Annotated in this window: 51 protein-coding genes, 2 pseudogenes and 1 riboswitch (1 of these 54 running past the window's edge); of the genes and pseudogenes, 25 read left to right on the forward strand and 28 right to left on the reverse strand. The window is 63.9% G+C overall.

Going from position 1 to position 57,005, the window contains the following annotated elements; genetic code table 11:
- Positions 1-231 precede the first annotated feature (231 nt).
- Positions 232-546: a hypothetical protein gene (locus HWX55_RS23730; protein ID WP_175977500.1), complete on the forward strand. Its 315-nt coding sequence runs from the start codon at positions 232-234 to the stop codon at positions 544-546.
- A 404-nt stretch (positions 547-950) separates the two neighbouring features.
- Here the strand turns inward: HWX55_RS23730 and HWX55_RS23735 are convergent, their stop codons facing one another.
- Complete coding sequence (locus tag HWX55_RS23735) at positions 951-1,217, reverse strand: hypothetical protein (protein WP_175977501.1); 267 nt, start codon at positions 1,215-1,217, stop codon at positions 951-953.
- A gap of 159 nt (positions 1,218-1,376) precedes the next feature.
- Entirely contained in the window at positions 1,377-1,664 is a 288-nt protein-coding gene (locus HWX55_RS23740) for a hypothetical protein (protein WP_175977502.1), read from the reverse strand.
- Between the two features lie 339 nt (positions 1,665-2,003).
- On the opposite strand from HWX55_RS23740, the gene vgrG reads away from it, so the two are divergent.
- The 5 genes from vgrG (at position 2,004) to HWX55_RS23765 (ending at position 8,458) form a co-directional block, all read left to right on the forward strand.
- The gene (gene vgrG / locus HWX55_RS23745; RefSeq protein ID WP_175977503.1) at positions 2,004-4,790 is read left to right on the forward strand and encodes a type VI secretion system tip protein VgrG; all 2,787 of its coding nucleotides are present in this window, start codon (positions 2,004-2,006) and stop codon (positions 4,788-4,790) included.
- A gap of 35 nt (positions 4,791-4,825) precedes the next feature.
- A complete protein-coding gene (locus HWX55_RS23750) occupies positions 4,826-6,766 on the forward strand; it encodes an alpha/beta hydrolase (RefSeq protein ID WP_175977504.1) in 1,941 nt (646 codons plus the stop codon).
- A gap of 74 nt (positions 6,767-6,840) precedes the next feature.
- A complete protein-coding gene (locus HWX55_RS23755) occupies positions 6,841-7,800 on the forward strand; it encodes a T6SS immunity protein Tli4 family protein (protein ID WP_175977591.1) in 960 nt (319 codons plus the stop codon).
- Between the two features lie 11 nt (positions 7,801-7,811).
- Entirely contained in the window at positions 7,812-8,099 is a 288-nt protein-coding gene (locus tag HWX55_RS23760) for a PAAR domain-containing protein (protein WP_175977505.1), read from the forward strand.
- A 26-nt stretch (positions 8,100-8,125) separates the two neighbouring features.
- Positions 8,126-8,458 carry an H-NS histone family protein gene (locus HWX55_RS23765; protein ID WP_175977506.1) on the forward strand — a complete coding sequence of 111 codons (333 nt, stop codon included), beginning with the start codon at positions 8,126-8,128 and terminating at the stop codon, positions 8,456-8,458.
- A 185-nt stretch (positions 8,459-8,643) separates the two neighbouring features.
- Here the strand turns inward: HWX55_RS23765 and HWX55_RS23770 are convergent, their stop codons facing one another.
- On the reverse strand, positions 8,644-10,512 hold the full coding sequence (locus HWX55_RS23770; protein WP_175977507.1) for a hypothetical protein: 1,869 nt from the start codon (positions 10,510-10,512) through the stop codon (positions 8,644-8,646).
- A 136-nt stretch (positions 10,513-10,648) separates the two neighbouring features.
- On the opposite strand from HWX55_RS23770, the gene HWX55_RS23775 reads away from it, so the two are divergent.
- Positions 10,649-10,822: a zeta toxin family protein gene (locus HWX55_RS23775; protein WP_244140635.1), complete on the forward strand. Its 174-nt coding sequence runs from the start codon at positions 10,649-10,651 to the stop codon at positions 10,820-10,822.
- On the opposite strand, the gene trbC is transcribed toward HWX55_RS23775, so the two are convergent.
- The 4 genes and pseudogenes from trbC to HWX55_RS23795 form a co-directional block, all read right to left on the reverse strand.
- The gene (gene trbC / locus HWX55_RS23780; protein ID WP_175977508.1) at positions 10,767-11,555 is read right to left on the reverse strand and encodes a type-F conjugative transfer system pilin assembly protein TrbC; all 789 of its coding nucleotides are present in this window, start codon (positions 11,553-11,555) and stop codon (positions 10,767-10,769) included. The genes HWX55_RS23775 and trbC overlap by 56 nt on opposite strands.
- The gene (gene traU / locus HWX55_RS23785) at positions 11,552-12,583 is read right to left on the reverse strand and encodes a conjugal transfer pilus assembly protein TraU (RefSeq protein WP_175977509.1); all 1,032 of its coding nucleotides are present in this window, start codon (positions 12,581-12,583) and stop codon (positions 11,552-11,554) included. The genes trbC and traU overlap by 4 nt, the downstream gene beginning before the upstream one ends.
- Positions 12,584-12,927: 344 nt before the next feature.
- A pseudogene (locus HWX55_RS23790) lies at positions 12,928-13,221 on the reverse strand (DUF3274 domain-containing protein); the annotation flags it as partial.
- Positions 13,221-15,533: pseudogene (locus tag HWX55_RS23795) on the reverse strand (type VI secretion system Vgr family protein); the annotation flags it as partial. The pseudogenes HWX55_RS23790 and HWX55_RS23795, both read right to left, overlap by 1 nt.
- A 764-nt stretch (positions 15,534-16,297) precedes the next feature.
- Here HWX55_RS23795 and HWX55_RS23800 point away from each other — a divergent pair.
- The 8 genes from HWX55_RS23800 to HWX55_RS23835 all read left to right on the forward strand — a co-directional run bounded on the left by HWX55_RS23800 (position 16,298) and on the right by HWX55_RS23835 (position 24,402).
- Positions 16,298-17,113 carry a hypothetical protein gene (locus tag HWX55_RS23800; RefSeq protein WP_175977510.1) on the forward strand — a complete coding sequence of 272 codons (816 nt, stop codon included), beginning with the start codon at positions 16,298-16,300 and terminating at the stop codon, positions 17,111-17,113.
- Positions 17,114-17,331: 218 nt separating this feature from the next.
- A complete protein-coding gene (locus HWX55_RS23805) occupies positions 17,332-18,057 on the forward strand; it encodes a MipA/OmpV family protein (protein WP_244140632.1) in 726 nt (241 codons plus the stop codon).
- Between the two features lie 8 nt (positions 18,058-18,065).
- Entirely contained in the window at positions 18,066-18,740 is a 675-nt protein-coding gene (locus HWX55_RS23810) for a response regulator transcription factor (protein WP_175977512.1), read from the forward strand.
- 50 nt (positions 18,741-18,790) lie between these two features.
- A complete protein-coding gene (locus HWX55_RS23815; protein WP_175977513.1) occupies positions 18,791-20,143 on the forward strand; it encodes an ATP-binding protein in 1,353 nt (450 codons plus the stop codon).
- Between the two features lie 376 nt (positions 20,144-20,519).
- Complete coding sequence (locus HWX55_RS23820; protein WP_175977514.1) at positions 20,520-21,491, forward strand: hypothetical protein; 972 nt, start codon at positions 20,520-20,522, stop codon at positions 21,489-21,491.
- Positions 21,377-22,978 (forward strand): hypothetical protein, encoded by a 1,602-nt coding sequence (locus HWX55_RS36190; RefSeq protein WP_244140633.1) that lies wholly within the window; start codon positions 21,377-21,379, stop codon positions 22,976-22,978. The genes HWX55_RS23820 and HWX55_RS36190 overlap by 115 nt, the downstream gene beginning before the upstream one ends.
- Positions 22,979-23,226: 248 nt before the next feature.
- Positions 23,227-23,330, forward strand: a riboswitch (SAM-I-IV-variant riboswitch).
- A gap of 42 nt (positions 23,331-23,372) precedes the next feature.
- On the forward strand, positions 23,373-23,729 hold the full coding sequence (locus HWX55_RS23830; RefSeq protein WP_175977515.1) for a hypothetical protein: 357 nt from the start codon (positions 23,373-23,375) through the stop codon (positions 23,727-23,729).
- A 187-nt stretch (positions 23,730-23,916) separates the two neighbouring features.
- The gene (locus HWX55_RS23835; protein WP_175977516.1) at positions 23,917-24,402 is read left to right on the forward strand and encodes a GNAT family N-acetyltransferase; all 486 of its coding nucleotides are present in this window, start codon (positions 23,917-23,919) and stop codon (positions 24,400-24,402) included.
- 125 nt (positions 24,403-24,527) lie between these two features.
- On the opposite strand, the gene HWX55_RS23840 is transcribed toward HWX55_RS23835, so the two are convergent.
- The 6 genes from HWX55_RS23840 to glmS form a co-directional block, all read right to left on the reverse strand.
- Positions 24,528-26,975, reverse strand: a complete 2,448-nt coding sequence (locus tag HWX55_RS23840) for a heavy metal translocating P-type ATPase (RefSeq protein ID WP_279612698.1) — start codon at positions 26,973-26,975, stop codon at positions 24,528-24,530.
- 142 nt (positions 26,976-27,117) lie between these two features.
- On the reverse strand, positions 27,118-27,384 hold the full coding sequence (locus HWX55_RS23845; protein ID WP_175977517.1) for a DUF5676 family membrane protein: 267 nt from the start codon (positions 27,382-27,384) through the stop codon (positions 27,118-27,120).
- Positions 27,385-27,456: 72 nt separating this feature from the next.
- Positions 27,457-28,113, reverse strand: coding sequence for an isoprenylcysteine carboxylmethyltransferase family protein (locus tag HWX55_RS23850; RefSeq protein WP_175977518.1), 657 nt, complete (start codon positions 28,111-28,113; stop codon positions 27,457-27,459).
- The gene (locus HWX55_RS23855; RefSeq protein WP_175977519.1) at positions 28,097-28,351 is read right to left on the reverse strand and encodes a DUF2933 domain-containing protein; all 255 of its coding nucleotides are present in this window, start codon (positions 28,349-28,351) and stop codon (positions 28,097-28,099) included. Before HWX55_RS23855 ends, HWX55_RS23850 begins: the two co-directional genes overlap by 17 nt.
- A gap of 24 nt (positions 28,352-28,375) precedes the next feature.
- Positions 28,376-28,915, reverse strand: a complete 540-nt coding sequence (locus HWX55_RS23860; RefSeq protein WP_347879638.1) for a hypothetical protein — start codon at positions 28,913-28,915, stop codon at positions 28,376-28,378.
- A 116-nt stretch (positions 28,916-29,031) separates the two neighbouring features.
- A complete protein-coding gene (gene glmS / locus HWX55_RS23865) occupies positions 29,032-30,861 on the reverse strand; it encodes a glutamine--fructose-6-phosphate transaminase (isomerizing) (RefSeq protein ID WP_175977520.1) in 1,830 nt (609 codons plus the stop codon).
- A gap of 156 nt (positions 30,862-31,017) precedes the next feature.
- On the opposite strand from glmS, the gene HWX55_RS23870 reads away from it, so the two are divergent.
- Positions 31,018-31,509, forward strand: coding sequence for an Lrp/AsnC family transcriptional regulator (locus tag HWX55_RS23870; RefSeq protein ID WP_175977521.1), 492 nt, complete (start codon positions 31,018-31,020; stop codon positions 31,507-31,509).
- A gap of 25 nt (positions 31,510-31,534) precedes the next feature.
- Here the strand turns inward: HWX55_RS23870 and panB are convergent, their stop codons facing one another.
- On the reverse strand, positions 31,535-32,389 hold the full coding sequence (gene panB, locus HWX55_RS23875) for a 3-methyl-2-oxobutanoate hydroxymethyltransferase (RefSeq protein ID WP_175977522.1): 855 nt from the start codon (positions 32,387-32,389) through the stop codon (positions 31,535-31,537).
- 77 nt (positions 32,390-32,466) lie between these two features.
- On the opposite strand from panB, the gene HWX55_RS23880 reads away from it, so the two are divergent.
- Positions 32,467-33,285 carry a helix-turn-helix transcriptional regulator gene (locus tag HWX55_RS23880; protein ID WP_175977523.1) on the forward strand — a complete coding sequence of 273 codons (819 nt, stop codon included), beginning with the start codon at positions 32,467-32,469 and terminating at the stop codon, positions 33,283-33,285.
- A 13-nt stretch (positions 33,286-33,298) separates the two neighbouring features.
- Here the strand turns inward: HWX55_RS23880 and HWX55_RS23885 are convergent, their stop codons facing one another.
- Entirely contained in the window at positions 33,299-33,832 is a 534-nt protein-coding gene (locus tag HWX55_RS23885) for a methylated-DNA--[protein]-cysteine S-methyltransferase (RefSeq protein ID WP_175977524.1), read from the reverse strand.
- On the reverse strand, positions 33,829-35,301 hold the full coding sequence (locus HWX55_RS23890) for an AlkA N-terminal domain-containing protein (RefSeq protein WP_175977525.1): 1,473 nt from the start codon (positions 35,299-35,301) through the stop codon (positions 33,829-33,831). The genes HWX55_RS23885 and HWX55_RS23890 overlap by 4 nt, the downstream gene beginning before the upstream one ends.
- A gap of 323 nt (positions 35,302-35,624) precedes the next feature.
- Here HWX55_RS23890 and HWX55_RS23895 point away from each other — a divergent pair, with 323 nt between their 5' ends.
- Positions 35,625-36,917, forward strand: a complete 1,293-nt coding sequence (locus HWX55_RS23895; RefSeq protein WP_175977526.1) for an MFS transporter — start codon at positions 35,625-35,627, stop codon at positions 36,915-36,917.
- A gap of 86 nt (positions 36,918-37,003) precedes the next feature.
- Here HWX55_RS23895 and HWX55_RS23900 read toward each other — a convergent pair whose 3' ends face one another.
- Entirely contained in the window at positions 37,004-38,107 is a 1,104-nt protein-coding gene (locus tag HWX55_RS23900) for a LacI family DNA-binding transcriptional regulator (RefSeq protein WP_175977527.1), read from the reverse strand.
- Between the two features lie 71 nt (positions 38,108-38,178).
- Here HWX55_RS23900 and HWX55_RS23905 point away from each other — a divergent pair, with 71 nt between their 5' ends.
- A complete protein-coding gene (locus tag HWX55_RS23905; RefSeq protein WP_175977528.1) occupies positions 38,179-39,015 on the forward strand; it encodes an NAD(P)-dependent oxidoreductase in 837 nt (278 codons plus the stop codon).
- Between the two features lie 28 nt (positions 39,016-39,043).
- Here HWX55_RS23905 and HWX55_RS23910 read toward each other — a convergent pair whose 3' ends face one another.
- Together HWX55_RS23910 and HWX55_RS23915 are read right to left on the reverse strand one after the other, a co-directional pair.
- Positions 39,044-39,364: a DUF1330 domain-containing protein gene (locus HWX55_RS23910; RefSeq protein WP_175977529.1), complete on the reverse strand. Its 321-nt coding sequence runs from the start codon at positions 39,362-39,364 to the stop codon at positions 39,044-39,046.
- Between the two features lie 155 nt (positions 39,365-39,519).
- Positions 39,520-39,978 carry a MerR family transcriptional regulator gene (locus HWX55_RS23915; protein WP_175977530.1) on the reverse strand — a complete coding sequence of 153 codons (459 nt, stop codon included), beginning with the start codon at positions 39,976-39,978 and terminating at the stop codon, positions 39,520-39,522.
- Positions 39,979-40,056: 78 nt separating this feature from the next.
- Here HWX55_RS23915 and HWX55_RS23920 point away from each other — a divergent pair, with 78 nt between their 5' ends.
- Positions 40,057-41,289, forward strand: coding sequence for an NADH:flavin oxidoreductase/NADH oxidase family protein (locus HWX55_RS23920; protein WP_175977531.1), 1,233 nt, complete (start codon positions 40,057-40,059; stop codon positions 41,287-41,289).
- An 82-nt stretch (positions 41,290-41,371) separates the two neighbouring features.
- Here the strand turns inward: HWX55_RS23920 and HWX55_RS23925 are convergent, their stop codons facing one another.
- The 4 genes from HWX55_RS23925 to HWX55_RS23940 all read right to left on the reverse strand — a co-directional run bounded on the left by HWX55_RS23925 (position 41,372) and on the right by HWX55_RS23940 (position 46,179).
- On the reverse strand, positions 41,372-43,495 hold the full coding sequence (locus HWX55_RS23925) for a TonB-dependent receptor (RefSeq protein WP_175977532.1): 2,124 nt from the start codon (positions 43,493-43,495) through the stop codon (positions 41,372-41,374).
- A 40-nt stretch (positions 43,496-43,535) separates the two neighbouring features.
- Positions 43,536-45,005, reverse strand: a complete 1,470-nt coding sequence (locus HWX55_RS23930; RefSeq protein WP_175977533.1) for a PepSY domain-containing protein — start codon at positions 45,003-45,005, stop codon at positions 43,536-43,538.
- A 242-nt stretch (positions 45,006-45,247) separates the two neighbouring features.
- Positions 45,248-45,733 carry a hypothetical protein gene (locus tag HWX55_RS23935; protein WP_175977534.1) on the reverse strand — a complete coding sequence of 162 codons (486 nt, stop codon included), beginning with the start codon at positions 45,731-45,733 and terminating at the stop codon, positions 45,248-45,250.
- 122 nt (positions 45,734-45,855) lie between these two features.
- Positions 45,856-46,179, reverse strand: a complete 324-nt coding sequence (locus HWX55_RS23940; RefSeq protein WP_050018102.1) for a hypothetical protein — start codon at positions 46,177-46,179, stop codon at positions 45,856-45,858.
- A 589-nt stretch (positions 46,180-46,768) separates the two neighbouring features.
- On the opposite strand from HWX55_RS23940, the gene HWX55_RS23945 reads away from it, so the two are divergent.
- Positions 46,769-47,401 carry a LysE family translocator gene (locus HWX55_RS23945; RefSeq protein WP_175977535.1) on the forward strand — a complete coding sequence of 211 codons (633 nt, stop codon included), beginning with the start codon at positions 46,769-46,771 and terminating at the stop codon, positions 47,399-47,401.
- Positions 47,402-47,475: 74 nt separating this feature from the next.
- Here the strand turns inward: HWX55_RS23945 and HWX55_RS23950 are convergent, their stop codons facing one another.
- Complete coding sequence (locus HWX55_RS23950) at positions 47,476-49,104, reverse strand: NADP-dependent glyceraldehyde-3-phosphate dehydrogenase (RefSeq protein WP_175977536.1); 1,629 nt, start codon at positions 49,102-49,104, stop codon at positions 47,476-47,478.
- 816 nt (positions 49,105-49,920) lie between these two features.
- Here HWX55_RS23950 and HWX55_RS23955 point away from each other — a divergent pair.
- Both HWX55_RS23955 and HWX55_RS23960 read left to right on the forward strand, forming a co-directional pair.
- Positions 49,921-52,050: a TonB-dependent siderophore receptor gene (locus tag HWX55_RS23955; RefSeq protein WP_050017282.1), complete on the forward strand. Its 2,130-nt coding sequence runs from the start codon at positions 49,921-49,923 to the stop codon at positions 52,048-52,050.
- 87 nt (positions 52,051-52,137) lie between these two features.
- Complete coding sequence (locus HWX55_RS23960; protein ID WP_175977537.1) at positions 52,138-52,599, forward strand: hypothetical protein; 462 nt, start codon at positions 52,138-52,140, stop codon at positions 52,597-52,599.
- 19 nt (positions 52,600-52,618) lie between these two features.
- Here HWX55_RS23960 and HWX55_RS23965 read toward each other — a convergent pair whose 3' ends face one another.
- Positions 52,619-53,575 (reverse strand): LysR family transcriptional regulator, encoded by a 957-nt coding sequence (locus tag HWX55_RS23965; protein WP_175977538.1) that lies wholly within the window; start codon positions 53,573-53,575, stop codon positions 52,619-52,621.
- 223 nt (positions 53,576-53,798) lie between these two features.
- Here HWX55_RS23965 and HWX55_RS23970 point away from each other — a divergent pair, with 223 nt between their 5' ends.
- Positions 53,799-54,827 (forward strand): DUF1338 domain-containing protein, encoded by a 1,029-nt coding sequence (locus tag HWX55_RS23970; protein ID WP_050017280.1) that lies wholly within the window; start codon positions 53,799-53,801, stop codon positions 54,825-54,827.
- A gap of 239 nt (positions 54,828-55,066) precedes the next feature.
- Here the strand turns inward: HWX55_RS23970 and HWX55_RS23975 are convergent, their stop codons facing one another.
- The 3 genes from HWX55_RS23975 to HWX55_RS23985 all read right to left on the reverse strand — a co-directional run bounded on the left by HWX55_RS23975 (position 55,067) and on the right by HWX55_RS23985 (position 55,911).
- A complete protein-coding gene (locus HWX55_RS23975) occupies positions 55,067-55,264 on the reverse strand; it encodes a CsbD family protein (RefSeq protein ID WP_175977539.1) in 198 nt (65 codons plus the stop codon).
- 56 nt (positions 55,265-55,320) lie between these two features.
- Positions 55,321-55,671: a BON domain-containing protein gene (locus HWX55_RS23980; protein WP_050017278.1), complete on the reverse strand. Its 351-nt coding sequence runs from the start codon at positions 55,669-55,671 to the stop codon at positions 55,321-55,323.
- Positions 55,672-55,746: 75 nt separating this feature from the next.
- Positions 55,747-55,911, reverse strand: coding sequence for a hypothetical protein (locus HWX55_RS23985; RefSeq protein ID WP_175977540.1), 165 nt, complete (start codon positions 55,909-55,911; stop codon positions 55,747-55,749).
- 396 nt (positions 55,912-56,307) lie between these two features.
- Here HWX55_RS23985 and HWX55_RS23990 point away from each other — a divergent pair, with 396 nt between their 5' ends.
- A protein-coding gene (locus HWX55_RS23990; RefSeq protein ID WP_175977541.1) for a helix-turn-helix transcriptional regulator crosses the window boundary here: on the forward strand, positions 56,308-57,005 show its beginning. Its footprint extends 841 nt past the window's final position; only the first 698 of its 1,539 coding nucleotides appear in the window; the start codon lies at positions 56,308-56,310; the stop codon falls past the right edge of the window.

Genomic DNA, 57,005 nt, shown 5'->3' on the forward strand with positions numbered 1-57,005 from the left:
GCATCGCTCTCGTCTGCCCAAGATCATGAACACGATATCTCTAACGCACCGCTCGCAACGCCCGTTTACACCGTATCCAATTTCAACAGCCTGTTAGGACGTGTCGAAGGAATTCAAGCTTCGCCCTGCAGCAAATAGACCTCTGTTTCATTACTCTGATTAATCTGCAAATGCACGCGAAATCCGGGAGATGGATCAAGCAAATCAACTTCCTAACTTTGGAGCAACATCATGATTGACGCTAGTCCAAGCAACACATTTCGACATCTACCACTCTCGACCGAGCAAGACGCGGAAATTCGGCACTACATAAAGAGGAAGGAGCAAAGAGGCGAGCAATGGGATACCCTAGAACTGGCAATGATGCTCGAAGACATGCTTGCCCCTCCACCAGGCGACGATGAGGAGCCAGAACCTACCATTGAAGAAGCGAAACTAGCCTGCGAGTTTGCATTGGCATCGATCGACGAAGCCATGGAATCTGTTTCTGCAAGTGAAGAGCGGCTCGCCGCGATGGAAGCCGAGGAAATGAAGCACCCTAGGTGATATGGGTTTGCCGACGCCCACGGATCACGCCCACGACTTGTCGATCACACGTGGCCAGCAGCAGCGTGGATACACTTGGAAGAACAACGTGTCGAACCCTCGGTTTGTCTCCGAAGCGAGCAAGCGATGCTACCGTCGACGGAACGGAAATTCGAGGCTCCGCCTGAGCTAGCCTCCTGTCGACCGCTCCTTACAGCTCACTGCATTGCCTGAGCCATTCGTCGCGACACAAATCCATCACCCCGTCAGCTATCGTTAGAAATTCATTTTACATAACAGATACTAACGTCGCCAGAGGTACCATTTCTAGTGTTGCGTTTTCTGGCGTCTGTTCGACGACACATCAAGGCTCGCGGGCCACATTCTGCGCAATAGAAAGCGGCATGCGCCCAACGCAACACAACTCACGCGTCGTACCACGCTTGGTAAATCTCGCGAGGAAGCCCTGTAACGGCAATCAAGAATTCGACCTTCTTTTCATCGTTGACGTAACCGGCACCTGTCGCCTTTCGCGTCCACAGGTGTGGGTATGCGATGCGGTCTGCATCTACCTGAGCTGCTTCGATTTGACCGTCCGGTTTTGACAAGCCAAGAAATCTGTAATGCCGATACTCAGCTTCAACGAGTATATCAAGTTGGTTATCGGGAATGTCTTCGTATCTCACTTCCATATGTAGCCTCTTCGTATGCAACACCGCGCCGCATGTACCGAGAATCAATCCCAGAGATACCGTTTCCTATGTTCCGCTTTCTGGCGTCACGTCGACGATTGATCAAAGCCCGCGGCCGGGATTCTCGCAACAGAAATCGATCGTCAAGCAACGCAACGATTAACGACTAATCGAGTAGCGCCTCCGACGGCCGGCACGCGGCATTCCACCGTACTCGATGGCTCGATCAAGCGCGGCCCGCGTTGCCATCGATCCTGCCTGAAAAGCACTTTGGAGTGAAGTCGGCACCCCACTTCCTTCGGTGGCCGCTCGATCCAACAGTTCATTCAGCTTCCGCATACGAACCACATCGCCCGGAAGATCGCTGCTCACGCGCCGGCTCGCGTACGCAAACGAGCCGGCAAACGAAACGGCCACCGTCACCAGCATCCAGTCCATCAGTTCCATATTGCCCTTACTCCTGCACAACACCGCGCCGGATGTACCCCGAACCGAACTGGTATTCTCTATCGAGGCATTTGATGCGCATTTTGAACGTTCGCTCATACTGAAGCGCAGGTGTCATTTTTCTTTCAGAATTAATTATGAAAGATCGTTAAATGTGCACGACAGCTACAATACCGGCTGGTACGATCGAGTCAAGCATCGGCGTCCGGTTTGTTCCTGCGGCTCGCTTTAGGGACAAGCCATAAAGTTCACGATGCCCAGAGGGGGAACGGCGATGGCCATAGCTGTTCCCTTTCGCCTCCGCGCTGCGCGGAAAACTCAAACAATATTGAGAGAAAAATGGTACTCAAACCACCTGCGCTCGGGGAACTCAAATTTCGCGAGCTGTACGACGCGATTCATCGGGGTTTGCTTCAGCGCAACCGCCTGCTGAAGCTGGACACGCCGCTGGGCCAGAACGCACTGATTCCGCTGCGTGCGCGTGGCACGGCCCGGATCGGCCGTGACTATAACTGGACACTCGATGTCGCGTCACTGCGTGACGACACCGCCCTGCTGTCATTGATGCACCAGCCAGTCACGCTATGGATTCAGCAGGCCACTGCCCCGTTTGCCGATTCCGTCTATCGTCCAATCCACGGCTTCGTGCACCGGGTCGGCTACCTGGGCGGGGACGGTGGACTCTCAACCTACCAGCTCGAATTTTCGTCGGCGCTGGTGTTCCTAGGCGGCACGCGTAACGACGAGGGGTGGCTCGAACAGACGGCGCAGGACATCGTATCCGACCTCCTCAATCGCTACCCGCAGTTGCAGGGCCGATTCCGCTTCAACCTGAATCGCGAGCCGTCGGTGCGCTCGTGGTGCCGGCAAAGTGAAACCGATCTTCATTTCTTTCACCGCCTGCTCGAAGACGAAGGCTGGTATTGCTACTGGGCGCACGAGCCGGTCCGGGACGGCGAGACACCCAAGACCACGCTGGTTATTGTCGACCAAGTCGCGGCGGTCCCCGATGCGAAGCCGGCCGATTTCGTGCACGGCGCTGGCGACAACGAGGCCGTGAACGGGTTCACACACTGGGCGGCGATGCAGACACTGCAGAGCATGCGGTACGAGTCCAGCTCGTTCGATTACAAGCGCCCCTCTTCCCGCTTTGAAGCGGCGAGTGCGCTCGCGTCGGTCAGTTACGTCACGGACGACGGCCGACACCAGGCGGAGCAAAACCGGATTCCGAATGCGCCGATGACGGTCTATGAGCCGACAGCGTATGGCTATCCCGATTCTGACAGCGGCGGTGCCCGCGCCCGCCGGCGCGTACAGGGCTGGGACGCACGTGCCCGGCGCTACTTTGGGGTCGGCGGTCTACGCTGGCTTGATGCGGGATCGCGCTTCGTGCTCAACGACCACCCGCGCCATCCGGAACGCGACGACGCCGACCGAACGTTCCTGGTGGTCGAGGCGCGCTGGTGTATCGAGAACAACGTGCCAATCGGCCAGCCGCTGACCGAATTCCCGCTCAGCCTGCGTGCGACGCTGGCCGAGCAGCTGGCGGCACACGGCGCGCGCTTCTCGACGCCGGGCCACGCCGAGGACGGTATGGCCGGCTTCTTCGTGCTCGAGATCGAGGCGCAGGACGCGCGGGTCGAGTTTCGCAGCCCGTTCGACCATCCGAAACCGGCGATGTCGATCGAGCATGCGCTCGTCGTTACGCAGCAGGGCATCGAGGCCTGGTCGAACGAGAGGAACCAGGTCCGCGTGCATTTTGCGTGGGACCGAAAAAATCCGGACGGCGCGTTCAATGCGTCGCCCCTGCTGTCGTCGATGCAGTCCGATACGGGCAACGGGTACGGCGCGGTGCACGTGCCGCGTGCGGGCGAATGGGTGCTCGTCGGTTACTGGAGCAATGACTGTGACAAGCCGTTTATTTTGGGGCGTGTCAACGGCGGCACGACACCATCACCATGGCACACGAACGTGCTGCTGTCAGGGTTCCAGTCGCAGGGCTTCGGCAACACCGGCGCGTACAACGCGTTCGTGCACGACGACGCGACGAACCAGGGCGGAACGCGGCTCATCAGCTACACGGGCAAGAGCTACGCGGCGCTCACGCAGGGCTACCTGATCCAGCAGGACGGCAATACGCGCGGTCGGTACCTCGGCCAAGGGTTCGTACTGCACGCCGACGAATACGGTGCAGTGCGCGCGAGCAAGGGCCTGTCGATCAGCACGCACTCGAAAGGATACGATGACGAACAGCTCAGCGTCGACGAAGCCCGCACGCGGCTGCAGCAGGCCGGAATGCTGGTGGAATCGCTGTCGAGCGCCAGCACGACCGCGCAGGCCGAATCGCTACAGGCGGGCCAGGATGCGCTGAAGGACCTGACGACAGCGGTACAAAAGCCGGCGTCAGGGCAGACGTCGGGTGGCGTCACGGCCGGTGGCGGCACCGGCAACGCGAACAGCTTCGCGAAGCCCGTGATCGTGATCGCGACGCCGGCGGACTTTGCGGCCCTCGCGGATCGTTCCGCGCACGTTGTCGCGGAAGCGGAAATCAACGTGGTCAGCGGCGAGAACACCCACCTGGCGAGCGGCAAGTCGCTTATCGCGGCCGCTGCGGAGAAGATCAGCCTGTTCGTACAGAAGGCCGGAATGAAGCTGTTCGCTGCGAAGGGGCCGATCGAGGTGTCCGCGCACACCGACGAAATCAAACTGAACTCGGCCAAGGATACGTCGCTGTTCAGCAAAAAGCGAATCGTGATCGAGGCGTCCGAGGAACTGATCTTCAAGTGCGGCGGCTCGTACATCCGAGTCACGAAGGATGGCATCGAGGACGGCACGCGCGGCGGCCGCACCATCAAATCAGCATCGTTCAGCCGACAGGGACCGAGCTCAGTCGCCGAGCACATGAATAGCTTGCCGACGGCCAAGTTCAACGATCCGTATGTCCTGCGCGATCGCATCAGCGGCGAGGTGCTGAAAAACCACCCGTACGAGCTGATCCGCGGCGATGGAACAAAGTTGTCCGGGATGACAAACGAGCTGGGGCAAATCACCGAGCAGAAGAGCGAGGATATCGAGAAGCTGGCGGTGCGCGCGTTGCGGCCGACGCCGACCGGTCCTGCAGCATGAATCCGATAATCGATGCTCGAATTTGACGAACGACAATGAGCGATAACACAAATCAAACCAGCGGCAGCTCGGACTTTAGCGACGACACCGAACAAGTGGTGCGACAGGTTGGTCGCACGGACAAGGACGGCGCGTCGGTCGGGCACTTCACGCTGACGCCGGCAAGCGACTCGCGGCAAAAAGAACTGCTGTGCGACGTACGACCGATCATTCCGGTGATCTTCCTGCCGGGCGTGATGGGCTCGCCCTTAGTCAACAAGGACACCGGCGAAGATATTTTTTTTCCGCCGAACACGGACGGCATGCTCGGGAAAGCAGGCGCATTACCGGCTCTGCTCGGCATGTGGTTCAGGGGCGCGTCCACACGGGAAACGCTGTACGATCCGACCGTAGCCCAGGTGACCCCGTTTGGTCCCATCCGCGCCGGCAAGCTCCAAAAGGATGACAAGGAAGATCAGTATGTCGACGAGGCAGAGGCACGTCGACGCGGTTGGGGCTCGGTGTATCGATCGAGCTATCAACCGATGCTGGCGTGGCTCGAGGAGCAACTGAACGAGCCAAAGTATATGGGTAAGCACAAGGGGGCTTGGATCGAAACCGACCCCGACGGCACGGAGTGGACGCTCAAGCCCGTGCTCGGCACCGAGCCGGCGGAATACGGCGCGACCGACGCCGGCGCACAGAAACGCGGGCAGGCGATCACGGAAGAATCGGCAGAGTTCGAGCATTTCGCGAAATACCGGTACCGCGTGTACGCGATTGGCTACAACTGGCTGCAATCGAATGAGAAGTCGGCGCAGCAGGTCATCGACGGCATGGACTTTGAGGACAAGAAGACCGGGAAAAAGGCTCGGCTGATGGGTATCAGAGAGATCATCGAGGAGAATCACAGCGGCAAGGCGATCATTCTCACCCACTCGATGGGCGGGCTGGTCGCGCGTATGGCCATTGCGATGCACGGCGCAGCGGACCTAATGCACGGCGTTTTCCATAACGTACTGCCGGCGACCGGCGCGCCGATTGCAGCGAAGCGGTTCCGCACCGGAGGCGGCAGCGAGGGCGGGATAAACGGTTTCATCAATGGCGCCCTGCTCGGAAGTGATGCGGACGAGTTTGTGGCAGTGGCCGCGAATGCGCCGGGGCCGCTGGAATTGCTCCCGATGCCCGATTACCACAATGGCGATCCGTGGTGGATCTTTGCCCGGCTCGATGGCACCCCGGTGATGAAGCTCCCGCAGAAGGGCGACGTATACAACGAGGTGTACATAAACCAAAAATGGTACGGCTTAGTACCGGAGCAATCAACTTCGTTGCTCGACCCGGCTGGCATCGTCCAAAAGCGACTCGATAACCAGCCAGTAAAAATGTCCCTTTCTGAGAACTTTGCGAAAACGATGCTTTTTGTAGTGCGCAATCAGGAAAAAATAAAAGATACATACCACGATAAAACATACGTAGCATATGGGGATGGAGCACTGACACCCAAGGCATCAACCGCATCGAGTGACCGCAACGCCAAACCCAAGATGGAGAAAAGCGAGAAGCTCGACGATCTGTTGGCATGGGGTACGGTGATCTGGAAAGGGAATATACCGCCCGACGTGACGGAGGAAGAACTGCGCGCCGCGCGATTCTTGGGCGAGAAACACGACGACTCCCACACCGGCACGCTGCGCGTGCACTTGGACTCGCGTAATGTCACCATCGAATTCGAGGTGCAGAAGGTAGCGAAACTGCCTCCAGGCAGCGACGCGCCCGATCCCCAAAAAAATGGCATCGTGCCGGGAGACGGAACTGTGCCGGTCTGGTCGGCCGAAGCCCCCGCGCACTGCGCGGAGGGTGGCGCGGCCCACGGAATACAAATGGTCTTTGACCAAGGAGGCTATGTGCATCAGGACAGCTATAAACATCCATGGGCGCGCTGGGCGCTGCTCTACAGCATCGTGCAAATCGCGAAGGACGCACCGGCATGCTGACGCGTATTGGCCGACTCCTCGTTTTAGTGGCGGGCGTGTGCGCCTGTTCGATAACGTTTTCAGGTGAACCAACGATGACGAATCCCTTGCTGTCCAAGCCGCGCCCGTGGTGCATCGGGCGCTTCCTATTTGACCGGCCAGTGGCAAGCAAAATTACCAATCAACGATACGCATTTTGGGGGAACAAACTAGAGACGCAGCACAATGCATCTCCTGGCGAGTATCAAGCCAAAGTCGACGCAGCGGAAAAGAAATATCGCACTGAAAGACGATTTGATCCTGCAAATCCAAGAAGTCAATCGGGGCCTGCCTGGCTTGAGAAAGCATTTTCTCCGACAAAGACTTCAAAGGTTTTCGCTTATCAAGAGGGAATCGCAAAGGCTGCGAAATTGCCCTTTGATACGGATGGTTATATTTACGAAAACAACACCTTGTTCCATACAACCGGGTCATTTGGCTCAGATGGCTTGGACAAGTTCGAGCCTGTGTATTCTGACCTCTATCGTCGCATCAAGACACGCGATAACTGGTCGGTACCAACCGAAACGGGATTCTGCTTCGACGGCGGAATTGCCACGGGGTCGTCAACCTACACCGAGGAGGTCAGCCAGTCGTTTGCGCTGATGCCAGGCCGACCGGCGCTGCTGGTGATCCAGATGCGTGATGCCGTCGACGTCGATCAGAAATCGCTACTGACCAAGACTCTTCCTGAGCTGCGCGCGAAGATGGATCGCATCTCGAGCGGCAGCTACCGGATTCTGCGACAAGGCAAGCGCACGTTGGCCGGGATGGATGCCGAGGAAGTGCTGTTCGCGCTGAAGGAAGGCGAGATCACGTCCTATCGCTTCTACCTGCTCGCACCGGGCGATCCGAGCACGCTGGCGAAACCGCATACCGCTATTCAGCTGCTGCTTGGTGCGAGCAGCCCCGATTTGAAGCCTGAAGAAGCGACGTCGCCAGTGGACGAGGCCGGCGCACTGCAAACATGGGAGACGTTGCTGAACAGCCTACGTCTCCGACCGGGTGCAGTCTAAGCGGGCCCGCCATGCGACGCTACGACATCGTGAAGGGTGACACGACGACCGTCGGCGGTATCGTCCAAGGCGGCGATGGCACAGATCTGATCGGCGGCCGCGAACAGGCCTACGAGCACGATCCGGTGTGGTGCCCTGTCTGCAAAACGTTGGGTAAAATCGAATGCACCGGCCCGCGGATCTCCACAACGGGTCCGGACGGACGAGAAGCAGCGTTGAGCGACGATCTGTGCGTGTGTCAGTGCCCGACACCGCCTCGCCTCGTCGCCTCGCAATCGGTCTCGTATATCGACGTTTAATCCAACGCGGTTCTCCACTGAAATTCATGGACGTCCCTACACTGCCCGCGCTCCGCGCCGAGCTCGACGCGCTGAATATCAAACTGGCCCACGTCCGGGCGCAGGAAAAAAAGGCCGCGCTGGCCGCCTTCAAAGAACAGGTCGCGCTGTACGACATTACGCAGCAGGAAGTGCTGTCGGCGCTGGGCTATCTGCAGCCGAAGCGCCGTCGCGCGGCCGCCCAATTCTACGACCCGTCGTCGGGTCGCAGCTGGTCGGGGCGCGGCCCGCGGCCGAAGTGGCTCGTCGGCAAGAACCTTGACGACTACCGGATCGACCGGGTACCGCAGCCTTGGTGGCCGGGCGAAGAAGCGGCGTGAGGTCAGCAGCATCCCAGGTTGTGGGTTGACTGGTGCCGCGCGCAGTATTTCCTCTGCAAGAGGGGCACCGTCACGAGTCAGCACGAAGAAGAACCAGACACGATCCGCGCGACGCGCCGGACGCGCGGGTCTAACGAGAGAATTGCCGCTGCCATTGCCGAACTGACAAGGTCCGACGATATCGTTCAAACGGTCAGGGCTTCAGCAAGGTCCTCGGCCTGACGTGCCGGCTCGCTCGCTCGCCATATCACATAGAGAGTGCTGACGCGTCCGCTTCCCTCCTCATACGCGCTGAACGCGTGCGGAATCTCCCGTGGTTGGTCCCGCCATGACGTCCTCGTCTCGCCCTCCTTCTGAGACCGATAGTACGGCACCGACCGCCCCTCGTATCGCTTACGAATGGCGCTACCGATGTCAGCACGGTTCGACATGAAGTCCTGTCCGCTGTGCGGCGGAAAGGCGACACTCGCCAGACCGTGTTCACGAGCGAGATCGATCGCAAGATCGAAGTACGCATCCACTACCGAATTGGGTTCATGACTCGCGACCATCGAGACAGTCGGGTTGATAGCACGAACAATCAGCGACGGACGCAACGAGTCGATAGCGTCCACGATCTCCGAATACAGCAGCGCCATCCCGGCGAGCTGGCCGGTCATTGGATCGAAGACCACCAGATGCGCATGACGTGCCTCAGCCCACATCGTCGTGTTGCCGCCGCTGCAGAGTCCCATCGCCTGTTTCGCGAAGAAGGCGGCTGGCCGCTTGGAGACAAAGGCATGGAGCGTCGACTGATGCGCTGCATCGCGCTGCGTCTTAAATTTCCGCTTCTCCCGCTCGCTCCAACCACGGTAAACCTGCAAAACCTTCTGGCGTGTTCGCGCGAGCGCATTGACTAACATCGCATGGGCGTCCGCGTCCTCGCTCGTGCTCTTGTCCAGACGCAACGAGAGATCGCGTGCCTCCGTCGCGCTCAACCTCGAGACGAATTGTTCCTGTCCGGCATCGAGCGCGTCCGGTAGGACGATTCGGAAGAAGTCATGCAATTCGCCGATTTCGCGATGAGCGACCGCGCTTTCGTCATCGAGATCGGACATCGCCTCTAGCCGCCGCGTCACCCATTCTTTAACCTGCTCATCGGCGGCGGCGGCGGCAAGCAGGACGCCGAGATGACGATGCAGCATGTGCTGGTCAGCAAGCGGATTGGCTAACAGGCTGCCGCGAAGGTGCTTGGCCGCGTCAAACACACTGATGTCCGCTTCGGAGAATCGGCGCGCAAACCAGGCGGCAACGGCGAGCGCTGCCAATCCAGCGTGGTCGAGCGGCCGGCTGACGCGAAAGGTGTTGCGCTGCCAACGCATCAGGTAAGGCTCGTCGCGATACCACCGCTGCCATGGGGTGTCGTCGACGCGTACGCGGGTCCAATACTCCTGAACCGAGGTGGCCGCCACGCCATACGTCAAGGCGATCGCTTCCGCTTCCAGGTCCGAGAGCACCGGACCGGTTGGCCCTCTTCCACGCGCGGTCTCTGCGATCAGCGGCCGGAAGACCGACAGCAGCGCCGACATTGACGACTCCGCCTGCGACGTGGTTTCCAGCAAGCTGCGCAGCAGCACGCCGTGCGTTGCGTTCAGCATGACAGGCAGAAACGGCTTGAGTGCCTCCCGTTCACGGAACTCAGCCTGGCGACGCGCTTTGTGATACGCCTCCCAATTTTCGTCGGTACGGTCGACGGGCGACACGATGAGTGGGCGAACGCGAGCAGAAACGACGTCCGCGAGACATTTTCGATTTCCCTCTAGGACCGCGAAATTCCTGCGTCGAAAGGCATCTTCGATCAGGACACGCTCCGCGTCGTCGAGGATCCGCGGACCAGCATAATCTTTTACGCCCCAAGCGTCGGCATAAAACCAGTCGTACAGTGCCCGAATATCGGTCAAACCTTGCTCCTCGACCACATAGCGCAGCAACGCGGGACCTATGTCCATCGCGAATAGCCGTTGATTCAATGCGTCAAGAGTCTTTGCCGGCATCCGCTCGGCGAGGTATTCCAACGATTCAACGTTCCCGCGGCGATGCGCGCGCCGCGATCGCTCGTGCGCTGGACATCTACGGCCTGCGTGTCCGTCGCTTGAACATCGGTCACGCCTGATTCCGGAGCCCATCATGGACACTATTCCGGATGTCGTGATGCAGCGCGCGTATGCGCGAGTGGAGCGCGAGGCGATTGACGGCAGCCGCGAGCAAGCCGAGCCGAAGGCGATCCTCGTCGGTGGCCAACCCGGTGCCGGCAAGACGGCCATTCCGTTCATTCGACATCCCCCAGTGCACGGAGATATCGCTCGGCGATCCCCGCGTAGGTAGGGCTGTGATCGACGAACTGGCGCAGGGCATACGCGGGGGTCACGTCGCCCGACAGGGAGACGTACGACGCCGGCAGGGCACAACCGCTGCTGTCGACCTGACTGTTGGCATCTCCACCGCGTGTGACGACATAGGCGGGCACACGGGCGATGCGATACTGGGTGAACGCCTTCGGGTTGACGACGATGCCGCCGGACGCAATCCCGAGCCGCTGCATTTCGGCGGCCGTCGCCTTCAGCGAGTCGTTCTTGAAACCCCGGAACACCACAGTTCCGCCGGCCTGGTTCATGTCCTTCACCAGGCGTACCAGCGAGGCAGCGGGCATGGAGAAGCTCGCGAACGCGACGAAGGAATCGGTCACACGACGCTGCGTACGGCTTTCGTACCGTTTGGCAACGGCGAGCGGATCTGCAACGGCGGCCGCCGACGCCAGCGTGGGCAGGTTCGGGAACGCATTGCCATCGTGAGCCGCCTTTGCTGTCGCCTGGTCCATCTGCCGATCGCGATTGCCCTGGATACGGCGCATCTCGGCGTCAATGGCGTCCGACGACGGCATCGCGCCGCGAAAGCGCGCGGTGCCGCTGGCTGCCGCTTCGAAGGTCGCTCGGCGCGTCGTATTGATCTGTTGCTGCTCACGCGCGAGCGCGTCATTCGACACGGTTTGTGCAGACACGTGAATGGCCGCGAGGGCGATCGTGCCGGCGGCTACTATGGAGAAAGTGAGCCGACTCATTGAGGCAGGTCTCCGAGGTTCGCACCCATGCAGCAGTTGCGCTTGCGGAAAATCTCGTACGCGAAGTCCTCCCCCGTGTACGGGATCATCTTTCCGGCGCCCCAGAGCGCCGACGTGCGGCCATACGGCTGACAGCACTGACCGTTGATCTGGTCGGTTTGCGCAACGGGGTAGAGCATCGTGTACTTGTATTGGGTCTTGTCCATCACCGGCTGCAGGTAGTAGCCGCACATGGCCCCGTCACCTGTCGTGCCCCACATCAAACCCTCGCGATGCAGCTTTGCGGTCATGCGCTCGACCAGCAGTGACGACGCCTGGATCGCGGACACATGGGCCTGAACGTGGCCGTTGAATGGATAGATCGAGCCGTTGCAGCCCGCGCACCAGAAGAGCAGGTTGCTGCCGAAACCTAGGCTCGAGAGCACGCAGTCACCTGCGCAAGCGGCCTGGGCGATCGGACTGCCGAACAGGTAGGTCTCCGGCTCGAGGAGCATGGTGAGATCGTCGTCGCTCCACGTCGGATCGACTTCGGTCATGTACGCGACATCGAAGCTGCCCGTCTCCATACAGGGGTCGTCTAGCAGGATCTCGGTGTAGTACATGACCGGATCGGTGTACCAGTGCACCTGATAGAAGCTCTGCTTGGTGTCGTCCTTCTGCTCGCGCACCTCCCCCTCCGGGCCGTGGATGCCCGGGTTCAGCGAGATCCCGCCGAGCGACACGAAGCAGTAGGGCGAGCGCGTGACGTCGACGCGCCGGATCGGCTCCCAGAAGCTGAACTTGACGCCAAAGGTGCCGTTACAGAAGCAGAGGAATCCGCCCGGGTTCGGGGTGTCGTCCTGGCCCATATTGAGGAACGTGACGCTACCGATGGCCATCGGGAAAGCGCATTCCCAGCAGATATCCGTGATCGGATTGGCGAATCGGCCGACACACTGACCCGCATCGGCCGGCGCCGAGAACGAGAAGCAGCTGGCAACCAGCGCGATCGCGAGGATCCAGCGGCGAAGGAGAGGGCGCATGCTCATGAAAGCAGCTCCCGCATCGCCGGATACACGTGGAAGACGAAGTCGATCAGGTATGCGCCGACGTGATGGCCAAGGCGATAGACGATCGGCAGGAGGATCACTGCAACACCGCCGGTCGCCGCACCGGCAACGCCCCAAGCGGCGACCCAGACCACACGTGACGTTACCGTGGCCAGGATGTCGAGCAGCTTCGCTCCAATCGAACGACGTGCGGACTCAACAACGCCGGAGACGGGAAGAGGCTCGTCCAACTGGACCGTATGGGTCGATTCGACGCCGATACCGAGGGCGGCCTTCACCCCCTTCTCGATACGACCGATCAGCTCAACGGCTTCTCCGCGCACAAAGTACTCTGTGTATTTCTTGTTCGGGTTGTCGTCGGGAATACCGTCTTCCATCCGCCAATCGGCTTCAATCCGTAGCGCTTTCATTTGCTCGGGCGTCAGATAGCAAACCCCGATCGCCACATCGTACGCAAGCGCCTTTTTTGCATGCTCCGAATTGGTCATCGTCGTGGAGTGATTCGTCGGGCTGTTGGTCGAGCCACGATCGAGCCAATCGACAATCTGCTTGTCGCGCCATTCCTTGTAGCCCTCCGGCATTTCGCTCTTGCCGTCCTCGCCGATCACGTGGCCATCCCCTGATGCGCGATCGCCGAGACACCGTCGCCGTGCGCAAACATCGCGACGCCATGCCCGGCATGCAGATTGATTCGCTCGCCGCTCGTGATCTGCATGTGTTGCTGCGCGATCTGATCGATGTTCTCGCCCGCATACATGACGTGCGTTTTCGGCGTGACGTTGAGCGACCCCGCTTGGGCACCGAACGCCATGAACGCGGAGGCGTCGTCGGTGGCGCCGGATTCCGACCCGCCGGGTTTCCAGTGACGGAATGCATTGGCGATGTTGTCCTGGCCGGCCGTGTCGGCGGATTGCCCGCCATGCTGGCCGGCGTGATCGCCGAGCGACTTGAACAGCGCCGTGCATTGATCGAGCAAGCGAATCAGTTCGTCGCGATCGAGCTGACCACCGGTTGCATGCGAACGCGCATAGGTCGTCAGCAGCATGCCTTGGGCGGCGCGCAATGCCGCGGCGGCGTCGGTGCGCAGCTCCGCGCCTTCGCCTCGATCGTCCCCGTGTCCGTCTACGCGCGGCTGCGTCAGGTAGCCGAGATTCAACTGGGTATGCGCATGTTCGCTTGCCAACTGCGCGGAGATTTGCGACGGCGTATCGTCCAGGCGAAGCTGGTTGTGCCGGCGGCCCTTGATCTCCCGCGTCTTGATCCCGGACACGTAGCGATTGCCCGGCAGCGCGCCGGTATTGCTGAAAGTCGCGGGCGGGTTCGCGCCGTTGCTCAACACGCCGATGATCACCAGACGGTCCGGATCGCCCGACAGGCTCCCCAGCAGGACCTCCATCCCGACACGCGGCAGGAACAGCGCACCGAAGCATTCGCCCGCGAGACTCGCCGCGACGCGAATCGGCGCGCTGTCGCCGGCCAGGCCGTTCGTGCCGGCGCCTTGCGCGTGCGCATGGTCCGCCGGATCCAGCCCGTGAATCTGCACACGCACGCGGCCGGCCTTGTCGCAAAACACCTCTTCACCTTGCGTGCCGACGATCGTCCCCGTCAGCAGGTGAACCGGCGGCACATCGATCGCCGGATCGTAGGCGGGCTTGAGCGGCACACCGCGCTGCACGCACGTGAAACTGTTCTCGTAGCGCGTATCCGTTGGTCCCGATGCATCGGGTGGCGGGGCGATTGGCGTGAGGTTGCGGCTTGCCGCGAATAGTCCGCTTGTGCGGCCCGACAGGTCTTTCGGCAGGTTGTTCCAGATGACGTGTCGAATCGACGTGACGACGAACCGACGACGATCGATCGACTTCATATCCAATTCGGGGTCGCCCGTCAGCGTGAACCCGTGTCCCACCAGCATGTCGCGCACGGTGCCGATGCCTTCGAAGCGCGCGGCCGCGAACTGATGGGCCAGCATCCGGTCGTGCGCGATGCGTGCATGATCGTTCCACGAGTCGCCGACGTGCGGAATGTCGATCGCGACGTCGGTCAGCAGGCGCGCAAGATCGTTCCCCGACTCGCCCTGGTCGAGGCCGGTGACGGCCTCGAAGTCGTCCATGCGAGCGGTCTTGTAATCCCACGACGGGCGGCGGACCTTGCCGGGCGACAGGCTCTGGTCGTACGCAAAGAGGGTGACGGCGTCACGTTGCTCGACGCCGGCGTCGCGCGGGTGAAGGCGGACGGTGCCCGCCGGTGCGTCCGGCAGACGATGCGGATCGTCGCAGAACACGAGCGTGTGAATCGGCCGCTCATCGGTCACGCTGCGCCCGTCGACCGGCGCGGCCTTCGCAAAGACCGTGATGCCTTCCCGGCGCAGCAGACGCCGGATGAAGCGTGCGTCGGATTCGTTGACTTGCCGCGTCAGCTCACGTGCCGGATACCGGTCGGCCCGCAATGCCGAGAGGTCGAAATCGAACGCTCGCGCGAGTGCGGGACTACGCTGTTTCCACTCGTTCATCAGCGTCGCGAGAATGTCCGGCACGCTGCGCGAGCGGAACAGGCGGGCGTTCGTGCGACGGTCCATCAGTGAAAGGGCGTCGCACACATGCAGCTGATAGACGGTCAGTTCGCCGTCGGATTGACCGGCTCGCACTTCGCGCACGATCGCGTTGATCGCCTGGATGTTGCCCCGATCGGTCGTCAGCCGGACCGATACGGGCAAACCGAGAAACAGCGCAGGCGGCAGATGATCGTAGGTCGACACGCAGGTCAGTTGCCCTTCGATGCCCGACATCAGTCCCTCGCGGATATCGGCGTGATGGAGCACCAGCAGATGGCCGACTGCGCGTTGCGCCTGCCCGAAATGCAGGGAGACTGGACGCTTGTTCAGGTCGACCCGACCCGACGCAAAGTTTCTCAAAGTTGCTGCTATCGACATAACGACAATCTCGTTATTTTTTGTTCCGGATTCGGATAGGTTCGAATCCGCCTCTCGGGGTGGTAATGCGACGGCACTTGGAATTTCGGTGCGAAGAATAGCAAGCTATTTCTATCTTGAAGTAATATTTTTATTTTGAGATGGAAAATAATTTCTTTTGAAACAATGGTTAATGTTTGGCTGGCTTGAGTGGTATTTTTTGTTCGGATGCGAATATGTCGAGTCGATTATTGTGGGTTGGTATTGGTCGTGCCTCGTTTTCCCATATCGTCGAAATGGGGGCTCTTTTGTCAGGACATGATTGAATTGGAAGTTGAAGATTCGGAATTGTCCTGAATCAAAATGAGCAACGACATGTCACGCCATTGAAATCGGTGCGAGCGGGGCTTGTGCACCGGCGCGCGGTGTGCACGCCCGCCGATCGGATGCCGGAAAAGGCATCTTTCAACATACGAATTTGCCCGCCGGATGATGCGGTTGCTCAGGTGAATGGCGGGCTGGATTCGGACGAATTCCGCGAGCCGGGCGATGCCGCGCGATACGTTTCCGGATGCTCGATGGGCGCCGCTGCTCGCTTTCCGTCGGTTGTTGTCGCCAAGGCAACGCGGTAGTGTTGTGTTGACCATTGACGTGCCGCCGGGCCGACAAGGAACCTATGACGAAGCGTGCCGGCATCGACGAATTTCGAGCGGCGGGTGCGTTGCCGATCATTCCACCCTATAGTGCTCGTCGTTGATCGATCTGGACGCAATCGGGAGTTCGTCGTGTTTCACCGGAAATTCAAATTGGGTTGTTCGCGCTTCGCGTGCATCGTCGCCGTGACGACGATGCTGGCGCCCGTCGCGGCGCATGCAGAGGGGGAGGCCGGCGACGGCTCGAACCACGTCGCGTCGGCTGTCGATCACGACATGTCGCCGGCACGACCGATTGTCGGCGACGATCCGGTTGCCATCCGGGAGGCGCTGCAGAAAGTGCACGCCAGCACGCTCGCACCTTCGTTGCGCGACCGGGTTCGCGGCGCGGTCGCCGGTGCCGCGGGCCGGCACGGCCCGACGAATCCCGACCTGGCGGCCGTCGGCCTGGATCGTGACGTAACGTTCGTGGTGCCGGTGCGGTACGGGCTGAGATACCGGTCACGGCGGCAGCTGCTGACGCTGGATGTCGACCTGTTCGATGCGGAGCGCGACGGCCGGGCAGGCATCCTTCTCAGCAAGGTGACGAAGGGGCCGCGCGGGCGCGGGCTCGTGATTGCTCCAGAAGCGAAGGCAAAAGGGTATGTCCAGCACGTCGACATCATCGAGCTCGACGCCGGACAAGGCAAAAAGACCACGGTTCGGAGCCGCTTGCGGCTTTCGCCCGCCGAGTACGCGCAAACGCATGGCGACTTCGCACTGGTTTTTTCCGGACGCCTGGTTCGGCCTTACCTGAGTGAACAAACCGAACATGCCGATCCGAGTATCGAGGAGCCGACGGACATTTCGACGCGGATCTCCACGTTGCACATGGATCTCCGTGACATCTGGCTGGTGAGTCCGTCGAGCGGCGTCGTGGTGTCGAAGAAGCTGCGGTTGTCGAAGTAGGGGGGGCGGCGGGCGCGTCATGCAGGCGCGCGGAGAGGTCTTGGACGATATTTTTCCTGGTAAGTGAGCGGTAAGTCGACTGGTCCTACAGTAGCCCCCGTTTCGACCCTCGACTCCAGGAAACGATTGTGAAAATTGCCGCTTGCCGCGCCCGCCCGTTATGGCTGATTGCCGCTTCATTCGCACTTTCATCTGCTTCCGCGTGGGCGGACGACGGCATGAGCCCGCCCGATTCCGACAATACGGGGCTGACCATCCTCAACAACGCGACCAACGTCACGCATTGGGGATTGGGCGCTGGCGTCGGCATCGAGCCATCGGCCTACAAGGGCGACGGCACGCGCGTATTGCCTTTTCCGCTGGTCTACTTCGACAACAAATGGGTGCAGGCCGTCGGCACCACGATCGATCTGAAAATCGGCAACTGGAGCGGCGTCAATGTCGCGCTGCGCGGTCAGTTCTCGCTGTTCGACGGATACAGTGGCTCGGACGCCCCGATCCTGAACGGCATGGAAAAGCGCAAGGGCGCGTTATGGTACGGGCCCGCACTGTCATGGAGCACCGGCTTCGGCACGTTGTCGGGTAGCTTCCTGCTCGGCGGAAACAAGGGCGAGCGCGCGAAAATCGGCTTCGAGAAGGCGTTCGCGTCAGGCGCATTTTCGATCACGCCGCATGTCGGCGCGGAATGGCTGAGCAACAAATACGTCGACTACTATTACGGCGTGCAACCATCGGAAGCGCGTGCGTGGCGCGCCGCCTACAGCGCGGGTTCGGCCGTGAACGTGTCGGCCGGCACCCGTTTCGACTACCGGCCGACGAAGCAGCAGACGATTTTTCTGGACGTGGGCGTGTCGCGTCTCGGCGACGGCATCACCGACAGTCCGCTCGTCGGCAGGCGGTTCATTCCCGAGGCCCGGATCGGCTACATGTATCGGTTCAAGTGAGTGCGAGCATGCCAAGAGTGGCGATAGTCGAGGATCACGAGCGCCTGGCTGGCCTGTTGTCTCAGGCGTTGGCCGCGGCGGGCATCGAATCCGATCGGTTCGGCAATGCGCGGGAAGCCGCTTACGGTATCGACCGGGCCGATTACGCGCTGCTGATCGTCGACCGCGGATTGCCCGACGGCGACGGCTTGACGTTCCTGCGCACGCTGCGCGCGGCGGGCCGCATGATGCCTTGCCTGATGCTGACGGCACGCGACGCGTTGCATGACCGCATCGACGGACTCGAAAGCGGCGCCGACGACTATGTGACCAAGCCGTTCGAAATGAGCGAACTCGTCGCTCGCGTACGCACGCTGATGCGGCGTCCGGCGCTGCTCACGACCCTTGTCGCATCGTTCGCGGATGTGACCGTGGACCCGCCGCAGCGCGCGATGCGCTGTGGCGACCGGACGGTGCTGCTGGCGCCGGCCGAGCTGCAGGTCATGCTCTGCCTGATCGAAGCCGCGGGCCGGACCGTCCGGCATGCGGCACTCGAGCATGCCGCATGGGGGTTCGCGGAGGCCGTCACGCCGAACGCGCTCGAGGTGACCGTGCACCGCTTGCGCAAGAAACTGACGGCGATCGGCGCAACGATGCGGCTCACCAATATCCGCGGCGCCGGCTTCGCGCTGCGGGACGCGTGACGATGCTTCGCCGCGTTTCGCCAGTTGCCGCTCACGGGTAAGCAATCGTCATGTTCCGTCATTGGGTTCTACGCCTGTCGACACGTCTGTGGGTGACCAACGTCGCCGCGTTCGCTATCAGCCTGGCGCTGCTGTCTGCGCTTTCCATCTATTTTCTCGATCGATATCCCGACTTCCTGGGAGGGCGCCAGCAGATGGGGAGCATCCGCCATATCGTGGCCGGGATAAGTTTCGATGCGGCCGGGCGTCCGGCATCCGTGCGATTGGGCGAGCATCGGGGGGTGATATTCCGGCTCTTGCCGGCCGACGTGAAGTATCGCGTGCTCGATGCGACGGGGAAGGTGTTGCTGGCCTCGGTGCCTTCGAGCGAAGATCGACCGTGGCTGACGGAGGACCTCGCGACGGCGGCAGGCAAGGTGCTGCCCACCACGATCGACGGCAAGGCGTACGCGGTCGCGACGCAGCGCGCGTTGAACGGGAGCGTCGTCTATTACGTGCAGGTGGCGCAAAGCAGGCAAGTCGTCGATGCGCTTGTCAGGACGCGGATCGATCCAATACCGAAGACCGTCGCCTATGTGCTGGTTATCGCGACCGTCATTTTCGGACTGACGCTGCCGTTGACGATCGGTCACGTGCTGAAGCCGTTGCGGGAGGTATCGCGTGCCGCGCGGGAAATCGAACCACGCAACCTGAAGACGCGGCTGTCGTCGGCCGGGATTCCCAGCGAGATCAAGCCCCTGATCGATGCATTCAACGACGCGCTGACCCGGCTCGAGAATGGCTTCGCGGTGCAGCAGCAGTTTCTGGCCGATGCTGCGCATGAGTTGCAGACACCGCTCACGCTGGTCAGAGGGCAGATCGAGCTGCAGCCGGACATCAGCCAGAAGGCGCTTTTGCTTCGCGAGATCGACTTGATGGCCCGGCAGGTGAAGCAACTGCTGCATCTGGCTGAAGTCAGCGAAGCGCGGAACTTCAGTTTCGGCGACGTGAACGGCGTCGACGTCGCGCGGGACGTCGTGAGCTTGCTGGCCGGCAAGGCGGATGCGAGGCAGGTGACGCTTCATATCGAAGCGCGCGATTCCGCGTCGCCGATACGCGCGGACGGTGGGGCGCTTTTCATCCTGCTCAAGAACATTCTCGAGAATGCGATCAACGCGTCGCCGTCGGGTGGTGTCGTCGTGCTGACCGTTCTCGAGACGGCGATTCATGTTGAAGATGAAGGGCCCGGTATTCGGCAGGAACATCTGCCGCTGCTTTTCGATCGATACTGGCGGGCGCCGGATTCAAGATATGACGGTGCGGGCCTCGGGCTGGCGATCTGCAGGGAGATTGCGGAGGCTCATCAATGGAAGTTGACGGTCGATGTGCTGATGACGGGGACGCGGTTTAGTGTTTGGTTTTAGTCGGGGCGGTTGTCTTGGCTGGCAGCGCAAGCGCGACAGGGGCGCATGCGTGCGGGTATTTCGATCAGGCGCATCTCATTCGCGATTTTCATCGACTGCTGGGAAAGGCACCGGCCGCCTATCGTCGGGATGGCCGGCAGCGTCAAGGTCGGCCGCAGGCGCACGTGAACTGATTCCGGCCCTCGTGTAAGATGCGCACAACTTCGCCCGGTCTTGAGAGGGACCGGATTCTCGCGCCGCAGCGGCAATTTGCCGAACAACAACAAGGAAGCCACGAGAGATGCCGGGGATTTCCACTGAAGCCTTTTCTGTCTGGCACGCGATTCTGTCCGTTGCCCGGCATGCACCGTCGCCGCACAACGTTCAACCATGGCGCGTGCAACTGATTTCGGACGAATGCGCCGAACTGTTCGTCGATGGCACGCGTACGTTACCGAAGGAAGACACGACAGGGTCATTCCTGTTGTCCGCGATGGGCATGTTCATCGAAGCGATCGATCTGCTCGCGGCACCACACGGTTTGCGTGTCGAATGGCAGTTGCATCGCCCGGTACGGGAACTGGCGGCCGTCATGTCCCAGCCGACCCTGCCGGAATTGATTCCGTTCGCTGCGTTGCGGCTCGTCGCCAACCCCGGGGCGCCGAGCGAGGACCCGTCGGCGCTGATGATGGCGCGCCGCACGTCGCGCATTTCGATGGACCCGACACCGGTACCGGACGCGGCCGTCACGCAACTGGCAGCGCTGGCCGACGAATGGGGGCATCGCTATACCCATGTATCGGGGGCCGAACGGGTCGAGCCGATCATCGCCGCGAACATCGATGCCGTGTTCCACGACATGAACGTCGCGGATTACCACGATGAAATCACCGGGTGGTTTCGCTTCACCGAACGCTCGACGGCGCTGCATCGCGACGGTCTCGACTGGCGCTGCATGAACCTGTCGCGCGCGGAGTTCTGGCTTTCCGCGCATCTGTCGAAAATCCTGACGTTCAAGCCGACGCGTTTTTACTTCAGGCACCGGTATCGCGCGCAACTGGGCCACGTACCCGCGATCGGCGTGCTGAGCGGCGATTTCTTCAACCCGGAGAATGCGATCGAGTCGGGCCGTTTCCTGCTGCGCTTCTGGCTTGCCCTGACGAGCCTCGGGCTGTACCTGCATCCTTACGGCAACCTGGTCACGAACCCCGGCGCCGCCGCATGGTTCAGTGCGCATACCGGTGTCGACCGGGCATGGCTCGTCTTCAAGGTCGGCTACTCGCGTACACCGCCGCAAAGCCAGCGCAGGGCGCTCGCCGACATCCTTGTCGACGCGACGGTTTCGTCCCATTCTCCGAGATCCGCATGAATACGCTCCACCGTCTGTTTCTCGAAACCATTCTCTGGACGCTGTGGTTTCTTCGCCGGGTGATCAGTGTCGATGGACGCCTTTACGTGTTCCTCAACGCACCGGTGTTTCAACCTTATCTGGCCTATGTCGGCCGCTTGCGCGCTCGCGTGGCCTTCCTCAAGGCGAGCACGACGTGCCCGGCGTACGTCGAGTTTCTGAAGGCCGAGGGTTACAAGTCTGGCGGAAGATGGCGGCTATCGGACCTGCCCGCGATGACCAAGGAGAACTACATCAAGCGCTACTCGATCGAACAGCGCTGCTATGGCGGGGCCATTCCGAAGTCGGGCGTCGTCATCGACGAATCGTCTGGATCCACCGGCCAGCCGAACAACTGGGTGCGCAGCGCGGCCGAACGCAGCGACGTCAAGCGCATCCTGCAACTGAACTATCAGTTGGTGTTTCGCGATTCCGGCAAGATGCTGCTGAACTGTTTTGCGCTCGGGCCGTGGGCAACGGGCATGAACGTGTCGATGTCGCTCGTCGACGTCGGGATCATGAAGTCGATCGGACCGGACAAGGCCAAGCTGATCAACACGCTGAAGCTGTTCGGGCCGAAATATCAGTACCTGATATTCGGCTATCCGCCGTTTATCCGCTCGGTAGTCGACGAATGCGATCTCGACTTGTCGCCTTATCACATCGATTTCATCGTCGGCGGCGAGGGCTTGTCGGAAGCGTTGCGCGATCATTTGCTGCGCAAGGCGAGCACGGTCATTTCGTCGTATGGCGCGTCGGATCTCGAGATCAACATAGGCGTCGAGACTCCGACGACGATCGGCTTGCGGCGCATGTTGCTGAGCCGCCCCGAATTGTGTCGTGAACTGTTCGGTCGCGATACGCCGCCGATGCTCTTCCAGTACAACGTGCTCGACTACGTGATCGAAACGAATACCGACGGTGAACTGCTGGTGACCATCGGCCGTCAGTCCGGTGCGGCGCCGAAGATCCGCTACAACATTCGCGATTCGGGCGGGACGTATCGATTCCGCGAACTGAACAGGCGCCTGTCGGCACATGGCATACGCCTGACGGACTTCGCATCGCGGACCAGCCACTTCCCGTTCCTGTTTGTCTACGGCCGCAACGATTCGAGCGTACCGTTCTACGGTGCGAAGGTTTTCCCGTCCGATATCGAGCAGGTTCTGTCCGCTTCCCCGACGCTGCACGATGCAATCAGCACGTTCCAGCTCGCCACCACCGAGGATGCGAACCTGACGAGCTTCCTGCACATTCATATCGAGCGTGCGTCGACCAGTGCGCCGATGCCGCTTGACGACGCAGTACTGCATGCCGAGATGTTCGAGGGTATGAAGCGCGTGAACCAGGATTTTCGTGAGGTATCGAGGCTGTTCGATCCGACGCAAGTGATCGTGCATGTGCACGATCACGATACGGGGCCGTTTCAGGGGCGCGATATTCGGATCAAGAACAAGTACATCGCGTGAGGGCGGGAGGGGATGCGTTTGGGCAGCGTCGCTTCACGCCGGGTCATCCGGCGTATTCCCTTATCGCTCATCCCGGTCCGACGGCCTCTACTGATTGTCCTCGGACTTGGGCGTCGCCGGACTCCCCCTCTCGTATGAGGGCCGAATCGGTGGAGCCTTCCCACTGAAATGTGGCTTTCACCGGACAGCTTGTCAGCGGCCGGATTTTCGATATAATGAATCAACGTTCGGAATGTCGAACGTGAAAATTCAAGCATCCAGAGTCGGGTTTTCCGACGCCAACCTGCCCTCCCGGGCAAGGTGGACGCCCTTGAGGCGATGCGGCCGATCGACGGCAACGAAACGGGAGCAGCATGGCTGGCACCGGTTCGATCACCATTCATCCGGAGCAACCATGAGCCAAGTTTCCTCCGCTTCCCGCCCGACCGTCTGTGAAGACTGGTCGCATTATCTTCCCGGTTTCACGTTGACGCACACGGTTCATCTCGTTTCGAGACGGAATCCGGGTATTGTCTCGACCGCGGCTGCTGTGCTCGAAGGTGAAACGGCGACCGTCGATCGGTGGGCCATCACCCGCTGTGGCGACGTTCTCGAACAAAAAATCGTACTCGGTGAGATGACGGAAGGGCAGGCGGTTCGGCTGCGCGAACGGCTGGCTGCGCTGGATGGTGTGCTCCGGACCAGGGTCGAGCATCATTTCGTTCGGGGTGGTTCGGCGGCGGCCGGACATGTGTCGGGGAGCGGCCATTAGACGATGCATGTGTATCGCCGCTATATCGGGTGATATGTATGAGGCTGGACTAGACCAAACAGACAGAGTCAGTTCATCTGGCTCAGTTCAGCCAGAAGCGGTCAGTCAGGGAGATAGGGTGAATTGGCGAAAGTTTTGATCCAAAGTATTCTTGCAGGGCGCTTCTCCACCATCCTTACGCCCGTCCATGTCACCTTCCGTTGATGAAATTCTCGCACTTGATGTGCTGACGTTGCGTGAGCACACAGAGCGAGCCGGCGACGCCTTCGACGCAGACGAGCACCGGGCGAAATTGTGCAGATCCTTGGAGGTCAATGAGCTGTGCTACGTGCGACGGGACGGCAAACTCGTGGCTTATGCAATGCTTCGGCCGGAAGCAGGAGCATGCTGGTTCGTTGGTGCGTTTGGTACTCATCCGTTGCATCGGACATACACCGTAGTAAATGAACTGTTCGCGAAGATTGCGATGCTGGCGAGCGAACGACGGATCGGTGAACTACGAAGTCATGTCTATAAGACTAACCGGTTGTCTATCGCTTTCCATCGCAAGCTTGGGTTCGTGGTGACGCGTGAGAACGAAAAGGGCTTCGAATTCTCCAGCACACTGGATCACCTCGCCACCAAATCGGCGGTGCGGCGTGCTATTGCCCGGGCGGCATTCCGTTCGGACTAGCACTCAGGGTTACCGTGAGCTGAGTGGGCGGGCTCCCCGAGACCGAGTCTCCCGTGACGTGCTGACGCGTACGTCATTCGCGAATCTAAGCGACTTGCCCAAGTGGCTGCAGCGTTCGGCGCTGCTCAAATTTTGGCGTTCCGCAATCTCAGTGCGTTCGAGATGACCGATGCGGAACTCAGGCTCATTGCAAGCGCGGCAATCATCGGCGATAGCAGCAGTCCCGTGAACGGGTAAAGTACGCCAGCCGCCAACGGAACCCCGAGCGCGTTGTAGACGAACGCGAAGCCAAGATTCTGCTTCATGTTCGCGACGGTTGCCTCGGACAGCTCCCGGGCACGCGCGATACCGCGCAAGTCGCCCTTGACGAGCGTCACCTGGGCGCTGCTCATTGCCACATCCGTGCCCGTTCCCATGGCCACGCCGACATCGGCCTTCGCCAGCGCCGGTGCGTCGTTTATGCCGTCGCCGGCCATCGCGACGACATGCCGGGCTTGCTGAAGCTTCGTCACGAGATCGAGCTTGTCGGCAGGCTTCACCTCGCCGTGGAATTCGTCGACGCCGAGTTTCTCGGCCACCGCCTTGGCGGTGACCACACCATCACCGGTCGCCATCACGACTCGAATACCGTTCTCCTTCAATGTCGAAAGCGCTTCTGGCGTGGTCACCTTTATCGGGTCGGCGACGGCCAGCAGTCCGGCCAAACTGCCATCGACCGCCAAATACACGACGCTCGCACCTTGCGCTCGGAGGCCGTCCGCTTCCTTGGCCAGCGATTCGACGGACACGGCGTCGGTCTGCATCAGCGCTGTGTTGCCAAGCGCAAGCTTCCTGCCGGCGACAAGTCCTCTCACGCCGATACCCGTCGCGGATTCAAAATCTTCCGAGCGGTCCAACGTCAGCTTCTTTTCACGGGCTGCCGCAACGATGGCTGCAGCAAGCGGATGCTCGCTGCCCTGGTCCAGGCTCGCCGCCAGACGAAGCACTTCGTCCGGCGTGTACCCGTTTATGCCTACGGCTTGCTGGAACGCGGGACGCCCCTCCGTCAGCGTTCCTGTCTTGTCGACGATGAGCACGTCGACCTTGCGCAAATTTTCAATCGCGGCCGCATCGCGAAAGAGAATCCCGGTGGTAGCGCCTTTTCCGCTCGCGACCATGATGGACATTGGCGTCGCAAGGCCCAGCGCACACGGACACGCAATGATGAGCACCGCCACCGCATTGATGAGACCGAACACCCAACTGGACTCGGGGCCGAAGATGCCCCACACGACGAACGTCAGAAGCGCGACGCCGACGACCCCGACGACAAACACGCCGGCGACCTTGTCGGCCATACGTTGCATGCGGGCGCGGGACCGCTGCGCCTGCGCGACCATCTGCACGATTTGCGACAGGACAGTTTGCGCACCGACCTTTTCCGAGCGAATGACGAGGCTGCCTGTCGCGTTCATCGTTGCGCCAATGACGTGGTCGCCAACGCGTTTGGTGACGGGAATGGGCTCGCCGGTAATCATGGATTCGTCGAGCGAACTCGTGCCATCCGTCACCACGCCGTCCGCGGGGACTTTCTCGCCCGGCCGCACGCGAAGCACGTCTCCCGCATGTACATCGGACAACGGAATGTCATCTTCGGAACCATCCGGGTTGATGCGTCGCGCCGTCTTGGGTGCGAGCCCGAGGAGTGCCTTGATGGCGGCGGACGTTTGCGAGCGGGCCTTCAGTTCGAGCAACTGTCCGAGTAGCGTCAGCGAGATAATCACTGCCGCCGCCTCGAAGTACACGCCGATCCGGCCGTGCGCACTGTACGTTTCGGGAAACACGCCGGGGAAGAGCGTGGCAATGACGCTGTAGACATAGGCGGCGCCCGTCCCAAGCCCGATGAGCGTCCACATGTTGGGACTGCGGTTGAGGAATGAGCGCGCGCATCGTGTGAAAAACGGCAGGCCGGCCCATAAGACGACCGGCGTTGACAGAATGAATTCAACCCAGCTGTCGCTGCGAACATCCATCAATTCGAAACGATGGCCGAACATCGCCAGGACGAACACTACGACGGTGAGTGGCAACGTCCACCAGAATCGGCATTGGAAATCCACCAGTTCGGGATTTTCGCCTTCGTCGATGCTGGGCAGAATCGGTTCCAGTGTCATGCCGCACTTGGGACATTGCCCAGGATGGTCCTGACGAATTTCCGGGTGCATCGGGCACGTGTAAAGGGTTCCCTCGGGTGCTGCTTGCGGAGGCTCAATGGGTGAGGGCCCGACGTACCTGGACGGCGCTGCCTTGAACTTCGTCAGGCAAGCTTCGCTGCAGAACGCGTACCACCTGGCATCGTGTTCGCAGCGAAAGCGCGACGCATCGGTCACCGCCATGCCGCAGACGGGGTCGCGAAGCGAACCCGTGGAGCACTCGTGTTCGTCCTGGCCCTCATGGTGATGAGCATGCGCGTCAGGTCGATGCCCGGTGGAGGGGGCGTGCTGGTCCGCGTCGCGAGCGTGATGTCCGTCCGGCGACACGTGCTCGGAAATCCGTGGGTGATAAAGCTTGTCTTCGCCGGGTTGGCCACTCATTGGACGCTCCTTTGCTCACCCGTTTCGTTTACTGAGACTGGCCGGTACGTCGGTCGCGTACGTTTCGACGTGTTGAACGATAGCGCGGCAGCAACATTCATTCCATGTTTCCGCTCCAGCGAGAAGGGCAGACGGCAGTGCGTCAGTTTGGTCCGCTGATGCGGTTGTGTAACCACGCGAAGAAGGCGCCGGCTGCGAAGAACCAGACCGCGAACACAAAGGCCGGGTAGACGACAAACCACCAGGACGATGGCTCGCCCGTCTGGAGGCGCCGGAAATCGAGTCCGTGAAAAAGCGCGTTCATGAAGTTCATGAACGGTTCGGGAAGCGCCATCCATACGAGCGTGCACAGGACATAGAAAAGCACGACCGTGGCTGAGAGCGTCACGCCGGTCTTGAAGGGCTTCATGGCAGCCTCCTCGTCCCGGAGGAGTGCGATCGAGTTCGGCAGCAGCGCCCGCGACGGGCGAGCCGCCTGAAATCAATGTACTCCGGCCGGGCGTTTTCCAAACAGGTTCGGCACGAAGCGCGGCGTGTGCGCCGCGTATTCACGCCACGCAGCGCCGAACCGTGCCTCCGAATCACGCTCCTCTTGTATCGCCAGCCGAACGTACATGACAACCAGAATGGGGAACATCGCCAAGGTCACGAGCGTGGGCCATTGGAGCAGGAAGCCCAGCATGATGACGACGAATCCGACGTACTGAGGATGCCGGATCTTCGCGTAGGGTCCGGTGGTGGCCAACTCCTTGCCGCGCTGAGCTTCATACAGCACGTGCCACGCCGTGGACAACAAGTAGAAGCCGCCGAGTATCAAGAAGAAACTGAAAAGGTGCGGAAGTCCGCCATGCGGGTCGCCGTGTCTGCCGGTCAAGGTCCACCAGAGGTGCCCCGCGTCGTGCGACAGCAAATTGGCTTGCGGAAAGCGCGTCTGCAGCCAACCCGACAGCAAATAGATGGTGAGCGGAAACCCGTACATTTCCGCGAACAGCGCGACGATGAAGGCGGAGAATCCGCCGAACGTGCGCCAGTCCCGCTGGGTTGCCGGCTTGAAGAAGCTGAACGCGAAGATGATGAAGACAAGAGAATTGATAGCGACGAGGCTCCACAGCCCGTAACCGTCACCGATGTTGGTCATGACCGTCTCCCGAATCAGGACGCCCGTCGGTCGATTTCGTCCCATGGTGCCCGTGTCCATGATGCATGAACAGATGCATCAGCGGGCACGAGAGCAACAGCAGATAGGGCAACACCCCAAGGAAGTGGGCGCGGTGTTCGGAAAGCAGGAGGAATAGCGCTATTGCAGCAAACGCGACGAGTGCAATGGCCGACCGTGATTTCCAGAACGGCCGACCACCATGCGAGTTGTCATCCACGGCTGTCTCCCATTTCGTACCGTCTCACTTCTCGGCGGGATGCTCCCGAGCGGCCTGCCGGTCCATCATTGCCTGCATCATCATCTGCATCATGTCCATGCGCATTTCCATATTCCCCTGCCGCGACGACGTCGCCGTGCCGGACGCGTGAGTCCCCATCATCTCCATCATGCTCATGCCGTTTTGCATGGTTTTCATTTGCTCGTCCATCAACGCAGCGCGTTCTTCGGGCGTCTTCGCGTTCATCATCTTTTCGTGCATGACGCGCATGGCTTGCATCTGGTCGTCCGCCTCGCGGTTCGACTTGGTCGGTGCTTTTGCGGTTGCTTTATTCGGATGATGGGCGTCGTGAGCCGCATTGTCGGTGGCCGCCGGCGTACCAGCGATTGCGACGGCGCTCGCCATGCTGAACGTCGCAATTGCGATGGCGAATTTTCGCGGGAATGCCATCTCGTTCTCCTTGAGCATGGTTCTTGAGAGCCGGTCGAACCCTGAAACCACTCTATGCTCACGCCCCGTCAATGGCTTGACGTGGCTCAACGAATCACGCACCGGATTCTTCATATCTGGCACGCCGCGGCGGGGACGTGCGTACGACATGACGATGGCCGAAACTGAATCGACGCTTCGTGACCGAAACTAATGCGCGTCAGCACAATATGCGTGCGAAAACGCCCCCCTCACTCCACCGTCACCGACTTAGCCAGATTCCTAGGCTTATCAATATCCGTCCCCCGCGCCAACGCAGCGTGATACGCGAGCAATTGCATCGGCACCGTATGCAGAATCGGCGACAACGGCCCGTAGTACTCATTCAGCCGAATCACCTCGATCCCGTCACTCGGCACCAACCCACAGTCCACATCCGCGAACACGAACAGCCGCCCATTCCGCGCACTGACCTCATGCATGTTCGACCTGAGCTTTTCAAGCAGCATGTCATTCGGCGCAACCGCGATCACCGGCATTTCATTGCTGACGAGCGCCAGCGGCCCATGCTTCAGCTCCCCCGCCGGATAAGCCTCCGCATGAATATAAGAAATCTCCTTCATCTTCAGCGCGCCTTCCAACGCGATCGGATAATGCATCCCACGCCCGAGAAACAGCATGTTGTCGCGTCGCGCGAGCAACTCCGACCACGCCATGATCTGCGGCTCCAGCGCGAGCACCTTCGACATCGCATCGGGCAGATGCCGCAGCGCCCGCAGATGTTCCTTCTCCTCGTCGTCACTCAACCGCCCGCGCACCTGCGCCAGTGACAGCGTCAGCAAGAACAGCGCAACGAGCTGCGTCGCAAACGCCTTCGTCGAAGCCACCCCAATCTCGACCCCCGCACGCGTCACGAACTGCAGCGCACATTCGCGCATCAGCGCACTCGTCGCGACGTTGCAGATCGCGAGCGTGTGCATCATCCCGCTGCGTTTCGCGACGTGCACGGCCCCAAGCACATCAGCGGTTTCACCGCTCTGCGACACCGCAACCACCAGCGTGCGCGGATTCGGCACACTGTCGCGATAACGAAACTCGCTGGCGATCTCCACGCTCGCCGGCAATTTCGCGATGCTTTCAATCCAGTACTTCGCGGTCAGCGCCGCATGATAGCTGCCGCCGCACGCGAGCAGCAGCACCGAATCGACGTCATTGAACACACGCCACGCGCCGTCGCCGAACAGCTCGGGCATGATCGACGAAACGTCGAGCAGCGTATCGGCCACCGCCTGCGGCTGCTCGAAGATCTCCTTCTGCATGTAGTACCGATACGATCCGAGATCGGCCGCACCGCTATGCGCGGCGACGCGTTGCACCGCGCGCTCGACGCGCTGGCCGTTCGCATCGACGATCCAGTAGCGATGCAGCTGGATATCGGCGACGTCGCCGTTCTCCAGATAGGCGATGCGATCGGTGATGCCCGACAGCGCAATCGCATCGGACGCCAGAAAATTCTCGCCTTCGCCGACCCCGACCACGAGCGGCATCCCGTCGCGCGCGCCGACGATCCGGTGTGGTTCGTCGCGGCACATCACCGCGATCGCATAGCTGCCGCGCAGTCGCGCCACCGCACGCCGGACCGCATCGAACAGGTCGCCGTCGTAGAGGTGATCGATCAGATGCGCGATTGCCTCGCTGTCGGTCTGGCTGGCGAACACATAGCCGTGCGCCTGCAGTTCCGCGCGCAGTTGATCGCAGTTCTCGATGATCCCGTTGTGCGACAGCGCGATGCGCGCATTCGCGTCGCTGGGCGAGAAGTGCGGATGCGCGTTGAGCGTGACGGGCGCGCCATGGGTGGCCCAGCGCGTATGCGCGATGCCCGTGTAACCGGACAACGCCAGCTCGGCGATCTCGCGCTGCAGGTTCGCGACGCGATCGACGCTGCGGGCGCGCGCCAGCGCGCGGTCGCGGTAGACCACGACGCCGCACGAGTCGTAGCCGCGGTATTCGAGCCGTTTCAGGCCGTCGACCAGGTTCGGCAGGATGTCCCGCTGGGCAACCGCCCCGACGATTCCACACATATCGCGCTCCGTAAATGTCCTGTCTGGATCAGTGAGAGCGATGGTAGAGTCAGTGAAATGGAATTAAATTTCAAAAAATGAACGAATATGAAACGGACGGGCGATCGTCTATCATATTGAAATTAAATTTCACTCTCTGCCCGGAAGGAGTGCCCGATGGCCGGCATCACCCTCGACGATCTCGACCTGCGCATCCTCGCGATCCTGCAGGACGACGCGTCGGTATCGAACCTGCAACTCGCCGAGCGCGCGCTATCGTCGCCGCCCACCTGCATGCGGCGCGTGCGCCGGCTGACGGAGGCTGGCGTGATCCGTCGGCAGGTCGCGGTGCTCGATCCGGTCGCGATCGGCACGGGCGTCACCGCGCTGATCGAAATCAGCCTCGACCGGCAGACGGCCGAAGACTACGAGGCGTTCGAAGCGTACGTGTGCGCGGAGCCGGCCGTCACGCAGTGCTATCGCGTGTCGCCGGGGCCCGATTTCGTCGTGATCGCCGATCTCGCCGACGTCGCCGAATACGACGAATTCGCGCGGCGGCTGTTCACCGGCGCATCGAACGTCCGCAACGTGCGGACGTTTTTCTCGACGCATCGCGCGAAATTCGAAGCGAACGCGCGGGTTGCGCATGCGATGCGCAAGCGCACATAACGCGAGGTAACCGCGCCGTTCGTCATCACGCGGCAGTGGCCGCGTCCGCCAGTTGCAGCGGCTTGCCGTATCCGAAGCAATGCGCGGGCTCGGGAAACACGCGCTGCCGCACGTCGTGCGCGTACTGACGGATCGCGTCGCGCATCACCGCATTCGCATCCGCGTAACGCTTCACGAAGCGCGGCGTGTACGCATCGAACGCGCCGATCATGTCCTCGGTCACGAGCACCTGCCCATCGCAGGCCGGCGATGCGCCGATGCCGATCGTCGGGATCGTCAGCGTCTCGGTCAGGTGGCGCGCGAGCGCTTCGGCGGTGCCTTCGATGACGACACTGAATGCGCCGGCCCGCTCGGCCGCGCACGCGGCGTCGAACACCTGCGCGGCCGAACGCGGGTCCATGCCCTGCGCGCGGAAGCCGCCCGTCGCGTTGGCCTGCTGCGGCATGAGGCCGACATGCGCCATCACCGGAATGCCGCGATCGGTCAGGAAGCGGATCGTGTCGGTCATCTCGCAGCCGCCTTCGAGCTTCACGGCCTGTGCGCCGGTTTCGGCGAGCGGCCGCGCGGCGGAGCGATAGGCTTGCGCGGGCGATTCCTGGAACGTCGAGAACGGCAGGTCGACGACGACGCACGCCTGCGCGGCGCCGCGCACGACGGCCGCACCGTGTGCAATCATCATGTCGAGCGTGACGCGCAGCGTATCGGGCATCCCGTACAGCACCATGCCGACGGAGTCGCCGACGATGATCACGTCGGCCACGTCGTCGACGAGTTTCGCCATCGGCGCGGAATATGCGGTCAGCGACACGAGGCTGCCGATGCCTTTGGTCGAGCGGATCGCGGTGACGGTCTTGCGGGTGATGCGGGTATGAGCGCTCATGGGCGGAAGCCGTGTGAAAAAGGAGCCGCCACGGTAGCATCGCGCTCGTTCGTGCAATGACCTTCGGAGGACGTCTTATGTTGCTGGCGGGACAACCCGGCGACCCTTACGCAGTGCCGCCGATGGCGCGCCTGCCGAGGCCGCTGTACGTGCGTGCGTTCGGCATTCCCCGCAACGTGAGCGTCGACGCGCACAGTCATCCGTGGGCTCAGCTGATGTATGCGACGAGCGGCGTGCTCGAGGTGACGACACCGTCGAGCCGGCAACTGCTGCCGCCGCACTATGCGATGTGGATTCCGCCGCACGTGCCGCATGCGGTGTCGACGCGCGATTGCGTCGCGTTCCACAGCCTGTATCTCGACGAGGCCATCGCGCGCAGCGACGTGAACGACGATTGCACGATCCTGTGCATGACGCCGCTGCTGCGCGAACTGGTGCTCGCGACCGGCGAGTTGCCGGTGAACTACGACGAGACAGGGCCCGACGGTGCGCTCGTGTGCCTGATCGCGGACCGGATCGCCCGCATGCAGCCGGCGCCGCTCACGGTGCCGTTGCCGCGCGATCCGCGCCTGCTGAAAATCGCCCGCGCGTTGCATGCGGCGCCGGGCGATACGCGCAGTCTCGACGAATGGGGCCATCAGGTCGGCGCGACGCGGCGCACGCTGTCGCGGCTGTTCCGGCAGGACACGGGGCTGTCGTTCACCGAATGGCGCCAGGCCGTGCGGCTGCTCGCGTCGCTGCCGCTGCTCGATGCGGGCGCGCCGATCGGCACGGTGGCCGCGCAACTGGGTTACGACTCGACGTCGTCCTTCATCGCGCTGTTCCAGGCGAAATTCCACGTGACGCCCGGCGTGTATGCGAAGCGTGAAGCGCGCCGGCCGGTGTTGAGCGCGTGATGAACGTCGGCAATCAGAACGCGAGCGCCCGCTGCATCGGTTGATACGCGCCGCGTGAAAACCCCGCGCCTTCGAGCGACAACAGCGCACGCTTGCGGTCGATGCCGCCCGCATAACCGGTCAGGCTGCCTGACGCGCCGACCACGCGATGGCACGGCACGATGATCGATACCGGATTGCGGCCGACCGCGCCGCCCACCGCGCGCGCGCCGCTCATCGGCAATCCGACGCGCTCGGTGATGTCGCCGTACGACACGAGCTCGCCGAACGGAATCGCAAGCAGTTCCTTCCACACGCGTTGCTGAAACGCGGTGCCGCGCAGGTGGATCGGCACCGAGAACGTGTCGCGCGCTCCGGCGAAGTACTCGGCGATTTCTTCCGCGACCCGCCGTGCGACCGGCGACCTGGCGAGCGCGTCCGCTTCGCGCACGATCGCCACCGACGGAAAGTATTTCTGGCCGACGAAGTACAGGCCGGTCAGCGCATCGTCCTCGATGCGCACGGCGATGTCGCCCAGCGGGCTCGGAATCAGGTGAGCGGGAGTCATCGCGACAGATCTCCATGAAGGCGCCACCCATGCAGGGCGGCATACGCGCGCCACGGCGCCCAGCGCGCCGCCGCGTGCGGTGCGGAGGACGGCCCGCGCGCGAGTCCGGTGCGAGCGGGCAGCCACGCGTCGTCGGCCGGGAACGCGTTCGGCCAGGCCATCGCGCGCATCGCGACGTACTGCACAGCGCGTTCGTCGAAGCCGGGCAGCGTGCGCAGCGCGGCGAGCGTCGCGTCGAGCGGCGCCATCGGTTCGAGCGCGAGCGTGCCGTCGTCGACGGCGCGGGCGACGGACACGATCGCGCGCGCCGTGTCGCGTTCGATGCCGATCGTTTCGAGGGCCGAAGGCGGCAGCGCGGCCAGCGTCGCGGCGCAAGGCAGTGCATGCGTGAGGCCCGGCGGCGCGCCGTCGACCGCCGTGCCGAAGCGTTCCGCGAGGCGTGCCAGCGACGGCGTATCCGCCTGCGCCGACGCAAGCTGCTCGCCGACGATCGCACGGATCGCGATCTCGGGACCGTCGAACGCACCGGGCACGCGCAGGCCCGGCGAGCCGGTTGCGAGATCGCCGAGATGCGCATCGATCACGTCGGGGCGGCTGTCGAGATCGAACAGCCGGCGCACGCGTGCGAGCACGGCCGGCACGACCGGCGTCAGTGCGGGCGACACGGTGACGGCCAGCGCGAAGCGTTGCGGCAGGTGCGCGACGGACAGCCAGCCGGTCACGCGGCGGCCGTCGTTCCGGTCGGGCAGGTCGACGATGCGTGCATAACGCTGCGCGTCGATCCGCTCGACGCCGTCGATCTGCCGCTGCGCGAGAAAACGCATCAGGTCGGCCCACGCGAACGGCGGCCGGTACGGCAGCGGAAAGGTCATGTCGCCGTCGGCCGCTGCACCGGCCCCCTTGCGCAGCCGCAGCGGATTGAGGCCGTAGCGCTGGCGGAACAGGTCGTTGAAGCGCCGCACGCTGCCGAAGCCGGCCGTCGACGCGACGACGGCCACGGGCAGCGCGGTATCGGTCAGCAGCCGCTTGGCCATCAATAGCCGCTGCGTCTGCGCGAACTCGACGGGCGACACGCCGAACTGCGCGCCGAAGATCCGCCGCAGATGGCGTTCAGTCACGCCGACGCGCCGCGCGAGCGCATCGACGGAATGCGCGTTCAGGAAACCGTCGTCGATCAGCGTTGCGGCCGCGTTGGCGAGATTGCCGGACAGGTCGAGCAGCCCGTGGCCGGGCGCGAGCTCGGGGCGGCAGCGCATGCAGGGCCGGAAGCCGGCTTTCTCGGCGGCCGCGGCGCTCGGGTAGTAGCTGCAGTTTTGCGCCTTCGGCGGCTTCACCGGGCAGACGGGGCGGCAGTACACACCGGTCGTCGCGACGCCGACGAAGAACCCGCCGTCGAAGCGGCGGTTCCGCGAAAGCAGGGCGTCGTAGCAGGTGTCGGGATCGAGGCGCATGCGACGACTGTAAACCATCCTCGCGGTCGATTCTGGCTGGAATCGGACATGTGTCTCGGCGCCCGCGTGCCCGCCGTGCCGCGGCGGGAAAATCAGGGGAAAAACGGTTAATGCCACTCTGCGAAACAGTCGTCTCTTTTGCCGCGACCAATTTGAGATGACTCATCGAAATCCCCGACTGACACGGCACCGGCACACGGCCTATCCTTTGAAAAACGTTTTCCAGATGGATTGGTGAAAAGGGCCCGTGCGTCAGCGCGCGGGCCGTTCGCCCCGGCGCCGGTCGCCGGTCAACGAACTTCGTGCGGCGCGACGGGCGCGACCGCGCATCGGAGACATTCATGCCTTCTGCCGTCGTCGGCGCAGTGCGCGTGGCCGCCAGCCGCTACCGCTGGACCGTCTGTGCACTGCTGTTTTTCGCGACCGTCATCAACTACATGGATCGGCAGATCCTCGGCCTGCTCGCGCCGATGCTGCAGCACGACATCGGCTGGAGCCAGGTGCAGTACGGCCGCATCGTGATGGCGTTTTCGGCGTTCTATGCGCTGGGCCTGCTGGGCTTCGGGCGCATCGTCGACTGGCTCGGCACGCGCGTGTCGTACGCGGTCGCGATGCTGGTATGGAGCATCGCCGCGATGCTGCACGCGGCGGTCGGCTCGGTGGCGGGCTTCGCGGCCGTGCGCGCGCTGCTCGGGATCGGCGAGGGCGGCAACTTCCCGGCCGCGATCAAGACGACGGCCGAATGGTTCCCGCGCCGCGAACGCGCGCTTGCCACCGGCATCTTCAACTCCGGCGCGAACATTGGCGCGGTGTTCGCGCCGGCGATCATCCCGGCGATCGCGGTGGCCTACGGCTGGCGCGCGGCATTCGTGATCATCGGCGCGATCGGCATCGTGTGGCTCGCGGTGTGGCTGGTGATGTATCGCACGGCCGACACGCGCGCGCTCGCCGCGGAATACGACGAACCGCGCGACGAAGCCGAAGCGCTCGACGCGGCGAACGCGAACGCCGGCGCGCCGCGCTGGGGCGAACTGATCCGCAAGCGCGAGACGTGGGCCTTCCTGGTCGGCAAGTTCCTGACCGATCCGGTGTGGTGGTTCTACCTGTTCTGGCTGCCGAAGTGGCTGAACGAGTCGCGCGGGATGGACATGCAGCACATCGGTTTGCCGCTCGTCTGCATCTATGCGCTGACGACGGTCGGCAGCATCGGCGGCGGCTGGTTGTCGTCGATGCTGCTGCGGGCGGGCTGGAGCGTGAACCGGGCGCGCAAGACGGCGATGCTGATCTGCGCGTGCTGCGTGCTGCCGATCGCGTTCGTGTCGCAGGTGCAGAGCCTGTGGATCGCAGTGCTGATCGTCGGCCTCGCCGCGGCCGCGCACCAGGGCTGGTCGGCGAACCTGTTCACGACCGCGTCCGACCTGTTCCCGCGCCGTGCGGTCGCGTCGGTGGTCGGCATCGGCGGGATGGCCGGCTCGATTGGCGGCGTGCTGTTCTCGGAAGTGATCGGCCAGGTGCTGCAGCGCACCGGCCACTACTGGGTGCTGTTCGCGATCGGCGCGTCGGCCTACCTGATCGCGCTGGCCGTGATGCACGTGCTCACGCCGAAGATGAAGCCCGCGAAACTCGATGCGTGATCGCGTATCGGCAAGCCGATACAGTGGACAACGCCGCCCTCGGGGCGGCGTTTTTCGTTCGGGGGACGTGACGCGTCGCGATCGCGTCAGCCGGCCGAGGCCGTCGACGCGCGCATGATCAGCCGCGGCTCGAACGTCGAATAGCTCGCGTCGGTGCGCCCGGCGAGCGCGTCGATCAGCTTCTGCATCGCGAGCTCGCCCATGTTCTCGCTCTGGATGTCGACGGTCGTCAGCGCGGGCGCCGCGTATTCGCCGTACGGCACGTTGTCGATGCCGGCCACCGACACGTCCTGCGGCAGCCGGAAGCCGAGCGACGCGGCTTCCTTCATGAAGCCGAGCGCGATCAGGTCGTTGTAGCAGATCACGGCCTGCGGGCGCTGCGGCCCGAGCATCACGCGGGAGCACGCGCGCTCGCCGGCCTCGGCGGTCGGCGCGTGCGCGTCGTGCACGTCGAGCGTGAGCCCCGCTTCGGCGAGGCAGTCGCGCGCGCCCTGGATCCGTTCGTCGTTCACGCGCGCGGTGCCGAAGCCGAGATACGCGATGCGCGTATGGCCGAGATTGAGCAGGTGGCGCGCGAGCATGTAGGTCGACAGCCGGTTGTCGATGCCGACGCTCGGAATCGGCAGGCCGGGGCTGCGGCGCAGCAGCACGAGCGGCTTGTTGAGGTCGAGCATCCAGCCGGCTTCGTCGTCGGGCATCCGCGTGCTGACGATCAGCCCGTCGACGCGCTGCGCGAGCGCCTCGATCAGCGAGCGTTCGCGGGCCTGGCTCTCTTCGGTATCGACGAGCAGCAGCGTGTAGTCGTGCTGCAGCGCGACGCGGTTCGCGCCTTTCACGACGTTCGTGAAGTGCGGGTTGCTGATATCGAGGATCACGAGGCCGATGGTGCGCGTGCGGCCGGTGATCATCGAGCGCGCGAGCGGGTTCGACCGGTAGCCGAGCCGCTCGATCGCCTCCTTCAGCCGTGCCTCGACGGTCGGCGAGAAGCGCTGCGTGCCGTTCACGTACTTCGATACCGTCGCGACCGACACACCGGCTTCCGCGGCCACGTCGCGGATCGTCGAGGAAACTTTTTTCATGCGAAGGGTAACGTTTTCGTTCGATAACGCCCGATTGTGGCAGAAAAAGCCGGCGCGCAGATCGCAGTCGATATCGGGAAAGTGCGGATGGCTGCGAGCGGGTTCGACCATTGACGCTCGGTGTCGCGTCCGCGTATAGTTGGAAAACGTTTTCCGTCTTAGGCCAGATCCAAGGAGATTCGATGAACGCCTCATCCCCCGCCGCGCGCAAACCCTTCGGCCGCCTGCTGCTGACGGGCGCGGCCGGCAACCTCGGCCGCCAGTTGCGCGGCGCGCTCGCCGACTGGGCCGACGTCGTGCGCGTCAGCGACATCGCGACGCTCGGCGACGCGGCCGCGCATGAAGAGCTCCGCGTGGTCGACCTGGCCGACCGGCCGGCCGTGATGGCGCTCGTCGACGGCGTGGACGCGATCGTCCACCTCGGCGGCATTTCGGTCGATGCGCCGTTCGACGATCTGGTCGGCGCGAACATCACCGGCACGTACAACCTGTACGAAGCCGCGCGCAAGCACGGCGTGAAGCGCGTCGTGTTCGCGAGCTCGAACCATGCGATCGGTTTTCATCCGGTCACCGAAGTGCTCGACGCCGACGCGCCGCTGCGTCCCGACAGCCTGTACGGCGTGACGAAGTGCTTCGGCGAATCGCTGTCGCGCTACTACTTCGACCGCTTCGGGATCGAGACGGTGTGCCTGCGGATCGGGTCGTCGTTCGAGGTGCCGAAGAATCCGCGGATGCTCGTCACGTTCCTCAGCTATCGCGACTTCATCGAGCTCGTGCGCTGCTCGCTGCTGACGAACCGCGTCGGGCACGCGATCGTCTACGGCGCATCGGACAACCCGGTGAAGTGGTGGGACAACACGAAGGTCGGCTTCCTCGGCTTCCGCCCGCGCGACAGCTCCGAGCAGTTCGCCGGGCTGTTCCCGGTCACGGCGCCGACCGCCGAGTACGACGATCCCGCGCAGCGGTTCCAGGGCGGCGGGTTCGTCGTCGGCGAGCCGATGGAGCGGAAGGCGTCGTAAGCGTCGGCGGCGTTGCCTGCATCAAGATTCAACGCAGAATGTCGGTCGCCTTGTGCCGCTCGTCGACGCCGTCGATGAGGATCAACGGGCCGCTCGCGTGCCGTGCGCGCAGCGGCTGGATCTGCTGGTACGCATCGGATTCATACCATTTACGCGCGGTGTCGAGATCGGGAAACGCGATCGCGATCAGGTCGCCGCGCCACACGCCTTCGCGCACTTCGGGTCGTGCGCCGTGAATCACGAAATGGCCGTCGTACGGCGCGAGCGTGCCGTCGATCCGTTCGAGGTACTCGACGATGTCGTCGCACATGTCGACGTCATGCAGGTGGGCGATGGCGTAGGCGGTCATGGCAGGCTCCTTGGCGGGATGCGGTTCGAGAGTCGATGGAGCCATGATCGCGGCGCGGGCGGCGCGCGTCGATTACCTGCGACGTAAGCAAATCGCGACTACCGCATCGCATCTCGTGCTTCATGCGGCGGCGCGCAATCCCGCAGCGCAAACCATCACGCCCGCTTACGCGCCGGCCGCACCACGGGCGCAGGCTCCAGCGGCTCGGCGGCCTGCTCGCACAGCCGGTCGAGCATTCGCTGCGCGGCGCCCGCGCAATCCTCGCCCGCGGGCTTGTTCTCGATCTCGTGGATCAGCGTTTCCAGATGCTGCCGGTTCTGCGCGAGACGCCGTTCGAGCAGCGCGATTTCGTCGACCTTGTGCCGCAGCGCGACCAGCAGTTGATCGTGCGGCCATGCGCCGAGATTCGGCGGCAGCACCGCGCGGATTTCGTCGAGCGAGAAGCCCGCGCACTGCGCGCGGTCGATGATCGCGAGCCGCGTCAACGCTTCCGGCCCGTATTCCCGATAGCCGTTCGCCTGCCGGCGGGCCGGCTCGAGCAGGCCGCTCGCCTCGTAGAAGCGGATGCGCGACGCCGCGAGGCCGCTCGCCTTCGCCAGTTCGCCGATTTTCATGGTGGGCTCCAAAAGCGCTTGACCTTAAAGTTGACTTTAAAGTTATCGTGGGCCATCGTCAATCGAGGATCTGCCACCATGAATCTGTTTGCGCCCCTCACACTGCCCAACGGGGCGGTGATTCCGAACCGTCTGGCCAAGGCCGCGATGGAAGAAAACATGGCCGATGCGGACCACGCGCCGTCCGACGCGTTGCTGCGCCTGTACCAGGCGTGGGCCGACGGTCAGGTCGGGCTGATCCTGACCGGCAACGTGATGGTGGACGGTCGCGCGATGACGGGGCCGAACGGCGTCGTGCTCGAAAGCGACGCGCATCTCGACCGATTCCGTCGTTGGGCACAGATCGCGCGCTCGGGCGGCGCGCACGTATGGATGCAGATCAATCACCCGGGGCGGCAGATGCAGGCGGCGCTCGGCCAGACGACGCTCGCGCCGTCGGCCGTGCCGCTCGCGCTCGGCGCGCTGTCGAAGCAGTTTCCGGTACCGAAGGAAATGACGGCAGCCGATATCGCCGACGTGCAGCAGCGCTTCGTGCGCGCCGCGCAGCTCGCGGAGCAAAGCGGTTTCACCGGCGTGCAGGTGCACGCGGCGCACGGCTATCTGCTGAGCCAGTTCCTGTCGCCGCTGACGAACCGCCGACAGGATCAATGGGGCGGCAGCATCGAGAATCGCGCACGTCTGCTGCTCGATATCGCGAAGGCGGTGCGCGCGGCGGTGTCGCCGGCATTCGTCGTCGCGGTGAAGCTGAACTCCGCCGATTTCCAGCGCGGCGGTTTCAGCGCGGACGACGCGAAGCGCGTGGTCGAACTGCTGAATCCGCTCGGCGTCGATCTCGTCGAACTGTCGGGCGGCAGCTATGAAGTGCCGGCGATGCAGGGCGAGGCGCGCGACGGGCGCACGCTGGCGCGCGAAGCGTATTTCCTCGAATTCGCGCGCGACATCACGGCCGTCGCGCGGATGCCGCTGATGGTTACGGGCGGCATCCGGCGCCGCGCGGTGGCCGAGCAGGTGGTGGACAGCGGCGTGGCGATGGTCGGCATCGCGACCGCGCTGTCGATCGACCCGAACCTGCCGCGCGACTGGCGCGCCGGCAAGGACAGCGCGCCGGTGCTGCAGCCGATCCGCTGGAAGAACAAGGCGCTGGGCGCGCTGGCGAACATGGCCGTCGTCAAGTTCCAGCTCACGCGATTGAGCGAAGGGCGCCGCACGCACCCGCAGGTGTCGCCGCTGCGTGCGCTGGTGCGGCAGCAACTGGCCGCGCAATGCCAGACGCGGCGCTACCGGAAGTGGATGGCGGGCCCGCGTGCGTGACGGGCGCGGGCGGGCCGGCAGCGGCGCGACCGGACACTGACCGGCCCGCCGCCGCGCACCCGTTGCGCGCCGGCGCGCCGCATCAGAACCGGTAGTTCGCCAGCACCTCGAACCGCCGGTCGTTGCCGAGCAGATACTGCGTTTCGTTGTAGTACGCGGACTGCACGTAGCGGCGATTGAACACGTTGTACGCGCGGGCGGTGATCGTCGTGTCCTTGCGCGGCTTCCATGCGAGGCCGAGATCGACGGTCGTGTACGACGGCATCACGAGCTGGTTCGCGGTATCGGCGAACCGCTTGCCGACGTATTTCACGCCTGCGATACCCGTCCAGTCTCGCGCAAAGCGCCAGCTCACCCACAGGTTTGCGAGCCGCTGCGGCACCGACACCGGCACGTTGCCCGCGCGCGACACGGCCGTGCCGCCGGACGATTGCTGGAAATCGTCGTATTTCGCGCGCAGGATCGACACGTTCGCATCGACGCGCCAGTCCTTCGCGATCTCCGCGCCGACCGTCGCCTCGAGCCCGCGCGACGACTGCTGGCCGACCTGGATCGACTGATTCGGGTTCATCGGGTCGGCCGTCAGCAGGTTGCGCTTCACGATCTGGTACGCGGCGAGCGTCCATTCCGCCTTGCCGTCGAGGAACGACTGCTTCACGCCGATCTCGATCTGCCGGCCGGTCGCGAGCGTGAAGTTCGCCTTCGACGCATTCAGCGACAGCAGCGAGCTGACCGGATCGGCCGCGACCGAATACTGGCCGTACACGGCGAGGCCGGGCTGCACGTCGTACACGGTGCCGATGCGCCAGCCGGTGTTCGCGAACACCTTCGTGAACGCGCCGCCGTTCACGAGATCGTCGCGGTTCACGCTCGCATGGTCGTAGCGCAGCCCGCCGATCACCGACCAGCGCGGCGTGATCTCGAGCCGGTTCTCCGCGAACAGCGCGTACTGGTTCGACTGGCTGCGGTACTTCGGAAACGTGCCGGCCGTATTGATGAAGCTGCCCGGATCGAAGTCGAACGGATCGACCGTCGACGTGCCCGCATACGGCGAGTTGTTGTCGTGCTGGAACGTCGTGTGGTTGAACTCGACGCCCGCCGAAAACGTGTTGCGCATGCCGAACAGCGCGCCGCCGACGGTGGCCGTCGTCACGTTGCCGTATTGCTCCTGGTCGTGAAAGATCTCGGTGTAGCTGCTGCGCCGCACTTGCGCGCTCGACGGCAGGTATGTGTAGTACTCCGCATCCTTCCAGTGACGGTTGCTCTTCATCCGGTAGAGCGTGCTCGTCACGTTCAGGCTGTCGCTCGGCTGCCAGTTCGCCGAGACGGTGGCCCAGCTGTCGCGGAGCGCGATGTCGGCGTCGCCGACGTTGTAGTTCTTTTTGTCGAGCGCGCGATTGCGCGCACCGTTGACGAGCGGCACGCCGAAGTACTGCATCGGATGCATGAAGCCCTGCGCGTACGACGCCGTCACGAACAGGTCGGGCGTCACGTCGTAGCGCAGCGCGCCGGAGACCGACAGGTTGCGCGAATTGCCTCGATCGACCCAGTTCGACGATCGGTTGCCGCTGATGTCGAAGCGGTACGACAGCCTGTCGTTGATCGCGCCGCCGCTGCCGAACGCGGCCCGCGCGGTGCCTTCGGTGCCGCCGCCGACCTGCAGCTCGTTGCGGATCGGCGTGCGCGTGGGCTTCTTCGGGACGATGTTGACCACGCCGCCGATCGCGCCTTCGCCATAGATCACCGACGCGGGGCCGCGCAGCACGTCGATATGGTCGACCGACCACGTGTCGAACGGGAACGTGACGCCGATCGCGCCGTACGGGCGCACGCCGTCGTAGAGCTGCGTGACCGACGACGCGCCGACGAAGCCGCGCGCGGCGAGCTCCGAGTTGCCGTTGCCCGGATGCGGCGACGCGCTGATGCCGGCGGCGCGGCTCACGGCGTCGATGATCGAACGGTCGCCGCGCGTGTCGAGTGTCGCGCGGCTGATCTGCTCGACGCTCGCGGGCGTTTCGAGGGGCAACAGCCCGAGATGGCTGCCGGTGTCGAGCGGTTGCGTCAGCGCGGGCGCCTTCTGCGCGTCGACGCGAATCGGTGCGAGCGTGGCGCCGCTGCCGTCGACGCCGTTTTCCTGTGCGTGTGCGTGCCCGGCCGGCGACAGCGCCGCGAGCACGGCAGCAGGCAGCATCAATCTGAACTTCATCGTTTCGGTTTCCTTCGAATGGGGGAAGCGCTTGCGTTCATTACGCCGCGGCGCGTGCCGCGCGGCCGAACAGCAGCCGGTCGAGCAACCAGACCGCGACGATCGTCAGCCCCATCAACGGGAACACGATGCCGAGCAGCACGAGCCCGGCGATCCAGCCGCGCATCGGCGGCGCGCCGCGTTCGCGCGACGGTGCGCCCAGCGTCCGGGCCGGGCGGCGCTTCCACCACATCACGGTGCCCGTGACGGCCATCGCGGCCAGCCCGAGCGACAGCACCGCGCAGAGGATCTGGTTCGCGAGCCCGAAATAACGGCCCATGTGCAGCGACGTGCCGTACGACACTGCGCGCGATACCGCGCCGTAGTCGTCATAGCGGATGTCCTTCAGCACGGCGCCGCTGTACTGGTCGACGTAGATCGTGCGTTCCGCCTTCGGGTCGGCCGGAAAGTACGACGCGGTGAACACGCCGTCCGCGCCGGCCGGCAGCGCGAGCGTGTAGCCGCTCGTCACGCCGAGCCCGGCGACGATCGCGATCGCGCGGGCCAGCGGCAGCGGCGCGGGCGTCGGCGCGGACGGCGAATGCGGGACGGGCACGTTGCCGACCGCCCACGGCGTTTGCGGCAACGGCAGATCGTCCATTACCATCCCGGGCATCGATTCGTCCGATTCGTGGTGATGGCCGGACGGGGCGGCGGCCGGCGCACGCGCAGTGTCGGCCGTCGCGGCGGCGCCCGGGCGGGTCGAGCGCACCGACGCACCGCCCCACGCGCCTTCCGGCGCGCCGAGATTCACGGTCGCGGCGAGCGCCTTGAAGTTCTTGCCCCACGAGCCCGACCACGGCAGCCCGGACAGGATGAACGCGGTCGTGCCGGCCGCGAGCCAGATGCCGGCCGTCGCGTGAAGGCTCTTCCACAGCGGCCGGCCGCGCAGCGACAGGTCGGGCTGCAACGCGCGCCCGACGCGTGCCGCGCCGCGCGGCCACCACAGCGCGATGCCCGTGCCGATCATCACGAAAGTCCAGCAGGCGGCGAGTTCCATCAGCAACTCGCCGGTCTTGCCGAGCAGCAGCTTGCGATGCAGCATCCGGTCGACTTGCATGAAGCGGTTCTCGACGCTCAGCGTGCCGAGCACGCGGCCGTCGTACGGGTTCACGTACACGCTCTCGCGGCTGCCGTCACGCAGCCGGAAAACGTACTCGGCGCTGCGGTCCGGCGCGGCGGAGACTTGCACGGAAACCGGCGTTGCGCCGGCCGGCATCGCGGTGCGGGCGCGAGCGAGCAGCGTGTCGGCATCGAGCCGCGGCGTCGCGCGCGGTTCGACGACCAGCCGGTGGGGATACAGCAGCGGCTCGATCTGCGGCTGGAAGCAGTAGAGCGTGCCCGTGATCGCGAGGATCACGAGGAACGGCATCACGAACAGGCCGGCATAGAAATGCCAGCGCCAGAGCGTCCGGTAACCGGCGCTGGCGGAACGGGCGGGCGAGATGGCCCGATCGACGATGGTCGACATGGTGTGAATTCCTCGGGTGCGTCGAGCGGCGGGGCCGGTGCTGGCCGGCGGCCGTCAACGTGCGTCGCACCCGCGTGCGTGCGTCGGCGCGGCAGGCGGCGCGGCGCGCTGCGCAAACGGGGCGCAGGGCGGCGTCGCCGGCGCGAGGCAGGCATGCGGGTGAACGCGTGAATCAGGTCGGGCGAAACGAACGGCGTGAACGCGCATGCACGGCGACGTGCATGCGTCACAGGACGGAACGTTCAGCAGAACCGGGGAGGCGCGCGGGAGGGCGGGCGATCGTCGAATATCGATCGCACGAAAGGAGGGCTGTAGAAGTGAACACGGAAGCGCCGCGGCGCCGCTGCGGGAAACAGCAGCACCAGCAGCGCGAACGACGCGAGCGCGGTGAACAGTGCGGCGCCGAATGCGCACAGGCTGTCGCCGTCGCCGGAGGACGCGGGCTTGTCGGCGTGCGCGTCATGCTTGAGTGCATCGACGAGCGCGAGCGCATCGTTGGCCGGCGTGATCGGCGCGCTCGCGTCGAAGCGGGCGGCCAGTGCGGCGCCGGCGACGATCAGCGGGCCGCGGCCCGAACACAGCACCACCGAGCCCGCCTCCGGACCGTCCGGATCGAGCATCACGGCGCCCGACATCAGCGCGCGGGACAGCAGCGTCACGAGGAGCAACCCCCACAGCAACTGTCGTGCGACGCCTGGCCGGAGCAGGAAGCGGCGAAGTGCGTTCATGGCGCGCGATTGTACCGCCGTTTGCGCGCAGGAGCAGGCGGGCCGTGCGTGTGCGGAGGCGAATCGCGCCTGGCCGGCGTGGCCGCAAGGGACGTGCGCGGCCTCCGGTCCGTTGCGCCGGCTTACACCGGATACGCGTCGTCGACCTTCAGGTTCGCGAGCCGGAACAGCGTGCGCAGTGTCTGCGGATGAATGTCGCGATGCGCGGCGAGCGACGTCAGCATGAAGTCGAGCACCTTCGCGTAGCGGAGCAGCACAAGGCAGCGCGCGAGATCGGGCGTGCGGCCGCGCATGTCTTCGGCGAGCGTGACCATTTGCGTCGACAGCGTGTGCGCCATCTCGAGTTCCATCTGCTGTTTTTCGGTCCAGTCGGGCAGCGGCTGTTCGAGCACCTTCGCGAGGAAGAGTTGGAACGACGAATCGGACGAGTTGGGCTGCGCATCCATGGAGAGCCTCGTTGCGTGTGCATGTCGTACGGGCGGATCCGGGGAGCGCCCGAGGGTGAATTCATGTCCGCGCGGTAACGGGCGCGGCTTCTGCCCGAACGGAATGCAGATTCCGTACCAGCGCCGCCGCACGATTGTTGAGTAATGTTGAGCCGCGATCCGGCATCGCGCGGCGAGTCCCGTCGGGACTGGATCGCGCAGGCGATCGAGGAGCGTGTCTATCGGCTGCAGGCAGACGGTATCGGACGCCGGAAGCGGGGCGACGATGCGAAATGCTTCACGGATGTAACGTAACGCGGCATTGGGCGCGTCGCGCGTTTCTGCCGGCGAAAGGCCGCCACGGCGCGTGCCGGGCGGTTCGGCCACGCCCGTCGTGCATTCGCAGACGGGAAACGGCTGCATGGAGCGCGCGCCGCCGCATCGCGCGAACCGGCGGCGAATGCGCCAGTTGTTTCAAAACAGAGACGGTCCGGGCGTGGCGATTGGTTGCATGGCCACACAACTGGCCCAGCGAATTGGCGTGTAATTGTCCATGGGCAGACGGCGCAGGTTTGCCAACAATCTCCCGATCGTCTCCGCGAGGTTCGCCATGAGTGTCCACGCCTTCTTCTCCGCCAACCTGCTACTTGCCTACACCGCTTATTTCATCGGCACGGCCAGCCCCGGGCCGAGCAATCTCGCGATCATGTCGGTCGCCGCGAACCAGGGCCGCAAGGCGGCGTTCGCGTTCGCGCTCGGCGTAATGTCAGGGTCGATGTTCTGGGCGACGGTGGCGGCGCTCGGCGTCTCGGCCGCGCTGCTCGCGTGGTCGAAGCTGCTGGTCGCGATCAAGGTGTTCGGCGGGCTGTACCTGATGTGGCTCGCGTTCAAGTCGGCGCGCACGGCGTTGTCCGGCCCGCCGGCGGCAGCGGCGAACGCCGCGCGCGAGCAGCGGCTGTCGCGCTTCTACGTGCGCGGCGCGATGCTGCACCTGACCAATCCGAAGGCGATTCTCGTGTGGGTGTCGATCGTCGCGCTGTCGTCGAACGGCGCGGGCGGCGCGCACGGCGCCGTCGTGCCGGGCTGCCTCGCGATCGGCTGCCTGGTGTTCGGCGGCTATGCGCTGGTGTTCTCGATGGAGGGTGCGCGCCGGTTGTACGTGCGCGGGCGGCGCGCGATGGAAGCGTGTCTGGCCGTCGTGTTCGGGGTGGCGGGCGTTCGGCTGCTGGTGACGAACGTCTAGCCCGCGTGGAGCTTTGCCGAAAGCCTCCGCCGCACCGACGTGCGACGGAGGCGCCGGCATCGATCAAGCCCGCTTCAGAAAATGAAGCCCGTATTGATGAACTTCGAGTGGTGATCCGACACGATCGAATCGAGCAACTGCTTGCTGCTGTCGGTCTGCTTCGCCGCGACCATCGACCGGATCGAGAACGCGCGCAGCGCGTCGCTCACCGACAGCGTGCCTTCCGCCGAATCCTTGCGGCCCGCGAACGGGAACACGTCGGGCCCGCGCTGGCACTGGCAATTGATGTTCACGCGGCACACCTGGTTTACGAGCGGATCGACGAGCGCGCCGATCTGCGCCGGATCCGAACCGAAGATGCTCACCTGCTGGCCGTGCTCCGACGTCGTCACGTAGTCGAGCGCGGTGTCCACGTCGTCGAACGGCGCGACCGGGATGATCGGCCCGAACTGCTCCTCGCGGTACAGCTTCATCCCTTCGGACACCGGATACACGACGGCCGGGTAGAACAGCGTCTTGCTGAACTCGCCGCCCTGATGGTTGACGACCTGCGCGCCCTTCGCCCTCGCGTCGTCGATCGCGTCGGTCATGTACGCGGTGCGATGCATGCCGGGCAACGGCGTGATGCTGACGCCCTTTTCCCACGGCATGCCGATCTTCAGCTGTTCGAGCGCGGCGGTGAAGCGCTTCAGGAATTCGTCGACGATCGAGCGATGCACGAGCAGCATCTTCAACGCGGTACAGCGCTGGCCGTTGAACGACAGCGCGCCGAGCAGGCACTCCTTCACGGTGAGGTCGAGATCGGCGTCGGGCAGCACGATCGCCGCGTTCTTCGCGTCGAGGCCGAGGATCGCGCGCAGCCGGTGCGACTTCGGATGCTGCTTCTTCAGGTGATCGGCGACCTTGCTCGAGCCGATCAGCGCGAGCACGTTGATCTTGCCCGACGCGAGCATGTGCGGCACGACCACCGCGCCCGGCGCGTAGATCGTATTGATCACGCCCTTCGGGAACGCGTCGCGGAACGCTTCGAGCAGCGGCTCGAACAGCAGCGTGCCGTATTGCGGCGGCTTGAACACCACGGTATTGCCCATCAGCAGCGCGGGAATCAGCGTCGCGAAGGTTTCGTTCAGCGGATAGTTGTACGGGCCCATGCACAGCACGACGCCGAGCGGCGTGCGGCGGATCTGGCCGATCGTGCCTTCCGCGATCACGAAGCGCGAGTTCGCGTTGTCGAGCTCCTTCAGCGCGTCGATCGTCTGCGTCATGTACGTGACGGTGCGGTCGAACTCCTTCTGCGAATCGGCGAGGCTCTTGCCGATCTCCCACATGATCAGGTTCACGACGAGTTCGCGCTGCGCGACCATCCGCTTGATGAAGTCCTGCATGCACGCGATGCGCTGCTCGACCTTCATCGTCGGCCACTCGCCGCGGCCGGCGTCGTACGCGCGCACCGCGGCGTCGAGCGCCGCGTCGCTTTCCGTTTCGCCCATCACCGGGTAGCTGCCGATCTCGACCTGCTCGACGCTGCCATCCGCCTGCCGCACGCACACGGGCGACAGCACGGTCTTGGTCGCGCCGTCCCACGGTCGCAATTCGCCGTCGACGAGCGACACGCGCTGATGAATCGGCGAAGCCAGCCGGAATTCGGCGGGGATGTCCTGTAATGCGGGAAACAGGTGCTGCAGGGAGGCGGAATCGGGCATGACGGTCTCGTTTGACGGGGTGTCCGGGAAGGACGGGCGATGCGAATCCTGAACGGAATGATCCTCGATCCTGAATCGGCATCATGACGCGCACGCGACTGCGCGTCACGCACGAACATGGCCGATTCAACGAATGGAACCAGTTCCATTTAAAAGGAACGCCGCGACGAATGCAACACAGAGGGAGTCGTGTCGCAATTACCGTAAGCATTTGGAAAGACTGTTGCCGAATCGCCGTTATAACAGCTTGGGTGCAACCGCAAACGTTTTACTTCGGCAGAATTGAGCGGATAATGGCCCGACGCGGTGAGGAAAAAAATGCAGTGAACCTGAGAGCAGACGTAGTGAAGAACAGAAGAAGATCCGCCGCGCCGCCGATGCGAGGTCGGCTGCCCGGAGCGCCGGGCCGGGGTTGCCCGGTCCGGCGCACACCGGACTATTGAATCCGTCCCGCCTGCTTGTCCCTATCCTTCGCGATCCTTCCCAGCTTCTCCGTCGCCCTCCCGAATCTCGCCTTTTACCGATCGTTGCCGCATGAGGCGACTGATCCAATGCTTTCTTTTTCATTACGATTCGGGGCCGCCAAATGGCTTGAATAGAAAGGCATTCGTCAGGAATGCAGGGCGCGATAAGCGTTCACGTTGCGGGCAGGCGACACGATGAAAATTAATTAAAAACACGAATCATTCTCGTTTATTATTTCGCCGCATTACGGGCCGTGACGGGGCGTCACGGCTTTTTTCGTGCCGGTTGCGCCGGCCGGCAGCGATACGCGCCGGCCGTTCGCCGTTTTCTTCACCCCCTTCCACGTTCACGATGAAACTCAACACGAGCGCGTGCCATGCGCTTCTGATCGCCACGTCGCTGGCCGGCGCCCGCACTTCGTTTGCGCAGGCGGCCGACGCCGCGGCGACCCTGCCCGCGATTTCCGTCAACGCGGCCGCCGAGCATGCGTCGTACGACGGCGGCCATTCGCGCGCGGCGACCAAGACCGACATGTCGCTGATGGACGTGCCGCAGACCGTGAACGTCGTGCCGCACGCGGTGATCGAGGATCAGAACGCGACGTCGCTGCAGGATGCGTTGCGCAACGTGCCGGGCGTCGGCTTCTCGGTCGGCGACGGCCAGCGCGACCAGATCACGATCCGCGGCTTCAACAGCATCACGGACCAGTACGTCGACGGCATTCGCGACGATGCGCTGTACTACCGCGACCTGTCGAACGTCGATCGCGTGGAGGTGCTGAAGGGGCCGGCGGCCGTGCTGTACGGGCGCGGCTCGGCGGGCGGCATCGTGAATCGCGTGCTGAAGCGGCCGCAGGCGAACCCGGTGAACGACGTGGGCGTGACGCTCGGCACGCGCGGCGAGCGGCGCGGCGAATTCGACCTCGGCTGGAACCCGAACGACGCGGCGCGCTTCCGCATGACCGGCGCGGCCGAGAATTCGAACAGCTTCCGCGACCAGTTCCAGCTCAACCGGCAGGCGATCGCGCCGTCCGCGCAGTTCAAGCTCGACCGCGACACGGTGCTGAACGTCGAATTCGACTACCTGCACGACCGCCGCACGTCCGACCAGGGCGTGCCCGCGTATCGCGGCCGGCCGGTCGACGTGCCGATCAACACGTACTACGGGTCGGCCGACGGGGTGAACAGTTCGTACAACGACGTCTCCGCGAAAAGCGCGACGGTGTCGCTCGATCACCGCTTCAACGATTCGCTGTCGTTCCACGGCGCGATCCGCGCGTACGACTTCTCGCTCGAGCGGAAGAACTACGTGAACTACGAGCCGATCAAGACTGCCGCGCACCCGGTCGTCACGCTCGACCAGTCGACGCGCCAGCGTACCGATCACGGCATCGACGGGCTGTTCGAACTCACGCAGAAGACGTCGCTGTTCGGCATGCGCCACGAGCTGCTGTACGGGCTCGAGCTGTCGCAGCAGCAGAAGTTCGACACGATCTACAGCGTGACGAAGGTCGCGACCTATGATCTCTTCAATCCGCAGCCGGTCGTCCTGCCCGGCGTGCCGACCGGCACGCGTGCGAAGACGAACGCGTCGACCGTCGTCGGGCTCGCGGGCGTCTACGCGCAGGACCTGATCTCGTTGACCGAACACTGGAAGGTGCTCGCGGGCCTGCGCTTCGACTACCTGAACCAGATCCGCCACGACTACACGTCGTCGAACGTCAATCTCGACCGTACCGATCATGCGTGGAGCCCGCGCGTCGGGCTGATCTACGAACCGCTCGACTGGCTCACGCTGTACGGGTCGTTCAGCCAGTCGTTCTCGCCGCTGGCCGACACGCTGATCAGTTCCGGCGCGTTCTCGAACGGCGCCGCGCTCGCGCCGCAGAAGACCACCGCGTATGAAGTCGGCTCGCGCTTCGACCTCGGCGGCAAGGCGACGGCCAGCGTCGCGCTGTTCGACATGCGCCAGACCAACCAGCAGATCGGCGATCCGGCGAATCCCGGCTACGCGCTGCCGATCGGCACGCAGCACGTTCGCGGGATGGAGCTCGGCTTCACCGGCGAGATCGCGCCGAAGTGGTCGGTGTATGCGGGTTACGCGTACCTGAACGGCACGGTGGACGGTTCCGCGCAATCGACGGCGGCCGGCCTCGCGGTGTCGAGCAACACGCCGGGGCTGATGCCGCGCCACAGCGCGAACCTGTGGCTCAAGCGCGAGCTGCCGTACGGCTTCTATGCGGCGGCCGGCATGCAGTTCCAGTCGGCGCGCTATACGTCGGCGAGCGATCTCGTCACGCTGCCGTCGTTCACGGTGTTCAACCTGGGCGCCGGCTATCGCAGCAAGAAGGTCGACGTGACGCTCACGCTCGACAACCTGTTCAATCGCCGCTACTTCATCTCCGCGCACGGCAACGCGGACCTGTACAACATGCCCGGCGATCCGCGCACGCTGACCGCCACGGTGAAGTGGCACATGTAACGCACGCGGTGCGCGACAATGCGGGTCTTCGTCACGATGATCCGCGCCCGACTGCCCATGATCCGCCTCGCGATTGATGTGTCCAGCATGACCGACCGCGCCCGCGCGCTGCTTTTATCGTTGCTCGCATGCGGCCCGCTCGCGGCCGGGGCGCAGACGATCGCGGCGGATGCCGAGCCGGACTGCCATGCTGTACATGTCGACCGGACGATCACGCTGTCGGGGCGCTACGCGCTCGACTACGGCGACGAGTCGATCGGGTCGGACGTGTGGTTCGAAGAGGACGACGCATCGGCGCGGCGCTTGCCCGCCCGCTCGCAACGCGCGGGCGTGATCGTTTTCACGAACCGGCACGAGGCAACGCGCGGGCTGCGGCTGCCCGCCGCGCAGCCGCGCGGCGTGTGCCGGTTCGACGGCCGCGCGACGCTCGTGATCCGCGATCTGGAGACGGCGTGCCCCGGGCTGGAAACCCCCGATCGCGCGCGGCTGGTGAAGGTCGTGGCGGCCGACGTGCCGTCGCGACACGCATGCGCAGCCGCCGCGCGATGACGTCGGCGCGACGGCGCCGTTACTCGACGTCCTCGTCGTCTTCCTCATCTTCTGCATCGGCGTTGTGCGCATCGCGTTCCGGCGCCGCATACGCGCTCGCCTGTTCGAGCAGCCAGCTGCGGAACGATTCCAGCGGCTTGCTGTGGCTGAACTCGGTCGGATACACGAGGTAATACGCCGAATCGCCGACGGTTGCCGCATCGCACGGCACGACGAGGCCGAGCTGCTGCAACTGTTCCTCGACGAAGAACTTCGGCACGAGCGCGACGCCGAGCCCGGCCGCGGCCGCGCTGATCAGCATCGTATGCAGTTCGTAGCGCACGCCCTGCATCGTGCGGATGTCCTCGACGCCGTGCGTCTCGAACCACTGCGCCCACGCGCCGGGGCGCGTCGTCGAGTGCAGCAGCGGATACGCGAGCAGATCCTCGACGCGCTCGACCGGCCCGTTCAGCAGCGCGGGCGCGCAGATCGGCACCACTTCCTCGCCGAACAGGTAGTCGGACGACGTGCCGGGCCAGGTCGGCTTGCCGTAGTGGATCGCGGCTTCGAAGTGCGTGTCCTCGAACGAGAACAGGTCGGTGCGGCTGCCCATGTTCACGCGCACGTCCGGCGTGCGGTCGTAGAAGCTCTTGATGCGCGGAATCAGCCAGTGCGACGCGAAGGTCGGCAGCACCGCGAGTTCCAGGTAACCGCCGCCGCTGCCGTGCGCGATGATCGACAGCGTGTCGCGGTCGAGCGCTTCCAGCGCGCGCCGCACCTGCGTGCCGTACAGCTTGCCGGCGCGCGTCAGCACGACGCGCTGCTTCACGCGCGCGAACAGCCGCACGCCGAGGCTCGCCTCCAGCGTCGCGATCTGCCGCGACACCGCGCTTTCGGTCAGGAACAGCTCCTTGGCCGCGTGCGTGAAGCTCTCGTGGCGGGCGGCGGCTTCGAACGCCACCAGCGCGCCCATGTTGGGGATCTTGAATTTGCGCATGATGCTCGATTTGTCTGATGAACGGACCCGTGCGGCCCCGGGGTGAAGCGCCCGCGAGGAACGGCCGATAATTCCAAAAACTCATCACGTCTCAATTTAATCTCGCTTTACGCCCCGCTGCAACCCTTTGAATAATGCTTCCCGTGCAAGGTCAGGCGCCCGCGGGCGGCTGGCCGACGCGTGGCCGGCACGATTGCCGGCGGTCCCCGACACGAGAATCCCGATGCGCAATCCGAATATCGACAGCCTGCTGACGAAGCTGCTGGGACAGGCGAAGACCGACGCCCTGTTCTCCACCCTGAACATGCCGGCCATCCTCGAGGAATGGGAAGACGGCGTCGTGACGCGCGCGGAAATCGCGCAGGCGATGAACATGGCGCTGTTCGAAGGGCTGCTCGAGCGTTCGGCGAACGGCCGCGCGTACACGGCCGACGCGGTCGAAAGCGGCGGCTCGGTCTATTTCGACCACGGCGCGTTGCGCACGGTGCGCTGGCCGCACACGGGCGCGCTGCCGCCGGGCGAGGCCGCGTTCACGCGCATCCTGCGGCCGCTCGGCTTTCGCCTGAACGGCCGTTACCCGCTAGACAAGCTCGGCATGACCGGCCGCGCGTATGCGCATGAAGACGCGCCGGACGAAATCGCACAGTTCTTCGTCAGCGAACTGCATCCGGAGCGCTTCTCGAAGGAATTCCAGCAGGCCGTGACGAACGTCGTCGGCTCGTCGCGCGATCCGCTGTCGCCGGCGGCCGTCGCGCTGCTGTGGGAAGTCGAGCGCGAAGGCTGGCTGTCGCTGGAAGCCGCGCATGCGTTGCTGCCGGAGATCGTCGGCGCGTTCGCGCGTCAGCACGACGTGCCGAACGAACTCGACTACGAGACGCTGCTGATGGAATCGGCGGAAATGGCGTGGATCGCGACCGAGGGCAATGCGTTCAATCACGCGACCGACCGCGTCGCCGACGTGTTCAAGCTGTCCGACGACGAGAAGGCGAAGGGGCGGCCGATGAAGCCGGAAGTCGAACGCTCGCGCTCGGGCCGCGTGTTCCAGACGGCCTATCGCGCGGATACGGTCGAGCGCGAGTTCCGTACCCGCGACGGCGGCACGGTCAAGCGCAACGTGCCGGGATCGTTCTACGAGTTCATCACGCGCAAGCGCACGTTCGACCAGGCGGCGCGTCGCTGGGTGACCGACCTGCGCTTCGACGCGGGCAACGCGCAAGGCATCTTCAAGATGACGGCGAACGCGGCGAAGTAAGCGCGACGCATCGCGTACCGCATGTACACGCAGATGGGCCGGCGGCTGGTTTCAGCCGTCGGCCCATTTTCGTCGACGGGGCGTCACGTGCATCAGAAGAGGTGCGTGACCAGATAAAACAGCACGAGCAGCCCGATCGGTACACCGAGCAGCCATGCGATCAGATATTTGCCCATGTCGTTGTCCTCCGCGTGGCCGCGACGCGACGTGCGTCGCGGCGGGGTGAGACGACTGGCGCGTTACAGCTCGCGGTCGAATTCCTTCAACTGCCTCTCGGCTTCGTCGCGGGCGATCCCGTAACGCTCCTGGATCTTCCCGGCCAGATAATCGCGATTGCCTTCCGCGACCGCGAGATCGTCGTCGGTCAACTTGCCCCACTTCGCCTTCACCTTGCCGGTGAGCTGCTTCCACTGGCCCTTGATCTTGTCTTCGTTCATGGTGTGCTCCTTGTGTACGGGGAGAAAAGTGCGGCGGTCGGCCGCCGCGTGGTAGCTCAGCCCTTCGCCTTCAGGCCGGATGCGTCGACGTGCTTCACGCCCTTGACCGCGCGCGTCACGGCGACGGCCTTCTTCACGGCGGTCTTGGTCGGCAGCACGCCCGTGAGCGTGACGACGCCGTCCACCGTCTTCACGCTGACGTCGGTGCTTTCCACGCCCTTGGTGGTGGCGAGTTCACCCTTCACCTTGGTCGTGATCCACGTGTCGGTGACAGGCTGGTTCGATTCGGTCGCCATGCCGCTGTCGGTCGACGAGGCTTGGGCGTGCGCGTTCGTGAGCGGGGCGGCGGACAGCAGGAAAGCCGCGCTGACGGCGAGCAGCGTCGAAAGGTGCGAGGTCTTGTTCATTGATGTTCTCCTTCGATTGGCGGGTTGAATCAGTTAGTCCGGGAGCACGGATCGTTCCCGTGCAGCCTGCCCGCGCTAGCGGGCGATCGGCGTGTCGTAGCCGGGTTCGCGCGGCGGCATGTCCGGGCGCGGCACGTCGGGCGGCAGCGGCACCGGCGGATCGGTGCCGGGCGCCGGTTCGGGCGGATGGTCAGGGGCCGGCTCGGGCCGCGTCGGATTGGGTGTCTGTTGCAATTTCATCCGGTGTCCTCCTCTGCGGTATGAAAGGGCGGCGCATGAACGCCGATGCAGTACCAGCGTACCGACGCGAAAGCGAGCGGACATCGCGCAAATTCACCTGATCGGCTAGTGCGTTTGCACCGGGGGACGGAACGGACGGGCGGGCACGCGACGTGCACCATGACCCGGGCAATGCGGCGCGACGGGTGCGAGGGTCGTGCCGCGCCGTTCGGCGGGGCGCCGCACGAAACGCGGGCGGCATGCGAATGTACTATTCGGGATAGTGCATCCGCGCCTGTCGCGCCGTTGCGCCGCACGCGATCATCGCCGCACCGCCGGCCGACGGGTGACGCTGCAACGGGCGCCCGGCCGACGCACTGTTGACTGCTCATGTTTGACGACAGGGACAACGAATCGATGAACGAACCAGTAGACGAACAGGTACTCAAGTCGCATACCGACCGGCGCCAGCTGCACCAGATCATCGCGGGGCTCACCGAGGGCGTGCTCCTGATCGAACCCGACCAGCGCATCGTCTGGGCGAACGAGGCCGCGCTCGCGATGCACGGCGTGACCGAGCTGAAGGCGCTCGGCGCGAACGTCACCGAATACCGCGAGCGGTTCCGGCTGCGCTACCGGAACAACCATCCGGTGCGCGACGGCCACTATCCGATGGATCGCGTGATCGCCGGCGAGGAGTTCAGCGACGTGACGGTCGAAGTCGAATCGGCCGCCGACGAGTCGGTGAGCTGGGTGCACCGCATCCGCAGCCTCGTGCTGACGAACGCGGCCGGCGCACCCGACTGCCTCGCGCTCGTGCTGCACGACGCGACCGAATGGGCGAGCGCCGAGGAGCGCTTCGAGCGCACCTTCAACGCGAATCCGGCGCCGGCCGTGATCTGCCGGCTCGACGACTTGCGCTACGTGAAGGTCAACCAGGGCTTCCTCGACATGACCGGCCACGCGCGCGACGACGTGCTCGGCCGCTCGGTATACGAGGTCGACGTGCTCGAACAGGCCGAGCGGCGCGAGCTGGCGATCGAGCGGCTCGGCGAAGGCGCGACGATCCCGCAGATGGAAGCCGTGCTGAAACTCGCCGACGGCAGCACCAAGGC

The sequence above is a fragment of the Burkholderia sp. BCC1047 genome (assembly GCF_902833155.1).
Lineage (GTDB): Bacteria > Pseudomonadota > Gammaproteobacteria > Burkholderiales > Burkholderiaceae > Burkholderia > Burkholderia sola.

Coding starts and splice junctions, on each gene's coding strand:
- trbC (WP_175977508.1), bottom strand. CDS start 11,555: ATGAGTCGGCTCACTTTCTCCATAGTAGCCGCCGGCACGATCGCCCTC.
- HWX55_RS23850 (WP_175977518.1), bottom strand. CDS start 28,113: ATGACCAACATCGGTGACGGTTACGGGCTGTGGAGCCTCGTCGCTATC.
- HWX55_RS23840 (WP_279612698.1), bottom strand. CDS start 26,975: ATGAGTGGCCAACCCGGCGAAGACAAGCTTTATCACCCACGGATTTCC.
- HWX55_RS23975 (WP_175977539.1), bottom strand. CDS start 55,264: ATGAACGAAGACAAGATCAAGGGCCAGTGGAAGCAGCTCACCGGCAAG.
- HWX55_RS23845 (WP_175977517.1), bottom strand. CDS start 27,384: ATGAAGCCCTTCAAGACCGGCGTGACGCTCTCAGCCACGGTCGTGCTT.
- HWX55_RS23940 (WP_050018102.1), bottom strand. CDS start 46,179: ATGGATGCGCAGCCCAACTCGTCCGATTCGTCGTTCCAACTCTTCCTC.
- HWX55_RS23900 (WP_175977527.1), bottom strand. CDS start 38,107: ATGGTCGAACCCGCTCGCAGCCATCCGCACTTTCCCGATATCGACTGC.
- HWX55_RS23870 (WP_175977521.1), top strand. CDS start 31,018: ATGGCCGGCATCACCCTCGACGATCTCGACCTGCGCATCCTCGCGATC.
- HWX55_RS23970 (WP_050017280.1), top strand. CDS start 53,799: ATGCGCAATCCGAATATCGACAGCCTGCTGACGAAGCTGCTGGGACAG.
- HWX55_RS23730 (WP_175977500.1), top strand. CDS start 232: ATGATTGACGCTAGTCCAAGCAACACATTTCGACATCTACCACTCTCG.
- HWX55_RS23885 (WP_175977524.1), bottom strand. CDS start 33,832: ATGACTCCCGCTCACCTGATTCCGAGCCCGCTGGGCGACATCGCCGTG.
- HWX55_RS23910 (WP_175977529.1), bottom strand. CDS start 39,364: ATGACCGCCTACGCCATCGCCCACCTGCATGACGTCGACATGTGCGAC.
- HWX55_RS23965 (WP_175977538.1), bottom strand. CDS start 53,575: ATGCGCAAATTCAAGATCCCCAACATGGGCGCGCTGGTGGCGTTCGAA.
- HWX55_RS23805 (WP_244140632.1), top strand. CDS start 17,332: ATGAGCCCGCCCGATTCCGACAATACGGGGCTGACCATCCTCAACAAC.
- HWX55_RS23755 (WP_175977591.1), top strand. CDS start 6,841: ATGACGAATCCCTTGCTGTCCAAGCCGCGCCCGTGGTGCATCGGGCGC.
- vgrG (WP_175977503.1), top strand. CDS start 2,004: ATGGTACTCAAACCACCTGCGCTCGGGGAACTCAAATTTCGCGAGCTG.
- HWX55_RS23960 (WP_175977537.1), top strand. CDS start 52,138: ATGACCGACCGCGCCCGCGCGCTGCTTTTATCGTTGCTCGCATGCGGC.
- HWX55_RS23985 (WP_175977540.1), bottom strand. CDS start 55,911: ATGAAATTGCAACAGACACCCAATCCGACGCGGCCCGAGCCGGCCCCT.
- HWX55_RS23835 (WP_175977516.1), top strand. CDS start 23,917: ATGTCACCTTCCGTTGATGAAATTCTCGCACTTGATGTGCTGACGTTG.
- HWX55_RS23765 (WP_175977506.1), top strand. CDS start 8,126: ATGGACGTCCCTACACTGCCCGCGCTCCGCGCCGAGCTCGACGCGCTG.
- glmS (WP_175977520.1), bottom strand. CDS start 30,861: ATGTGTGGAATCGTCGGGGCGGTTGCCCAGCGGGACATCCTGCCGAAC.
- HWX55_RS23735 (WP_175977501.1), bottom strand. CDS start 1,217: ATGGAAGTGAGATACGAAGACATTCCCGATAACCAACTTGATATACTC.
- HWX55_RS23815 (WP_175977513.1), top strand. CDS start 18,791: ATGTTCCGTCATTGGGTTCTACGCCTGTCGACACGTCTGTGGGTGACC.
- HWX55_RS23905 (WP_175977528.1), top strand. CDS start 38,179: ATGAACGCCTCATCCCCCGCCGCGCGCAAACCCTTCGGCCGCCTGCTG.
- HWX55_RS23950 (WP_175977536.1), bottom strand. CDS start 49,104: ATGCCCGATTCCGCCTCCCTGCAGCACCTGTTTCCCGCATTACAGGAC.
- HWX55_RS23880 (WP_175977523.1), top strand. CDS start 32,467: ATGTTGCTGGCGGGACAACCCGGCGACCCTTACGCAGTGCCGCCGATG.
- HWX55_RS23945 (WP_175977535.1), top strand. CDS start 46,769: ATGAGTGTCCACGCCTTCTTCTCCGCCAACCTGCTACTTGCCTACACC.
- HWX55_RS36190 (WP_244140633.1), top strand. CDS start 21,377: ATGGCTCGTCTTCAAGGTCGGCTACTCGCGTACACCGCCGCAAAGCCA.
- HWX55_RS23860 (WP_347879638.1), bottom strand. CDS start 28,915: ATGAAGAATCCGGTGCGTGATTCGTTGAGCCACGTCAAGCCATTGACG.
- HWX55_RS23980 (WP_050017278.1), bottom strand. CDS start 55,671: ATGAACAAGACCTCGCACCTTTCGACGCTGCTCGCCGTCAGCGCGGCT.
- HWX55_RS23915 (WP_175977530.1), bottom strand. CDS start 39,978: ATGAAAATCGGCGAACTGGCGAAGGCGAGCGGCCTCGCGGCGTCGCGC.
- HWX55_RS23890 (WP_175977525.1), bottom strand. CDS start 35,301: ATGGTTTACAGTCGTCGCATGCGCCTCGATCCCGACACCTGCTACGAC.
- HWX55_RS23775 (WP_244140635.1), top strand. CDS start 10,649: ATGCAGCGCGCGTATGCGCGAGTGGAGCGCGAGGCGATTGACGGCAGC.
- HWX55_RS23830 (WP_175977515.1), top strand. CDS start 23,373: ATGAGCCAAGTTTCCTCCGCTTCCCGCCCGACCGTCTGTGAAGACTGG.
- traU (WP_175977509.1), bottom strand. CDS start 12,583: ATGAGCATGCGCCCTCTCCTTCGCCGCTGGATCCTCGCGATCGCGCTG.
- HWX55_RS23750 (WP_175977504.1), top strand. CDS start 4,826: ATGAGCGATAACACAAATCAAACCAGCGGCAGCTCGGACTTTAGCGAC.
- HWX55_RS23740 (WP_175977502.1), bottom strand. CDS start 1,664: ATGGAACTGATGGACTGGATGCTGGTGACGGTGGCCGTTTCGTTTGCC.
- HWX55_RS23895 (WP_175977526.1), top strand. CDS start 35,625: ATGCCTTCTGCCGTCGTCGGCGCAGTGCGCGTGGCCGCCAGCCGCTAC.
- HWX55_RS23760 (WP_175977505.1), top strand. CDS start 7,812: ATGCGACGCTACGACATCGTGAAGGGTGACACGACGACCGTCGGCGGT.
- HWX55_RS23920 (WP_175977531.1), top strand. CDS start 40,057: ATGAATCTGTTTGCGCCCCTCACACTGCCCAACGGGGCGGTGATTCCG.
- HWX55_RS23810 (WP_175977512.1), top strand. CDS start 18,066: ATGCCAAGAGTGGCGATAGTCGAGGATCACGAGCGCCTGGCTGGCCTG.
- HWX55_RS23930 (WP_175977533.1), bottom strand. CDS start 45,005: ATGTCGACCATCGTCGATCGGGCCATCTCGCCCGCCCGTTCCGCCAGC.
- panB (WP_175977522.1), bottom strand. CDS start 32,389: ATGAGCGCTCATACCCGCATCACCCGCAAGACCGTCACCGCGATCCGC.
- HWX55_RS23925 (WP_175977532.1), bottom strand. CDS start 43,495: ATGAAGTTCAGATTGATGCTGCCTGCTGCCGTGCTCGCGGCGCTGTCG.
- HWX55_RS23955 (WP_050017282.1), top strand. CDS start 49,921: ATGAAACTCAACACGAGCGCGTGCCATGCGCTTCTGATCGCCACGTCG.
- HWX55_RS23935 (WP_175977534.1), bottom strand. CDS start 45,733: ATGAACGCACTTCGCCGCTTCCTGCTCCGGCCAGGCGTCGCACGACAG.